A 52,295-nucleotide genomic window follows, 5' to 3' on the forward strand; every position below is an offset into this window, starting at 1 on the left:
AATGGTTATTAAATGGGATCGAAAAATCAAAAATAAAGGCAATGCTATTTTATCCGGTTTAGCTGCGTAGCAGCTTATCCGGCGGCACTATCAACATCGACTGGGCAAATCGGTTAGCGCGAATTACTTTACACTGTGGGTCGTCGGCGATCGTAATGCCCACGGGTACAGCATCAAGTATCGATTCGAGTTCATTAATTCGTCGCTCTAGTTCTTGGTTGAGCCGTTGAATTTCTTTTTGGGTAGCTTTGCGATCGGTAATTTCATGCACCGTCACATTCACTCCCAGGACGCGATCGTCCTGGGCCCTCAGTGGATAGACACTCAACAGCCAATCCTGTTCGACTCCCGGCTGTGCTGAGTTCGTCCTGCGAACTTCGAGCTGTTGAAGTGGAACTTTAGTTTCAATAACTTGTCGGTAAAGCGGCTCTAAATCATCTGCCATTTCTGGCAAGATTTCGCGCAATGTTTTGCCGATGTGGGCGGCGGCTGGAACTCCGTTAATTTCTGCTAGCCAATCGTTGAGGCGGACAAACCGCAACTCAGTATCGAGGAAGCAAAGTCCGATCGGCGCACTAGCATAAATCGCCTCGATTTCTGCTAGTTGTTGATGTGCCGTTTGCGCTTGTTTAATATAAGCAGCCCTAGCCGCTTTCTCCTCAGTGACATCTTGAAAATAAACGGCAAGCCCCGATGGGATGGGATAAGCTCGTACCGCATACCAAGCATTGAGTGGCGGATAAAAAGATTCAAAACTAACCGTAACTTGGAACGTGGCGGCGTGGCGATATTCCTGCTCAAACAAACTGCCCACTGATTCGGGAAACTCTTCCCAAATGCTGTTGCCAATCAAATCTTTTGAGGGCCGATTCAGCCACCGCGCCGCTTGCGAATTGAGGTAGGTAAATCGCCAGTCTCGATCCAAAGCAAAGAACCCGTCCGAAATACTTTCGAGGGTGTCTGACAGTTGGGGCGCGGGCGCGTTACAGACTGGTTCAGGCTGAGGTTGAGCGAGCTCCGTGAAGGTTGTAACTACCGCATAGGGAGTCGATCGATCTTCCTGAAATAAAGGTTGAGAATTGAGCGTCAACCAAATCAATTCTCCCTGTGGGCGATCAAAGCCCATGATGACATTTAAACATGGTTGCCCGGTTTGCAGCGCCACCATCGCCGGATGTGTCTCGCCGGGAAAATCCGAACCATCTTCACGCAGAGTCTGCCACCCACTGTTGATTGAAGTGCATAAGAGCATCTGTTGTGCGGTCATCCCCAACAGATCCTGGGCGTGAGAATTGCACCCCTGAATGCTACCATCTGCCAATTGCAGAACCATCCCTACATCAGTTGGCCAAGGCGCGGCTGGGTAGAACGCTTTGTTAGAATCCGTTGAAACAGAGGGGTCGATTTTTGCTTGAGGTTCAGTATTGCGTGGGTTTTGCATCGGTTTCTAACAACGCTAATTTTACTTTTGGCAAAGCAAACCGCGCTCAATAATAGGGAAATAACCAGAGGAACTTTTGACTTGAGCAGGGTGACACTTCAAACCTAAGATGGATGTCGATCGTTCTGCGGTAATATCGATATCTAGACAATTTATTTTATCGTAGAGTCCCACGTCTTAACCATTTGCGGGATTCCGCACAGGCGACGGGGAATTTTCTGGCTGTTTCAAATACCAGGTTAGTCCGTCTCATTATTTTTCGCGTTGCTGCATATTACCAATGGCTGTTGCTCGTTTGCGGGCGCGAACAGATGGCACTTGCACACAGATAAATAAGTAGGTCAATCACCCGACACCGATCGGAGTACCGATACGGTGTGGGCACAGAAATTGCCGAGTTGACCAGTCTAAGTGGTTCGCCCACTACGTTTAAGGTAAGCGTTCAAGTACCTACCAGAAAATGCGTGCTAGTTTTCTGCTCTAGAATTCAAAAGTTAAACAGGTGTAAGGGTTAAGCCAGTGCTTTTGAAATAGTTACCGACCTTAAACATTGACGAAGCAAACATTACCCAGAAATGGAGGACATTTAATGTCTAATTTTGTTTTTGTACGTGATACTCAAAAACGACCGCTCAATCCAATCCGCCCTGGATTGGCTCGCAAATTGCTAACCACTGGCAAAGCTGCTGTTTTCAGGAGGTATCCATTCACGATAATTGCGCGACGTAGTTAAGCTACGTGTTCTGAGTGGAGAGCCTTCTCTCCCAACGGATTTCGTCCCGTTGTCCCCACGTAAAAGGGTCACGTTACCCCGGTCACGTTAGTAGTAAATAATGAACCTAATGGAATGCAGACCACGAAAGTAGCCTAATCTAACAGCCGAAGTTGGAAAGGAGCAAGGGGAAGCACGAAAGGGTTAATCACCAGTAACCATCGTTTGTACACTTCGTGATGAATAAAGAGTGAAATCAGGCTGAAACACTCTCACCAAAAGGTAAGTGGGTAGAACTAGAGTTGATGATTCTCTAGTTCGACGAAATATAATCCCGCCGGAGTAGAGATGGAACCCGACCCGTGACGAATCTCAAACACATAGAACTGCGGAAAGCCCTATAGGTTCTCAGTACAGGTCGAAGTCTGAGTAAGCCAACCGTAAGGAAAGCAGAATACTTAGAGGGTAAAGGATGCCAGAAAAAGCGAATGCTGTGGGTAATGCCGCAGATAGGAGTTCAAGATTTGCTCCAACTGAAAGGAAGCCAAATTCTGGCAGGTGTTTAACGATAAACCAACGTAAGGAAATCAAACTTCTGTGAAAGATAGATTCGGTAACGAAATCGGAACAGACGCATTACCTGAGAAATGGGCAGACCTTAATTGGAAAGCTGCTACAAAGGTGGTGAGAAATCTCAGACAGAGAATTTATCGTGCGACTCAGAGGAATGAGTGGAATAAGGTCAGGAGCCTTAGTACACTCATGTTAAAAAGTAAGTCCAACCTGCTACTTGCAGTTAGACGGGTCACTCAAACTAATCAAGGGAAGAAAACAGCAGGAGTGGATAACCAACTTGCTCTCAACCCTCAGATGAGAATCCAACTAATACACGAAATCCTGAAGCTGAACCCTTGGAAAGCAAAACCTGCTAAAAGGATATACATTCCAAAAGCAAATGGTAAAAAGCGTCCTTTGGGGATACCAACTCTCAAAGATAGAGTGATGCAAGCAGTGGTCAAAAACGCACTGGAGCCGAGTTGGGAAGCTAGATTTGAAGCCAACAGCTATGGTTTTCGACCAGGGCGAAGCTCTCACGATGCAATAGAACAAGTTCATACCCGATTACGAAAGGGAGGCGATGAATGGATTCTAGACGCAGATATTAAAGGAGCATTTGACCACATCAGCCACGAATACGTACTCAATGCTATTGGAGAAATTCCTAGCAAAGAACTAATCAAACAGTGGCTAAAAGCAGGTTACGTGGAGGCTAACAAGTTTAACCCAACAGAAACAGGCACTCCCCAAGGCGGCATCATTAGCCCACTTCTGGCTAACATCGCCCTAGATGGACTGGAAGGAGAAGTATTATCCAACCACCAGAAAGTCAAACAGAGCAAGAGTGGGGAATACAAAGGCAAAACCTACTACACAAACAGGTATTATCCTAGATTTGGGTACATCAGATATGCCGATGATTTCCTTGTCACAGCCGAAACAAAGGAAGACTTGGAAGCCGTTCTGCCTGAAATCAAGGAATGGCTGAAAAAGCGAGGACTAGAACTGAACGAAGAAAAAACCAACATCGTCAATAAGCGAGATGGGTTCAACTTCCTCGGTTTTACAATCCGAAGCTACTCAGATGGAACCACGCTCTGCAAACCTCAAAAGGATAAGATGATTGCCAAACTCAGAGAAATTAGAGGATGGCTCAAAAGACACAAAACGGTAAAACCGGAAGAAGTCATCAAACATCTAAACCCTATACTAAGAGGATGGGCGAACTATTACAGGCACTGCTCCAGCAAGGAAATCTTCGCTACATTCAACCATAGAATGGTACAAATGCTATGGCAATGGTGTAAAAGACGACACCACCAGAAACATCTCAAATGGGTAAAGAACAAATACTTTACCGTACTGGGAAATGACCACTGGACATTCTTTGCCGACACTAAGGATAGAACAGGAAAAAGAAAGAGACTTTATCTCAAGGATGTAAGTGACATCCCAATCCTGAGACATACAAAGGTAAGGATTCAGGTCTAAAAACTTGCGGCTCCAACGCTTGTCTGGCAAGGGTTGTAGGGCAAAATAAGGGTTTTTGCCTTTCGTGGTTGATTGTCAATAAAGGACGAAAAACTGTCATTTTTTGTCTTTTATTGAGAATAGAGATTTATTTAGCATCAAGCTCCAGATCTAAAGTCTTTGCCCAGCAAGGAGTTCAGTGACCTGAATCCTTACATACAAAGGTTGAAGGCGCAGCTAGTCCAGATGACTCAACCAAAGTAGATTACTGGAAGAAACGCCAATCAAAACTGGGTAGTAGCGTATGGGCTAAAGGCTCGAAGCTCTACAAAGTGGCTCAATTCCAGCACTGGAGATGCACTGAATGCGGAGACTACCTGCTAAACGGAGAACAAATCCACACTCACCACATAACTGAAGTGACAAATGGAGGCACAGATGAAATCGACAATCTTATACACCTTCACCAAATTTGTCACAGGAAAGTTCATGGTACTAAATAACCTCGGAGTCCAAGAATGCCAGAGCCGGATGATGCGAAAGTGTCACGTCCGGTTCGTTGGGGAGGGGGATGCGGCGACGTATGCCCTCTTACCCGACCTCAAAGTAGAGGTAACAGTACCCCAAAAACCAATCACTCTTAAATTAGATCCTGGCTCCAAAACCACGGGAATCGCATTAGTCCAAGGAGAAAACGTAATCTTTGGTGCAGAACTAACTCACAGGGGGCAAGCTATCAAAGCCAGTCTGGAGTCGCGCCGTTCATTGCGTAGAGGCAGAAGAAATCGCCATACCCGCTACCGAAAAGCTAGATTTTTAAATAGAACTCGCCCGAAAGGGTGGCTGACTCCAAGCTTACAACATCGTGTCGAAACAACCCTAACATGGGTAACTAGATTGATAAAGGTTGGGCCAATTTCTTCTGTTGTTCAAGAACTTGTGCGGTTCGACCTCCAGCAAATAGACAACCCGGAAATTAGCGGATTGGAGTATCAGCAAGGTGTTTTATGTGGCTACGAGATCCGCGAATATTTACTCAATAAATGGGATAGAAAGTGCGCGTATTGTGGAGTTGTTGATACGCCTCTACAAGTAGAGCACATTCATCCCAAAGCCAAGGGCGGATCTGATCGTATTTCTAATCTTTGCCTTGCTTGCGAAAAATGCAATATCAAGAAAGGAACTCAGAATATTGAGCAGTTTCTCTCGAAAAAACCAGAGGTTTTGAAACGGATTCTGTCTCAAGCAAAACGTCCTTTGAAAGATGCAACAGCGGTTAATTCTACTCGTTGGGCGTTATTTAACCGACTCTGTATGACTGGCTTACCAGTTTCTACTGGCAGTGGCGGTTTAACAAAGTTCAATCGCACTCGATTAAATTTAGCTAAAACTCACTGGCTAGATGCAGCTTGTGTCGGCAGAATTGAATCGTTGAAAGTTTTAATAAACAAGCCATTGTTAATTAAAGCGACTGGACATGGGACACGCCAAATGTGTCGTACCGACAAATTGGGTTTCCCGTCCCGCTATGTTCCCAGGTTTAAGTTTGTTAAAGGTTTTCAAACGGGAGATATCGTCAAGGCGGTTGTAACTTCTGGTAAAAAGGTTGGTATATACGTTGGACGTGTTGCCGTAAGAACCAGTGGTTCATTCAATATTTCCTCCTCGGAATTGGTGTCAGGAATTAGTCACAAATATTGTTCACTTGTTCATAGAAAGGATGGTTATTCATATGCGGCCTAAACCTTGCCCCCCTTTTCCTCTCGCCACTGACCTGAGTACAGGTACAGTGGGAGTCTCCAAGGGGGAATACAGATGAAGCTTGAAAATACATAACCCCTCTCTCGCAGCGAGTGAAACGAAGCAATCGCTCTTGTTACGCCCGCCTTACATTCTGTTACATCATTGTAAACTTTATTTGCGCCTACCTACTTAGAAACCCCGTTTCTTTGTGTAAATCTAACCGGAAATTTAGGCAAGATTTTGTTCGTCTCAACGGTAAACGGGCGATCGCATTTACCTCTATACAGGGTCGCCTGCTTCCTCCAGTCCCAACGTTTGTGTCACGTTTGCCGTTCATCTCACAAACTTAATCCTATGCACATATTCACAGCCGCCGATCGCACCTATATTCTGGGGTTAGCAGCACTTCTGAAGTCTGTAGATCTGAATATTAGCCAATCTGGGGAGGAGCAGGTCAAAATTAGCGTTGTATCTACCAGGATATATTCACAGCAAAAGGAACAGTTACAGAATTGCTGCAAATACCAAATTGAATGGCAAGAATTGCAATCTAATTACGACCAACTTCTTTCGATATCAGGTTCTAAACTTCCTTACGTTAAATTGGAGCCGCGAAAATATACCAAAGAAACAGAAAGGCTGATTTGGCTCGACAGTGATACGATCGTTCTGGGCAGCTTAAAGCCGCTGTGGAACCTAGATTTTCAAACTCTGCCGATAGCAGCCGCCGCCAACTTCTGGGGAAATCCTAACAATTATCAAGATCGAAACCCTTATTTCAATAGTGGTGTTTTAGTTTACAACATGAAGCTTTGGGAGGAAGAGCAACTGTCGGAAAAGTTGCTCCAAAATGCTAGAACCCACGTTTGGGGCGATCGCGATCAAGGTGCATTAAATTCAGTTTTAGTGGGAAGGTGGAAGCAATTAGACCAAATATGGAACAACCACAAGACTGATGATATGTCAAGTAAAGTGATGCACTTTATGTCAAGACCGAAACCGTGGGAAAGCTCCGCCCCCAATCAATTATGGCTTGATATGTTGTCTCAGACACCGTTTAAGGACGAACTAGAAAAAATTCCAAATAAGTTTAAGGGGCTGTCGAGCTTTCACGTAAAATACCAAAGACTTGACAGGTGGTTGAGCGAACCGATACTCAAGTTTAAGAGTTACCTGAAACAAAAAAAACGTTAAGGTCAAAATTGGTCTTTCATGCCGCGCAATCGAGCGAAGGTTTGCACTGGATCGGAGGTGTTGGCGGCTGATTGCAGGTTGGGAAAATCCCAGCGCAAAAATGGGTTTGTCCTTTTTTCGAGGCCGATCGATGATGGTATTGTAGGTTGCGATCGACTGCGCGCTTCCTTGACTTCGGCGAAGCGCTGCTGTAAATCCGGATTGTCGCCATCCACACTCAAAGCAAATTGCAGGTTGTTCAGCGTGTATTCGTGAGCGCACCAGACTCTCGTACTATCGGGCAAGTGTCGCAGTTGCCCCAGAGAGGCTAACATTTGGGCGGGAGTGCCTTCTTTGAGCCTGCCGCAGCCTCCTGCAAATAAGGTGTCGCCGCAAAACAACTCGCCGGTTTCGCTGGGGTTGCTGGGGGGGAAATAGTAGGCGATGTGAGCTTTTGTGTGGCCGGGTAGGAAGAAGACTTCGGCGGTTCTGTTGGCGAAAGAAACTCGATCGCCCGCTTGTAAAAACACTTGCTGTCCGGGAATTCTGCCTCGGTCTTCTGCGCCACCGTAAACTTTAATTTGGGGAAAGCGATCGATCAGTTCCTGATTGCCGCCTATGTGGTCGCTGTGGTGGTGGGTATTGAAAATTGCTGTTAATTCGGCTCCGAGTGCTTGCAGTTGCTCTAATACTGGCTTTGAGCGCGCTGGATCGACGACGGCTGCTGTGTGGCTATCGGGGTCGTGCAGCAAGAAAATGTAATTGTCGGACAGTACCGGAAGCCGATAAACCTGCATAGAAAAGTGCCTCTCTAGGAAAAATATTATATAATTAAGTTACTCTGAACGCTATCCGAAGGCTGATTGCAGATTTCTTAAGTCCGCATATCTATCTTGGGAAGTAAAACTCTAATACGTTTCTGAGATAGGTTTCTGATACGTTATTTCTGCTGTTGAGCAAATTGATTTGCGGTCGAGTACGCACCATTTTTGGGTCAATAACTGCAATCCGCTTTAACTATTTTGGCATAAAACCGATCGAATAAATGCGAACATCTCACAACAAATCGAACTTAACAATTTCTCAAAAAGTCGATCGGATTGTAGCGTCTGGTAAGATAACTCGCCGGGAACACTTAGTTTTGACTTCGGCTATCCTGTCAGATGATAAAATTTCAGAAGAGGATCGACATCAGATTAATCGGATATTTGATTATATCCAAATTGGTCGCCTCAAGTTTATCGATTGAACACAAAGACTTGCACAGTCAGCATCTATCTGGAGTGTAAAAAGCGTTTTTTATTTAGGAGTGCGATCGTCCCGTCGGGCACAGCAAAGCCTATATATTTCGCTTTAATTCTCCGGCTCACGCGGAGTGTGAAAGCGTCTGATGTGGAAGTCTCAAATTAACAAGGCTCTTGGCAATCCCAGCTACAAAAACAGGCAGAATAAAATGAGTGCAGACAAACCAACTATTTTGGTGACGGGCGGAGCTGGATATATTGGCTCTCACGCGGTATTAGCGCTGAAAAACGCCGGTTACGGTGTGGTGATTTTGGATAATTTAGTTTACGGTCACAGAGATTTAGTAGATCAGGCTTTGCAGGTGGAGTTAGTAGTTGGCGACACGAACGATCGCACTCTTCTAGACAACTTGTTTGCTACGCACAAGATTGAGGCGGTAATGCACTTTTCTGCATACGCTTACGTGGGCGAATCTGTTACCGACCCAGCTAAATATTATCGCAACAATGTCATCGGCACTATTACGCTTTTGGAAGCAATGATCGCTGCTGGCGTGAAGAAATTTGTGTTTTCTTCTACTTGCGCGACTTACGGTGTACCGCAGAAAATTCCGCTCACAGAAGACCACCCGCAAAATCCGATCAATCCTTACGGTGCTACTAAGTTAATGGTAGAACGGATTTTGTCGGATTTTGACGCTGCGTATGATTTCAAGTCTGTTTGTTTCCGCTATTTTAACGCGGCTGGGGCTGACCCTAACGGGTTGTTAGGAGAGGATCACAATCCAGAAACTCACCTAATCCCGCTGGTGTTGTTCGCTGCTTTGGGTAAACGAGATTCGATCGCGATTTTTGGCACGGATTACGAGACTCCTGACGGTACTTGCATTCGGGATTACATTCACGTTAACGATTTGGCATCTGCTCACATTTTGGGATTAGAATATTTGCTCAAGGGTGGCAAATCAGATTTCTTTAATTTGGGCAATGGCGGCGGGTTTTCGGTGAAAGAGGTGATAGAAACGGCTCGCCAAGTGACGGGAAAAGAGATTAAGGCTGTTGAGTGCGATCGGCGTCCGGGAGACCCGCCTGCTTTGGTTGGCAGCAGCGAGAAAGCCATCAAAACCTTGGGTTGGTCTCCAGAATATCCCGACATTAAGAACATTATCTCCCATGCTTGGCAGTGGCACCAAAAACGCCACAACTCTTAGTCTTTAAGGTGCGCTGGGCGCACCTTACCATTACAGCCAAGTTTGATGAAATTCTTGTGGGGTGGGCGTCCCCCCGCCCCAAAAATACAATATGCTAATAATATCTGCTAAATCGGGACAACTCGGCAACCGGTTGCTGCTTTTTGCTAATTTTATTGCTTGGGCGATCGAGCATAATTTGACTGTTCTCAATCCGGCTTTTGAGGAATATGCAGAATTCTTTGTGGGAACCGCAGGGGATTTTTTGTGTTGTTATCCTCCGCCCTATTTTACCGCAGCAGGCAACAAGTTTGTCAGAAGTAAATATTACAAATTTATTAAGTATTTAAGCCATCAAAAAATATTAAAAACGCAAGAAATAACCCGAGAAAAACCTTTTAGTTGGCTAAAGTATCAGGAAATCGAACAAATCAAGCACGGTTCAATTGTTTTTTTTCAAGGCTGGCTATTTCGAGATGGCTGGTTTGTAGAAGATCTCCCCTATTTACACAAGTACGCCGACCAGATTAGAGCATACTTGGCACCATTAGAGCGATATAGAATCAATGTAGCTAGTTTGATATTGAATTTAAAAAATAACTCTGATATCCTCGTCGGAATTCACATCCGTCAAGGGGATTATGCTCAGCATCAAAAGGGGAGATACTTTTACACAACTCAGCAATATTTAGAAGTCATGAATTCTGCGGTAAGCCTATTTGACGGAAAAAAAATCAAGTTTTTGATTTGTTCTAATATTCCACAAAATCAGAGTTTATTTAATAAATTTAACAGTGGATTTGGCAGTGGTCACTTAATTGAAGATATGTATGCTTTGGCTGAGTGCGACTATGTTGTGGGGCCGCCTAGCAGTTATACTATGTGGGCTTCTTTTTATGGAGATAAACCTCTTTATATGATCCGCGATGTCAATAAAACAATTAACCTGAAAGATTTTGTACATTTTTATGAATGGCAAGGAATTTATCACAGTCGAGATGAGTGGAGTGAGAGCTTTTGGGAGTGGACACACGCTCGGTAAATAAGTAAATCAATAAGTAAATTAATGAATTCAAATAAATTAGCAATCAAGGGATTTATCACTATATTAACAGGTCTTTACTCTTTCCAAGATTGCGTTCATTTTCTGGCGTCTGTCAGGAAGTTTCACCGCGAACCAATTATTATTTTAATAGATAGAGTACCTCTAATTTTATATCCTTTACTTCAGGTGTTCGGAAATGTCATATTGAAACCTGCACCCTCTAATGAAAATCCTGTTTTGGCGTCGCGGCTAGCTAAGCTGGCTTTGTACGAGGAATCTCTGTTTGAGAAAACTATTTATATGGATTGTGATATTTGTTTGCTGTCACCAATAGATGAGGTTTTTGATTTTCTTGATGGGGTGGATTTGTTGGTGACGGAAGATGTGCAGCCTGCGATTGCTAAAGCGGCAAATTTATTAAGAGTCAAGCAGGATATTCTGTCAACTTTGCAGTCTGTCGGGTTGCCGCTAAATGCAAATAGCATTCAATACAATGGCGGATTTATCGCTTTTACGAAAAGCAGTAAAACTCAGGAATTGTTTATAAACTTTAAGAAATATTTTAACATGGTAGTGGCGCATCAAAATGTGCTACTCTTGAAAGACCAGGGAGCTTTTGCGGCGGCTGTTGAATCGGTGAAACCGAAAATGACAACTTTGTCCCCGGTTTACAACTACTTGGATAAGTGGAAAGATGTTTATACGATCGACAAACCGATTAAAGTAATGCACTGCACTTATCCTTACCGCCCTCAGTACGCGAAGAACGTGACGAGATCGCTCTTTACTAGAATAGTCGATCGCACAGCTAAAATATTTTTACCCAATCAACTTAACAATCCCTGGCGTTTAAAATAATTAAAGTTTGTTGGTAAACTGGATCAAAAGCAACAAAATTCAGCCCCAAATTAAAAAATTTAGCCTCAACATATCCGAAAATTTACCTAGAAGAATTATTGCTGGCTGGAATAACAGTCTTGGGTTCATTATTGTGTGTTTTTTACCAAAAGACGCGTTGCTGCCCTTTGCCATGGTTAAAAACCCGGTTGCTTTGGTTTGGAGTGCGTGAGTCCCCATCGCCTTGACAAAAGCTTGGTTAAGCAGGAAAATCAAACAAATGTTTTAAACAAAATACTCAGTGAAAGTTTCATTAGTAGTGAGCGATTTGTCAGGCGGAGGTGCAATTCGTGCTTTTTTATTAGCTCAAGTCTTGATTGAGCTTAAATGTGATGTAGAAGTTGTTGGATTTCAGTTGGGCAAGGAATTGTACGCTACTCCTCCTAGAGACATCCCAGTATGTGCGATACCGGGTAAAAACTATCCGGGGTTTTTAATGGATGCTCAAAAACTTTGGAAAAAAATAGATGGGGATATTATTTATGCAGTCAAACCTAAACCTACAAGCTTTGGGCTATCACTGCTAAAAAAACTGGCGACTCGCCAATTTATAATTTTAGATATAGACGACTGGGAACTGAGCTGGTACGGCGGAGATGAATGGAAATACCGTCCATCTTTCAAACAACTTTATCGAGATATTTTTAAACAGAACGGTCAATTGAGAGAACCGGATAATCCGCTCTATCTCAAGTGGATGGAAAGTCTCATTGACCGTGCTGATGCAGTCACCGTTGATACTGAGTTTTTAAAACAGCGTTTTGGTGGTGTATATTTGCCTAATGGTAAGGATACTGGAATGTTCGACCCTGCTAAATACAATCCTGAATTGAGCAGACAGCGTTACGGCTTATCCGGGTATAGAGTTCTGATGTTTCCGGGGGCACCGCGACCTCATAAAGGCGTGGAGGATGTTTTGATGGCCCTCGAACAGTTAAATGAGCCCGATTTAAAATTAGCGATCGTCGGCGGGAGTCCTTATGATGATTATGATGATAAACTTGTGAAACAATGGGGGCGTTGGATTATTAAACTGCCAAGGTTTCCAGTGGAGACAATGCCGTCCGTTGTAGCCGCGGCTCATGTTGTCGTTGTTCCTCAGCGAGAAACTCTCACAGCCGTGGCTCAGTTTCCGCTCAAGCTGACAGATGGCATGGCAATGGCTAAGCCTGTTTTGTCTACGCGAGTGGGGGATATTCCAGCAATTTTAGGAGGAACCGGTTATTTAGTCGATCCGAGTTCTCCCGCTCAAATTTCACAAAAAATTCAATGGATATTTCAAAATTTGACAGCGGCTAATTTACAAGGAATGAAAGCTCGGGAAAGATGTGTGAAAAGATATAGTATTCAAGCAATGAAACAGATACTTTCAGATATAATTGCAGGTATGTAAAGGTTATTTTAAAACTCCTCAATGGAGGAAGAAAAGCTGGCTGTTATTAAAGAATATTTTGAGATGCCGTACTGTTTAGCTGGGAATGCTTCATGTCTGCCAATAAGCTACTCCTAAAATTTGCCAGACGATATCCCGGCAGGATTTTCTTAACTGTGATGCTGGGCTTTTCTGGCGCGTTATTCAACGGTATCAGTACTACTCTGATTGTACCAGTGCTTTTAAGTTTTTTAGAGCACGCTATCGAGCTGCGCGGCGCTCCACCTCTAATTAAAACTTTGATGTATCCCTTTGAGGGAATGCCCGAAAATCAGCGTTTAATGTTGATGACCGGGGCGGTTGTGCTGGCAGTTTTTTTAAAAAATGTTGCGAGTTATATCAATACTTTAGTAGCTACTTCTCTGACGCGATCTCTTACTTTTGATTTGCGAGAAGCAGGTTTGCGGTTGTTGTTAGAAGTAGATTTAGATTTTTACTCGAAAACTAAAGTCGGGGATTTAATTAATAGATTGGGCGGAGAGATTGGTCGGACTGCTAGTGCAGTTGGTACGGCCATCGGAATGTTTACTACGTCAATCACGGTTTTGGTGTTTGTGGGTCTTCTACTTTCGATATCATGGAAACTGACGGTGACAGCTACAATTTTGCTGGCGTTAGTTGCTTGGGCAAATCAATATATTATTAACCGTTCCAAGTATTTTGGCCACCTGCTTTCTGAAATGTCGAAAGATTATTCGGTTAGGGTGCTGGAAACCATTACTGGGATTCGGCTGGTCAAGTCAACGGGGAACGAGGAAAGGGAGTATCAGCGGATCAAGCATTTAATTCAAAGGCGAGAACAAGCGGATTTTCAGGCTCAGGTAAATTATGCGGCGATCGCCCCAATTAACGAAGTTGTTAATTTAATAGTTGTAATTTTGATTGTATTCATAGGTCGCACAATATTTGCGAATGAGATAGAGTCTATTGCGACAATTTTATTAACATATTTATTGGTACTGTTTCGATTGATTCCTTTAATTTCACAGTTGAATAGCGGGCGCAGTCAATTTGCAAATACGTCGGCTAGTGTAGAGGTGGTTAATGATTTTTTGAGCTGCGAGGACAAGCCATTTATGCTGAACGGTTCTGTGCCTTACACTCATTTGCGATCGGGAATTCATTTTAATAAAATATCTTTTAGTTATCCTAACCACAAAAATTTAGTTTTGCAAGGAATTGATTTATTTCTACCTCACGGCACTACTTTAGCTTTGGTAGGAACTTCGGGTTCGGGAAAGTCAACTTTGGCAGATTTACTGCCGAGATTTTACGATCCTACTGAAGGTAATATATCGATCGATGGCAGGGATTTGCGCGAATTTGATCTAAAAAGTCTCAGACAAGCGATGGGTATTGTTAGCCAAGATACGTTTTTGTTTAATGCTTCAGTGCGCGAAAATATTGCTTATGCTAGACCCCAAGCGACTGAGGAAGAAATTGTGGAAGCGGCGAAGGGAGCGAATGCTTACGAGTTTATCCAATTATTGCCGGATGGGTTGGAGACTCAAATTGGCGATCGGGGCGTGATCTTATCGGGAGGGCAGCGTCAGAGAATTTCAATTGCTAGAGCCCTGCTGCAAAACCCGGAAATCTTAATTTTAGATGAGGCAACGAGTTCGCTGGATACGGTTTCGGAAAGGTACGTGCAAGCGGCGATCGAGAAATTGAGTTGCGATCGCACAACGTTGGTAATCGCCCACCGCCTCTCCACAGTCCAAAAAGCCAACAAAATCGCCGTGATCGATCGCGGACAAGTAGTAGAAATGGGCTCCCACGAAGAATTGCTAGCAAAAGGAGGTTACTACACTCGCTTGTATTCAGTGCAATTTGCCGAAGAAACCGCTCGCGATGAAGCTCTAATTAGAGGTTCTTACGAAATTCGCACTCGTCTGACTCCCATGATAGCTTACCTCAAAATGCTAGTAGATGAAATGGTAGACTCTCCCGAAGAAAGAGACGAGTTAATCCGAGAATCATTTCACTCTGCTGCTAATATTTTCACTACTTTAGAATTTATAGAAAAGACTATTAAGCGTCAGGCTGTTAAAAAGTAGTCAGTAGTCAGTTGGCAGTGGGCAGTTGTTATTTTCCCAATTACCAATTCCCAATTACCAATTCCCAATTCGCAATTACCATGTCTAAATATTATGTATTTTTTACCCGAAATGTCTTGCCGCAACCCAATGTAGCGAGCTTAGTTCAAGTTGCCCACTCTGCAAATGCCGCAGCAAATCTCGGTTATCCAGCAGTTTTGGTATACCTCCGTAAAGGCTGGAGTTCTTTGAATCCGGTTGATTTGCTTTTTCCTTTTCAACCCAGGAAACCCGATGACAAACTTGCCAAAATTTACAATATTCAAGATAAATTAAAAGTAGCAGATTTACCGATGCCGTGGCCGATCAACCTTTTGGACAGCAAGTGGACGAGTTCCAGTACAATAGTATCAAAATACTATTTACCGATTCACCTGCTTAAATCAACTAAAATTGTCCACACCCGCGACTGGAACTTTGTCAAAGCAGCAGTTAAAAACGGAATTCCCGCTATCTACGAACAGCACCACCATGAAAACAAGCAATTTGAATCAGAAATTGTCCGCAATCCTCTGTTTCAGATTTCCGTAACTGTTGCCGATACAGTGCGAGACAGCATGATTTTGAATGGGATGCCGCCGGAAAAAGTAATTACGCTGCACAACGGTTTTAACCATTTGTTTCTCGCCAGACAAACAGAAGCTGCCCAGAATTGGCGACAGCAATTAATAGAAGATGAAAGACAATATTTAGCAGTTTATGCAGGCGGACTTTACCCGTTTAAAGGTGTGGATATGTTGGTGGATGTGGCTAAGGAATTGCCGCTGGTTCAATTTGCGATCGCGGGCGGTGATTCATCCCAAGTAACAGCCTACCAACAGTTAGCCAAATCCAAGCAAGTTAACAACATTAAATTTCTCGGCTACCTGCCTCAAAATCAACTGGCTAGCTTGCTGCAAGCAGCCGATGTTTTGACTCATCCTCACTGTTTGACAGAGGCCGCGACGTTCACATCTCCTTTAAAATTCTTTGATTACATGGCATCAGGAACTCCGATTGTTGCGACAGAGATTGCATCATTAATGGAATTTAAATCGGGAAATATAGCAGCAACTTGGTGCGAACCGGATAACCCGCACCAGTTCGCGCAAAGCATTCGAGATTGTTTAACCAAATATCCGAGGAAAAGCGAAGGTTATGCAGAAACAATGGATTTGGTCAAGCATTTTTCGTGGGAAAATAGGATAGAGAGAATTTTGAGTTATGTGGATGAGCAAGTGCGATCTCCGATAATTTAAAAATCCGTAGGGGCGGGTTTTACCAACCATAATTGCCTAAAACAAACAACCTCATAAACCCGCCCCGCCCACACGCAAAAACCAGATTTATTATTAGATATGAACCCAAAAATCATCGGCACAATCACCACCTACCCAGGCATGAACCAAAGCGACTGGCTGTGGCAACAAACCCCCCACAACTTCGGCAAATGGGACAACATTCAAATGCTCGCCAACCACCCAGAACCAGACTTTTTACTCATGTATCAATTCGACTTTCCCCAACCGCCCAAAAAGCAATCGTGGCTCGATAAAATACGTCGCTACAGGCATCAAAATCCAGAAAATGACGTTCTAGAAAAATTGCGCGGTGTCCCCAAGGAACGCATAATTTACCTGATCCGCGAGCCACCATTACCAGAAGTAATTGAGATTACCAAAGCCAACTACGAACAAGCCAAACTTTATTGCGGTTACATTTCCGGGCCCGACGATTTCGCACCCAAACCCGATTATATGCCCGCGATTTGGTATCACTCTAACTCGTTTCGAGAACTCGATGAAATGCCTGCGCCGCCGAAAAATAAATCCTGTTCTTGGATTACTTCAGGTGTTAGCCGCACCGCCAATCACCGCCAGAGATTAGATTTTATCAAATTGCTGCGATCGCAAGAATTGGATTTTGACCTTTACGGACGAAACTTGCCAACTTGGGCGCGCGGAAACGGCACTATGAACAATAAATGGCACGCCGTCGCACCCTACTATTACAACTTAGCTATTGAAAATTATGCAGAAAACGATTGGTATGTCAGCGAGAAGCTTTGGGATGCTTTATTAGCTTGGTGTTTGCCAATTTATTACGGCGGTTCGGCGGCGGATAAGTTGTTGCCGGCGGGGAGTTTTCTGCGACTGCCGAGCTTGGATGAGAAAGGAGTAGAATTTATTAAAGAGGTTGTGGCTAATGCGGATTATTGGCATGAAGCAAGGGAGAAAATTGCCGAAGCCAGACAAATCATTCTCCACGAATTGAACTTGCTCAATTGGCTGTCTAAGTTTGTATCTCAGGAAATAGCGCAATGACAGAAAACCAAAATCAACCCAGAGAATACGATGCCGTACTCGGTGCCCAATCTCAAGTGCCATTTGGTGCGACTGTCTTAGGCGGGGTTCCTGGTGTTAAGAGTCGGTTAGCTTCACCGATTGTCGAAGTCAGAATCACCGCACTGTCGGAAGCACTGAAATATGGAGAACCTGGCTTAGATTTAATAATTGGGGCACTGCAAGATGAATCAATGGCGGTGAAGTTTGCTGCCTATTCGCTGCTGAGGAATAGAGATGAGGAGAAGATTCAACAACATTTACGTAGCTCTTTTGAATTTGATGTTATCGCAGTCGATGCTACAGGAAATGAAAACAGCCGCAGTCAGTTCTTTGCTCGCTTCTTCCCTGAAGACTTAGGGAACTCAGTTGTGCTCGAAATGGTATCGATTCCCGGCGGCACATTTATGATGGGTTCGCCAGAAACAGAAGAAGGTAGAAAAGATAGGGAAAGTCCGCAGCATCAAGTAAAAGTACCCCCTTTTTTTGCAGGTAAGTATCCCATAACCGAAGCACAGTGGCGAGCAGTGATGGAAAAAAATCCATCGGTTGTCAAAGGTGAAAAACGTCCTGTAATAGGTGTGTCGTGGCAAGATGCCGTCAAATTCTGCGACAAACTCTCAGAAAAAACCCGCAACAAATATCGCCTCCTGAGTGAAGCAGAATGGGAATACGCCTGTCGTGGGGGTACAACAGGGCCATTTCATTTTGGGGAAACCATTACCATAGAATTAGTCAACCATGACAAATACCCTGCCTACGCAAACGCTCCCCCCACAGACTCTTACAATCGCAGGCGAGAAACAACGGATGTCGGGAGTTTTACCCCCAATGCCTTTGGACTGTACGATATGCACGGCAATGTTTGGGAGTGGTGCAGCGATACCTGGCACGAAAACTATAACGGCGCACCAACTGACGGAAGTTCTTGGGAAACTAGCGCAAATGATAAACGTATCCAGCGTGGCGGTTCCTGGGAATATTCTGCGGTATATTGCCGCAGTGCCACTCGTCTTAGATATTCGGCTAGCTTCCGGGCTATAGATGTTGGTTTTCGCGTGGCTTGTGTTTTAACGTAGTCTCTGGTTTTTGGTTTGTAGTATCCGGCGATGATTTTTATGTCTTGTCATTTTTGCCGGAGGTCGATAGGCTTTTATTTGAAAGCTTTAAATCGTGATTGAGCGAGCGGACCCGATATAATTGAGCAACTATATATGAATGGAATTTGCACGCTAGCCAACGATAAAGTTTACGACCAATTAATTGCTTTACTCAACAGTATTGAAATTATATTAGGCTCAAATACTCCGGTCTGTATTTATCCTTTTGACGACCAAATAGAGCAAATCCAAGCTAAAATTGCTAACCATCCCAACGTCTTTATTTATGAAGATAGCGCATCTATTCAGCGATGGGATAAATTCATGCAAGCAGCCGCACCAGAGCGTTTGAACCGCAAAAAATTCCGGCTTTACGGCGCACACCGGCGCTTTTGCGCTTTCGACGGCCCGTTTGAAAAGTTTATCTATATGGATGCGGATACTTTGGTGATGAATTCCCTAGATGCGGTTTTTCAGAAGTTAGAGGAATCGGATTTTGTGGTTTATGATTTTCAATTTCGCGACCCAACTAAAGTATACAATATTCAGTCGCCAAAACTCCTAGAAGTTTTTGAGAAAAATCGGATCGACTCGGAAATATTTTGTTCGGGATTTTACGCCAGCAAGCAAGGATTGTTTGAGCAAAATACTAGGGAATGGCTGTTAGCTCATCTGCAATCTGGCGAGGCGGAAATTCTCTATGAAGGTGCGGGAGAACAGCCGTTGCTCAATTATATGGTGATGAAAACGGGGATGAATAGCTATAATTTTGCTTACAGCCTCCCGGATGGCGAAAAAACCGGGTGCAGCGTCACTTCTAAACATTTTGAAGAGCAAGATCAGATTTTGTACGACAAGGGAAACCGACTTACTTACATTCATTATATTGGTGTGCCGCCGGATTTAATTCGGAGAGTTTGTGCAGGGGAAAATATTGAGTTTCCCTATCGCGATTTGTTCCTGCATTACCGCTATCTCCGCGAACCGTCCAAGCGTCCGATTTTTGCCCAAGCGCCAAAGTCTTATACTGAGGTTTGTGCGCCGAATTTGTTAAAAAGGGTATTGAGAAGGTTGAGGATAAATGTATGAGTCGCGGTATTTATATTGTTGCGAATGATAAGGTGATCGAAAGTGCGATCGCCCTTTTAAACAGCATACGTCTGTATAATTGTCAAGTACCAATTTTTCTGATTCCCTTCGACGACAATTATCAGCAAGTCGCAGCCGCACTCAGCAGTCTCCACGGGGTGCAATTGTTCCCAAATCTGGAGTTTGTCGAACAGTTTACCAGAGAAATTGGCCAAATGTTCGATCGCAACTTTTTAGCCCTCCCCAACAAAATGCGAAAACTCGCCACCTGGTTTGGCCCGCTTGACGAATTTCTGTACATCGATACCGATATCATCGTCTTTGAAGACATCGCAGCCAACCTTAACAAACTATCAGAAGTAGACTTTTTTTGCTGCGACTACCACCACCTCAGCGAAAAACTGCGAAATGTATTTTCACCCGCTGTAAAAGAACAAAATATCTTTACCAAATCACAGCTTCAAGATGTATTTAACAGCGGTTTTTGGGCTTCTAAAAAAGGAACTATTACAGAAGCGCAAATGTATGAGATTTTGCGAGAATGTTCGCAGCATCGAGAATATTTTGACTTTAGTCAAAATGTCACAGACCAACCTATACTAAATTATATCATTCTCAAACTGATTCCCAAGCGCTGCAATCTTGTTAAAGATTCAGCAACCGAACCGGGAAGCTGGGCTGGTTCCCAGCATTTTCAGGAAATAAATTATGTTCTTTATGACAAAGGCAAAAGGTTAAAATATATTCACTGGGCTGGAATCCCGATTAAATCGGGCAGCCCTTATTGGAAACTTTGGAAACATTATCGTTATCTCAATGAGGAACAACCAAATTTAGTGCAAAAAATATTTCGCTCTTTGCATGGTGTGTTGAGCGCTGTTATAATATGCGATATTTTATCGTGTGTTGGGCGCTGTTATAATATTTGATAAAGCCGAGATATCTGCCAGGGGCTAACGCACCTTGCGCGAGAATTTAGGTGCATTGGCTGCTGTTTTGATAGTCGATAAATTCGATAAAGCCGAGATCATTCCCCAGCGCCCAACACACCCTACCGGAATATTTGGTAAAGGATTTAAAAAACTTAAAAATTATGACTAATGGTATTTATATACTAGCAAACGATGTGGTTTTCGACCACTTAGTCGCTTTGTTAAACAGTCTCGAAGTCAATGGGGCAAAAGATATTCCCGTTTGTATCATTCCCTATGATGATAGACTTAAAAAAGTGCGAGGAGAAATTGCAATTCGTCCTAATGTCACCCTCTTTGACAACACCGATTCAATTCATTTCTGGGAAGAGTTTGCAACTCAAGCTTGGACATCTCACGCCAAAGCTCAAAAAGTTTGGCAAGCTCAAGGTTTGAAATCAGTTCACTGTTTGACCAGGCATCGAAAATTATGCTGTTTTGACGGGCCTTTTGACAAATTTGTATATTTTGACGCGGACACTCTGTTAATGGGTTGTCTGGATTATATTTATCAAAAACTCGATCGAGTTGATTGGGTAGCAAACGATTTTCAATACAAATCAGACCTCAACTATGTATTTGACTTGTCCTCAGAGAAATTGCCACATATTTTCAATATTGACCAACTGCCCTCTCATACTTTTTGTACAGGTTTGTTTGCTTCCAAAAAAGAAATATTTAATAGAGAAAATTCAGTCCAACTGTTAGATAACTTAACATCAGGAGAAGCGGAAATTATGTGTTTGAGTGCATCTGACCAATCTTTACTTAACTATTTAGTCGCCCGCAGCAAAATCTCTTTTTACAACTTTGCATATGCTCAACCCGAACAGGTAACGGGAAATCATTGGTCTTCTCAATTTGATGTGATAGATAATGTTTTATATGATAAAGGACGGCGGCTTACTTATTTGCACTACATGAGTATTTCGGCTGCAAAGTTTACTCGATTGTGTGCTGGCGAAGATGTTGAGATTCCCTACCGAGACGTATTTCTCCACTATCGCTATTTGAATTCGCCGGAAACACAGCCAAAACTCGCGCCTCCAAATTTGTTGGTTCGCTTGGGGAGAAATCTCAAAACTTGGGGAAGTCAAAAAGTTAACAACTTTCAATTTAAGCTGCGGAATTTCTGGGATAGATAGCATCTAACTGTACAAAGACTGAATCCACTCCCATTCGCGCCTTAAGCCTTCTTCTAAAGCAACCTGCGGCTGATAACCTAAGATTTTCTTGGCTTTAGACACATCAGCGCTAGTGTGTCGGGCGTCTCCCCTCGCAGCTTCAGTAAAATCTATCCGAATAGGTCGATCGACAATTCTCTCTATTGTATCAATAACTTCTCTCAAAACTACCCGACTTCCCCCACCAATATTAAAAACTTCTCCCGCAGATTCTGGAACCTCAGCCGCTGCTAAGTTCGCCGCAACGCAATCGCTGATAAACGTAAAATCCCGCGTTTGCAATCCGTCGCCGAAAATTGAAATCGCCTCATCAAACAAAATCGACTTAAAAAACTTGTGAAAAGCCATATCGGGGCGCTGTCTAGGCCCGTAAACAGTAAAATAGCGCAGCGAAGTAGTCGGAAGACCAAAATTTTTGTAATAAAGCCCGCACAAACGTTCACCGGCTAATTTCGTAATTCCGTAGGGAGAAACCGGGTGCGGACAAGCATTTTCATTCGTGGGAAAAGATTCAGCATTACCGTAAATAGAAGAAGAAGAAGCATAGACAAACTTTTGCAATTTTGGCGCATCTTTTGCAGCTTCTAACAATACTTGGGTGCTGTTAATATTGCGTTCGGTATAACTGCGAAAACCATCGCCCCAGCTAGCACGAACTCCGGCTTGCGCCGCCTGATGAAATATTACCTTAACATCGGATAAAAGACCTCGCCAATTTAGAGACAAAATATCGCCTTCCACCAATTCAAAACCCGGATACTTTTCAAATCGTGCAATATTCTTGCGCTTGAGAGCCGGATCGTAATAATCGTTGAACTCATCAACACCGATAACCGTGTCCCCTCTATTTAAAAGAGTTTCTACTAAGTTAGAGCCAATAAATCCCGCCGCACCCGTAACAATAACAATACTCATTAGATTTTAGATTTTAGATTTTAGATTTTAGATTTTAAAAATTTTACAGAAATTATTGCATAAGTTGTCCTATTCTTCTTTCTCTTTCTCTTCCTCTGCGTTTCAAAAAACATCAAATAGGATAATCTTAGAGAACTATCAACCCCCTTCCTTCAGATAAAAAGAGGTTGATAGTTAACCTTTCATTGTTCAAAAGAATCTAAATCCAGCGCTTGGGAACCTCCGCGTTCTAACTCGATCAAAAGCTTACCCAACTGAGTCCAAACTAGCCAACCTGTGAGTACCGTCAGTGGCAAAGCTAGGGCATAAGAAAGTAGTTTTGGGAAGCCAAAAATCTCCATTCCAGAAGCTAAAAATACGCAAATACCGCCAGCCATTCCCAGAAAAGGTATGACCAATTGTAGCCTTGGCAGGTTAGCCAAGGTGCGAGTAGAACGATTTTTAGACCACTGTTGTACGGATTGTTTGAGAGTTGCTTCAAATGCTACACCGGAGGCCATCCCTGCTAGCAGTCCAGCCGACATTAAAAAATAGGGAGGTTCTGGAAAATAATACACGAATAATTCCTTAATTTGGGTAATTTGGGTAATTGGAAATTGGGAGTAGGTAATTGAGAATTGGGAATTGGGAATCGGCAAAAGTAGAATTATTTTTCTTTCTTCTTCCCTCTTCCTTCTTCCTTCTTCCCTCTTCCTTCTTCCTTCTAATTAAAACCGAGTTAGCGCCGCTGCTCCTGCTGTGGAAAAATCCGTCAAAGCGCCTAGAGCAACGTTGAACAGGCGACTGGGCTGCAAGTCTTCCTTGACTAAGTTCCACAGACTGCGAACTTCTTCGGTGTGGATTCGATCGTCCTCAATCAAAGCTAACATTAGCTGGCGTCTCAAAAACGACCCTTCCTCTGACAGCAAAAATTGCAAGCCTAGTTGTGCTGTGGGGAGCAAGTCGAAACTACGATCGGATCGGGCGATCGCGATCATGTCCTCTAACCTGTTCCACTGGAATTTGCCATCTTTGAATAATACCTCAATCAGTCGCCGCCGCAGTGCCGGAGATTCTCCGTTCAACAAACGCCGCGCTACATAAGGATACGCCACATCGACTATCTTGAAATCGGGATTCAGCGTCAGGGCCAAACCTTCTTCTGTCACCAGAGAGCGAATAATTAAGGCAAATTTCGCCGGCACCCGGAAAGGATAATCGTACATCAACTCCGAAAACTGGTCTGTAATCGTCTTAAAGTTAAAATCTGACACCTTTTCGCCGACGATATCACCTAATACAGATTCCAACGCCGGAACGATCGGCATAATATCTGTATCTGGTGTCAAAAAGCCCAGTTTGACAAAATCCTTGGCTAATTGTAAGTAATCTTTGTTGATCAAGTGAACCACAGAATCAACCAAAGTTTCTTTAGTTGTTTCTTCCATCTGATCCATCATCCCAAAATCAATGTAAGCCATGCGGCCGTCCGCTAAGGCAAACAGATTTCCCGGATGGGGGTCAGCATGAAAAAATCCGTGTTCCAGCAACTGCCGCAAACCGCTGCGGACTCCGACTTCAATTAAACTATCGGTATCCAAACCTGCGGCTTTAACACTTGCCATATCTGTCAGCTTGATGCCGTCAATCCATTCGAGAGTGAGAACGCAATTTGAAGTATAACGCCAGTAAATACTCGGAACTTTTACTGTCGGGTCATCGGCAAAATTTGTCGCAAATTTCTCGGCGTTGCGTCCTTCATTGATATAATCAATTTCCTCGAACAATTTGATACCGAATTCATCGACTATTAAACAAAGGTCGTGACCGAGATTCAGCGGCAACAAGGGGCCCAACCATCCAGCGGCCCAGCGCATTAAATAAAGATCCAGGCTCAAAACTGGCAGCAAATTCGGTCGCTGAACCTTGACTGCTACTGCTTCCCCGGTGAGGAGGCGAGCTCGGTAGACTTGACCGAGACTTGCCGCGGCGACAGGTTCGGGAGAGATTTCGCTATAGGTTTCGCTAATTTTGCGATCGAGTTCCGCTTCAATAATCTCGAAAGCGCGCACCGAGTCAAACGGCGGCAATTGATCCTGAAGTTTGATCAATTCTTCGAGAAAGTCTTTGCGGATCAAATCCGGTCTGGTAGAAAGGGCTTGGCCGACTTTAATGAAAGTGGGGCCCAAGCGAGTGAGTATTTGTCGCAGGTGGGCGGCCCGTTCCGGCTGGTGTGCTGCGACTTCGTGCTGCCAACTGTCCCACAGCATCCCCAGCACGAAGCCCGCAAAAGACCAAATAACGGTAATTGCGCGCCAAATTGCTTTCCAAGGACGGTTGCGGTAATACTGAGCGATCGCTTGTGGATCGTAGCGTCTAGCCTGAGTGAATTGATACTGAGGCACTCGTTTATTTTCCTCTTATCTTCTGAAAATTACAGGTTAAATTGAGAATTGGGCATCGGGCATCGGGCATCGGGCATCGGGCATCGGGCATCGGGGATGGAAGTCGAAAGTTCAAATATTATTTATTCTTCGTTCTTCGTTCTTCCTTCTTCGTTCTTCCCTCTTCCCTCTTCCTTCTTCCTTCTTCATCATTGACCGATCGCACTGCAAGTTTTAGGCGAGCGGAAAATGCACCCGTTCGAGGCGGATTGCTAGCCTAAATTTGTTTCTTTTCATTAAATATAGTACATAAAAGTACAAGTGATCGGTCAAAATACTTAACGGCTCTCCCTGACCGCTGCACATTCTCACAACACTGCAACCCTGCAATTCTTTTCTCCTCCTGCATTTCCCTCGCTGATGCCATCGCGCCAAAGCTACCGGATGCGATCGGCCTTTGCCAAGCAATCTTTCAGCCCATAAATCGTCCGCTCTTGTTGATCCCTCGACAGTTCCGGGAACATCGGCAAAGACAAGACTTCGCGACAAACTTGCTCAGCCTTTGGCAACTGACCGACAAGATAACCCAAAGATTTGTAAACAGGTTGCAGGTGCAAAGGTAACGGATAGTAAACCATCGAACCGATGCCAGCTTCCTGCAACTGATCCCGCATCCAATCTCGAAAATCGCCAGAGGAATTTTGCGCCTCTTCTGGACTTGTCAGCCGGATCGTGTATTGATTCCAAACTCCTTTTGCTTCCGGCAATTCTTTGGGGACGGCAACTCCGGGCACGCGGGAGAGAAATTCGCTGTAAAGTGCCGCTTTCTCCTGCCGCTGCGCGTTCCAACTGTCGAGATACCGCAATTTAATGCTGAGAATCACCGCTTGCAGGGCATCTAAACGGCTGTTGTACCCGATTTCTTCGTAGAAATATCTAGAAGACTGTCCGTGTTCTTTGAGCACTCGCATCGAAGCTGCGAGGGCTGGATCATTTGTCGTCACCGCGCCACCGTCACCGCAAGCGCCTAAATTTTTGGTCGGATAAAAACTAAAGCAGCCGACATGGCCGATGCTGCCGACTTTTCGAGACTGCCACTCGGCCCCGACAGATTGGGCGCAATCTTCAATTACGGCTAAATTGTGTCGAGTCGCAATTTCCATCAACCGAGTCATGTCTACCGGTTGGCCGAAGATGTGCACTGGCATAATTGCCTTGGTTTTGTCGGTAATTGCCGCTTCGAGGAGCTCGACATCCAGATTAAAAGTCTCGCTGTCAATATCGACAAATACTGGAGTTGCACCGACGGCGCTAATTGTCTCAGCCGAAGCAAAAAAGGTAAAAGGAGTGGTAATCACTTCATCGCCGGGGCCAATTTTGAGAGCACGCAAAGCCAAAATCAGCGCATCCGTGCCAGAGTTACAGCCCACGCACTCGGAAACTCCCGTGTAGTCGGCGAACTCTCGTTCAAAACTCTTCACGGCTGGGCCGCCTACGTAGCCGCCAGAGGCAAGCACTTTTTGCACCGCAGCGGTTATCTCGTCGCCAATCTGCGCGTATTGGCGGGTTAAGTCGAGGGGGGGAACATTATTCACTCTTCACACCACAAATTTCAAGCATTATCAAAGCAAATTCTTGCAGCAAAACTGTTTCTCAGAAACCTTTATTGCAATATCTTATATTTGGACAGGCAAACAATCACATTATCAAAAGGGTATGCCGGAGTTAATTGAGCTAGATTTTACAGATTTGGGTTGGGCTTTGGGGATGGTGGCGATCGCGATCGGGCTTTCGGCGTGGCAGGGATTGGGATTGGAGGGGGCGATCGCGATCGCCGCAGGGCGCACCCTGATCCAGCTAATCTTAGTCGGATACGTGCTCGCAGTCGTATTTGACCCGGAGGGGAAAAATCCTTGGCTGGTTTTAGCAGTTTTAGCAATCATGCTGACAACAGCTAGCATGGTTGCCAGCAACCGCATCAGCAAAAAAATCAAGAACTTACTGCCCTTAGTTTGGGGTTCAATTTTTATCAGTACGGCCTTGACTCTCGCCTATACAAACTTGCTAATTTTGCAACCTGACCCTTGGTACGAACCGCAATACCTGATTCCCTTAGCGGGTATGATTTTGGGCAATGCTATGAACTCCGGGGCGATCGCGGGCGAAAGACTTGTCAGTACAGTTAATAGCAGCCAGTTAGAAATAGAAACCCATTTAAGTTTAGGTTCGACGCCGCAGCAAGCAGTAAAGCAGTACCGCAAAGATGCGATCAAAGCTGGATTAATCCCGCTCTTAAATACAATGACGGTGGTAGGAATCGTGACTTTACCCGGAATGATGACAGGTCAAATGCTGAGCGGTATCAGTCCTCTCAATGCAGCATCTTACCAGATTTTGATTATGTTTGTGTTAGCGCTGGCAACTGTAATCGCAACTCTGCTGTTGACTGAGGGATTGTCCCGGAAGTTTTTTAATCAAGATGCACAATTGATAAAATGGTAATTAAGAATTGGTAATTAAGAATTGGTAATTGGGCATTGGTAATTGGGCATTGGGCATTGACAATGGGTAATATAATGTAGGTAGGAACTTGCATTTAGCCTTATTTTATTGAACAGGCTTTCCGGCCTGTTCCACACAGAGTGAGTTATCTTGTGGGGTGAGCCGAATAGCCCGCCCCAGTCATCACTAAGGAGAATAGCCATGATTCAAATAGCAAGTAAACCGCTAACTTTTGAAGAATTTGCGGAATGGAAGCCCGAAAATGCACGTTATGAACTGCACAATGGAGAGATTGTTGAAATGTCACAGCCATTAGGAGAGCATGAAGAAGTTATCAGTTTTTTAGGTTCAGAATTAAACGCTGAGTCTAGAAGGCTAAAACTTCCGTACATTTTCCCCAAACAAGCATTAGTTAAAAACCTCGAAAATGACTCTGCTTATTCTCCAGATATTCTGATATTAAATCGCCCCAATTTAGCATCAGAACCTCTGTGGCAAAAGTTCTCAACTGTGACTCAAGGCGCATCAATTCCGCTTGTTGTTGAAGTCGTTAGCACGAATTGGCAAAATGACTACATCAGGAAGGTCGGCGAATACGAACTAATCGGGATTCCTGAATACTGGATTGTAGATTATCTCGGTTTGGGGGGTCGCAGGTTTATTGGCAATCCCAAGCAACCAACGATATCGGTTTATCAGTTGGTTGACGGCGAGTATGAGGTGAGTTTGTTTCGGGGAAATGATAGGATTGAGTCGCCAACTTTTCCAGAGTTAAATTTGACGGCGCAACAAGTTTTTCAAGCGGGATTGACTGCGGATGAAATTGCTGGCGATGCGTGAGTGTAAATATTGCGATCGTTCTGACAAATTTTTCGCCCTCACGCACCCTACAAATACAACTATTTCGGTTCGTGGCTCCCAATCCGCTTGCCTTCGCCATCGTACACCTGCATCGGGATTTTGGCGTTTTCGGCGATCGCCTCCAAAGCTTTTTGCAACGTTTGAACGTGCTTTTCTACAGCTTGGCGAGACTTCACAGCATTGTTGTTGTTTGCTTGAATGAAAGTTTGTTGCAGTTTCTGCACGTAATTAGGAGTCATCTGTACCGCAATCAAATCTTTGCTAACAGTATAGTCGCAAATCTTGGGGTTGCCTTTACAAGTTCTATCTAAATCAGTGCGGGCTTTTTGTAGGTTCCTTTCTTCCTGTAACCTTACTTCTGCTTGCTGCAATGAAGTTTTGTAGGAAGCGATCAGCGGTTGGGCTTTCTGAGAATATGCAGTTGCCGCCGGCACTTGCTCCGCGTAACTCAAAGCTCTTCGCCAGGATTCTGATGCTTTAAACCAGGCGTTTTTGCCCTCAAAAATTTGAGCTTCCGCTGCTAAAGTCACAGCTTGAGTATAGGCATTTTCCGAAATTCCTTCGACATTTTTGCGCTCGCGAGCTTCTGAAAGTTTGGTTTCGTATTTAGGAACTAACAGTTTAGCTTGTTGGTAAGATGTCGTGCTCGTGGGAATTTCTGATAGGATGTCGAGGGATTCTTCCCAACCTGATTGCACTTGATCCCAAGTCTCGGCTGTCTGAGCTACTGCTTCGCGAGCTTCTGCTATTTGGGCTCTACTTTTGGCCGCGAGCAGCGTTTTTTCGGCTTTTTTCTCTGTGCTTAACTGGCGATTTCCAGTTGCTAAATTCTTCCCGTATTCTTTTGTCTTTCTCTGAGCAAACGGATAAACTGGGCTGTCTGTGGGGATTTCTCCGAGTTCGGCGATCGCACTTTGCCACAGAGCTTGCGCTTCCTGTCCGTTTTCGGCAGAATAAGGCGGATTTTGGGTTTTCTGGGCTGCTGACTGTGCGAGGCGCGCTGCATCGATCGCAGAGTTTAAATTCTGATTTTGCTTTCGGTAGTTTTCCAGGGCGCTTTGAGCTTCACCGCGATGAATTGACCAAGAGGGAATCGGTTCCAAAAGGGCGATCGCCTGTTTTAACTGTCGCTGCGCTTCTTGGGGGCTGTTGGCAACTTTTGACGTTTTCAGCGTCTTCGTCGAATTATCGCTCAACTGTTTGGCATTAGCTAATGCTGTACATTCTCCGATAACACAGGGGCGGCTCAGCATATAATAACCGCCTGCCAAAATTAGCGCCGCCATGCTGACCATTCCTGCAGCAGCCAGCATCGCAAACGGTGAATGCTTGGGTTTTTGGGCAACTGCTACCGCTTCCATATCCAGCGGATTGAAGGGATTGTCTGCAATATCTGCCGGGATTGCAGCTACTTTAAAGGCGATCGGATCGGAATTGCTGGAACTCTCAGACAAATTGGGGAAATATTCTTCAGCCCACGCATCTTTCCCATCCGTTTCTAACGGTATCTCCTCCTCTACATCGGCCGTCTGAGCAACATTTTCTGTTAAGACTATCCCTGTTTCTTCTGCGGGGGTATTCTCGGTTTTTTTGAACAACTGCACTGTTTTTGGTCTTGACAAAACAGGGTTGTGCATGGTAAAAGAATGGAAAGCATAAGGCTGTTTTTGCCCGGTAATTTTTAGGCAAAGTCCAATCTGTTGAATAGATTCTGGTTCTATTTCGATAATTGCTGCTTCTAGCACCGCAAAAGTCGGTTTGGCTTTGAGAACTAAACTGCGCGGGTGTTCTCCCACAACCGTTAAAGATTCATCTCGAAAATCACAACTAATATAAAGCGGTAAGTTTTTAAATCCGGCTGCTTGCAAGTGTTGCTGCAATTTTACTTCGAGAATTTGTGCGTTGCTTTGTCGCGTTGCTGCTGTCATATTTTTTCCTCTCTCTGATATCACCACTTTCGATTTTAGATTGGGGATTTTTGATTTTAGATTGCCGAACTGTCGGGATTTTTGATTTGTTTGAACTAGGGCACCGATTCATTCCAAATCTTAACTCTTAAAATTCAAGTTGCAACAAAATCTTAACTCTCAAATCTCAGCTTGCAAAGCCTGTCCATAACTTTCGCTGTAATAAACTTGAGTCACGTCAAAACGTCCGCCATATTGTTTGAAAGGTTCTGCTGCATAACCAAGCGGCAGCAAACAGCAAACATCTACTTCTTCGGGAATTTGAAAAACTTCTTTCACCTTAGCGCTGACAAAACCTTCCATCGGACAACTGTCTACCCCAAAACTTTTAGCTGCAATCATTAAGTGGGCTACTGCGAGCATTGTATGTCTGTTTGTCCAAGCTTCTAGGGAGTCGAAGCAGGGACGGTTCTCGAACAATTGCGGGATTGCTTGTCGCATATAACCGGCTAAATTGTCATTCATTGCCCCTGTGGCTTTGCCCAATTCGATGACAGCTTCGGTGTTTTCGGGCCTGGCGGCGCGTCGATCGCCACAACAGATTAATACTACTGGGGCTTCTACCACTTGGCGCTGATCAAAGGCGCAAGCTTTTAATTTTTCTTTGCTGGCTGAGTCTTGAAGTACGATAAACCGCCAAGGCTGCAAGTTGTAACCAGAGGGCGATCGCACTCCCAACCGCAAAATCTCTGCCAATATTGCTGGGGGAATCGGATCGGGTTTGAAGCTGCGCGCGGCCCGGCGGCTTTCGATCGCCGTTTTAACATTAATTGAAGGTTGGATTTCAATTGTCATGGATAATTCTAATGGGTAATTGGTAATCGGTAATTGGGCATTGGGCATTGGGCATTGGGCATTGGGATTGGGGCATTGGGCATTGGGATTAGTAACTTAAAAAAGTTGAATTGTTTTTCTTCCTTCTTCCTTCTTCCTTCTTCCCTCTGCCTTCTGCCTTCTTCCTTCTTCCTTCGTCATCCCAAGCCCAACTCGCGCTTGAGCAAATTAATCGACTTAGAGCCGATGTAATTTTCGGAGCATATCAGTTGCGGGGGACGAATAATATCTTCTCTAGCCGCATTGATTGCAGCTTTAACTGTAGCAAAACTCGGTTGGTCGCAAAAAATTGTTCTGGCAGATCGCACGATCGAGTTAATCTTGTACTCGTCTGACACCAAGGCCGTCATCACCAGCAAATCCTCTCCCCGGATGCTGTGGATGATGACTTCGGTCGATCGCAGCATTCCCGGACTCAGGCTAACGAGACCCAAATAACTGTCTTTCGGCAAACCCCCGACTAGCTGGATTTCCTGGCTGTAGTCGTAAATGTCTACGGGAATAACTCGCACCGAACGCGGTGCCGAAATCGATTCTGCTTCTCCGATAAAATACCGGCTCGTGATCACAGTTCCCGAAGAGATTTGATCCAAAAAAGTACCTAGCTGTTCCATCGGCACTAACTGTATGGGAATGCGAAGAGCTTGTTCGAGTTCTTTCGCCATCAGTTCACCCACGCCGATGTCTTCTGTGGGGGCTGTGACGACCACTCGGGCGCTGCACCTGAGCCGCCAGTCAATTTCGGCCAAAAATAATTCCCTCGCTTGGTTGAGCGTACAGCCCTGTTCCAGCAGTTTATCGATACTTCCTTGCACTATTTTGTTGGCAAGGGGATATTCTTCGAGGATCGGAGATTTGTGTTTGTTGCCTACAACTTCGTTGCCTTGAGCGCGGACGTAAATGCCCGATCCTGCTTGGGCTTCTACGAGTCCGGTATTTTCGAGCTGGCGGTATACTTTGCTGATGGTGTTGCGGTGCAAACCCGTCTGCATGGCTAGCTGTCTGGTGCTGGGCAAGCGGTGTCCGGGCGGAAATTGTCGCGAGGCGATCGCAAACCTGATTTGATTGAATAGTTGGGTGGATGCTGGAATATCGCTATCTGTTTGAATATGAAATTGAACCATTATTAAAGGCTCCGACGACTTCAACTTAGTATTTTTATAACGTCGAGTACCGCGCCTAGGATTGCTCCGATATCTCTGTCTATAGCATAATCTTATTTGGTTGATCTGCAGCAGCCGTTCTGCCACAGGGCGATCGCGCCTTCGAGGCGATTAATCGCAGCCTCCGGAGTTTCCCTCAACAATCAGGTACTTTCAAGTCTTAGTTTTATTTACTCTGAGATTTTGAGCTCGCTTGCTATTTTTCTACCCGTCAGCAAATAAGTCTGCATTTCCCCTTTACCTTTAATCTCGATCTCGCCACGATCTTCAAATTCATATTTATCGTGGAGCAACTCATAAGTATAGTGGCTGACTTGAATGCGACCTGTTATGCCGTGAGATTCCATGCGGCTGGCTGTATTCACGGCATTTCCCCACAAATCGTAAATGAATTTTTTAGTCCCGATTACCCCCGCTACCACCGGGCCGCTATTAATCCCGATGCGAAGGTCAAATTTCGCATCTAGCTTCACATTTAATTCCTTAATTGCTGCTAGCATATCCAGCGCCATTTCGGCGATCGCCTCTGCGTGGTCTGGACGTTCAATGGGAATACCGGCTGCTACCATGTAAGCATCCCCGATCGTCTTGATTTTTTCTAAGCCGTGCTTCTCACTCAGTTGGTCAAAAGCTGAGAAAATTTCATTCAGTAAGTATACTAATTTAGTGGCGGACATGGTAGTAGAAATTTGGGTAAAATTCACCAAGTCAGCAAAAAGAATTGTTGCTTTTTCAAACTTGTCAGCAATCACCCCCGGTTTATGCTTCAACCTGTGGGCGATAGGTTCTGGCAAAATATTTAGCAGTAAACTTTCAGTTTTTTTCTGTTCTTTCCTGAGTGCAGATTCCATCTGCCTGCGCTTGGTTATGTCGTGAAAAAACACAGAAATGCCGTCGTGAGAAGGAAAAACCCGGACTTCCAACCACACTTTTAAGGGGCGATAATATTTTTCAAAAGCCACTCCAATTTGTTTAGCTACAGCTTCATGATACTCTTTATAAAAATCCGAATTTGCGAACTCGGGAAACTCTTCCCAAAAATTTTTACCATAAAGTTCTTCCTGCGATCGCTTCAAAAATTGTGATCCTTTGTAATTGACGTAAGTAAATCGCCACTGGGTGTCGAAAGCAAAAAAAGCATCGCTCATTCCTTCTAAAAAATTGACAATTTGCTCGTCGGTAGAACGGAGTTTTTCTTCTACTTGTTTGTTCCTGATCTGTGCCCGCTTTAATTTAGTCAGATTGATTCGCAACTCCATGTGGTTGATAATTTGCCGTCCTAAAGTCCGCAGCGCTTCTAGCTGTTGTGGGCTGAGATTACGAGGGATTGTATCTATCGCGCACAAAGTGCCGATCGGATAACCGTCAGGAGTTACTAGCGGCGCGCCAGCATAAAACCGAATATTTGGATTGGAAGTTACTAGCGGATTGGCGGCAAAGCGATCGTCATCTAAAGCATTGGGTACAACTAGCAATTGGTTGGGATTTAAAATAGCGTGGGCGCAAAAAGCTGACTCTCTCGGAGTTTCGGGTGCTTCCAGACCGACTTTTGATTTAAACCACTGTCTGTTAGAATCTATTAAGCTTACTAAAGCAATAGGAGTGCCGCAAATATAAGATGCTAAAGCTGTTAGATCATCAAAAGCTGCTTCTGCCTCTGTATCTAGAATGTCGTAGCGATGAAGTGCTTCTAGCCTCTGTTCTTCGTTGCTCGGCAAAGGTGCAGCTTGCATCGGCGGCCGCGAGGATATAGGTTTACGAACACTGCGTGGAAGTATTAGTGCTGGGAGTTTTCTAACTTGCGAGAACACTTTTTTAACTAATATCAAAAGACTTTTTTGCCAACCTTTTTTCATCTTTATTTATTTTTTTTCACCCCTGATGGAACTGCGTATGTGCGATCGAGCTAGGCTCTACTTACGTATTTACCGCAACTAACTCCTCAATCTCCGGAGCTTTTGTGGGCAATTTGCCTGTCAATACTTCTCTACCCTCATCGATGACAAGTATATCATCTTCTATGCGTATCCCCCGCACATCGGCAAATTTTTCCAACTCCTCCCACTTAACAAAATCTTCATATTTGGCGCGGTTTTCTGGGTTATTTAAGATGGCCGGCACTTGATAAAATCCCGGTTCGATCGATACCAGCATTCCGGGACGCAAAACTCGATTCAAGCGCAAAAATCCCAACCCAAACCGACTGCTTCTCGTTCTTCCTTCTTGATAGCCAGCTAAATCTCCTAAATCTTCCATATCGTGAACATCCAAACCGATTAAATGTCCGATTCCGTGGACAAAAAATAGCGCGTGAGCATCCATTTCTACCAAATCTTCAACATTGCCCCGCAAAATACCTAAATCAACCAATCCTTCCGCCATAATTCGAGCAGCTAATAGATGAATGTCTTGATATTCCACGCCCGGACTAATGTAATCAATACAAGCATCGTGCGCTGCTAAAACTACATCATAAATCGCTCTTTGAGTCGGAGAAAACTTGCCAGAAACTGGCCAAGTGCGCGTCACATCAGCCGCCCATCCCGTTGATGTTTCCGCACCGACATCTGCTAACAACAAATCTCCGGTTTGTAGGGAATTGTGATAATGTTCGCTGTGCAGCACTTCTCCATGCACCGTCACGATACTAGGATAGGCATAGGTCATATTTTTGGAGATGATGACACTTTCCATTGCAGCGCGCACCCCTGCTTCAATTTGAGCATTTCGAGTTGCCGCCATTCCGGCTTTGTGAGCTTCTACAGTAACAGTCGCAGCTTGACGCAATTCAGCCAAACTGGCTGCATCGTGGCTCAGGCGCAGAGATACGATCGCCTGAGTTAATTCTAGGTCGATTCCGGTTGGCGAGTTGGGCGGTGCCAGAGGGCGATCGAGAATTTGAGACTGTTGCAACTGAGTCCAAGAATCCTGAACGGCGATCGTTGCTGTATTGGTTGATCGTGCTTTCAATTCGGCCATTGGGAAAGCACCATCAGCCCCAATTAGTTCGGCAATTTCTGCTCTTTTCGGCATTTCTCCGTGCCAAAGCGTGCTGCTAGCAGGTGCGTCATCTAAGAACAATTCTAATTTCCCCGATTCTAAGCGAATGGCAGCATTTTCTAAGGGCAAACCAGCAAAATATAGAAAGTGACTGCTGGCACGAAAGGGATAAGTAAGTGCCGGATAATTGCGAGGAACGCTGCGCCCCGACCATAAAATCACCGGAAAACTAATTAAACGAGCCAGTTTTTGCCGCCGTTGGTGTAGAGTAGTAGTTAACAAATCATAACCTTGTGTAATTGTCATGGGTAAAAACCTATAATTTTGAGTTGGGTTTGCAGTCAGCCACAAGTTTTTGCATTCTCAGCATTAAAGCACTAAAATTCTGACTGCAAACTTGGCAGCCAGTTTGGCGAAGATTTTCATCAGGAACTTCTTTTGTGCTAGCATTTATAGGCTGTATTTTTTATAGTTTTTGTCGTCATCGCGGGGATGATTTGGTTAAGCAGGAAGCCTGATCCACAGGCAGGAAAACCAGGCTGAAAGTGCTACTTGGTAGGCAATTAGCAGAAATGTCACAACACCCGCAATCAGTCAAATTCCTTAGTCTGGTTTTTGTTGATTGGGTGACATGAGCGATCGCCTATATTGACGGTTTGATCTTTTAGACTTTAAAGTATAAGTAAAATTAACTGAAAAAACATGAAAATTTCTCACAAAGCTCCTCAAACTTCAGCGCAAGTACGCGATTGGCCGATCGCACACTTACCGGGATTGAGCAAGGAAAACCAATCTCAACTGGAAGAGTGCAGCATCACCACAACCGGACAACTAATTCGCATGACGAAAACGCCAGCGGCGAAAGTGTTGCTAGCCAATCAATTACAGATTAACATTCAATATGTTAATAAATGGGTAGCGATGGCAAATTTGGCTCGAATTCCAAGTGTAGGGTGTCAGTATTGCGGGCTGTTACTTCACGCCGGCGTTGCTTCTCCGGCTCAATTGGCTCAAATGCCCGTGGAGAGATTGCACCAACAAGTTTTAAGGCTGCACGTAGCGACAATGCAGCGCAATGACTTGACTCCTTCAGTCGATCGCGTGCAAAAATGGGTTCAACAAGCTAGATTAGTCAGTAGTCATTAGTCAGTTGTCAGTTGTTAGTTGTTATTAGCCAGCAGTAAACAGTCAACAGTCAACCATCATTATTATGTCAATTCAAGTTTACGGAATCCCGAACTGCGGAACCTGCAAAAAAGCTTTCCAGTGGCTCAAAGATAGCGAGGTTAATTACGAGTTCATTAACACCAAAGAACAGCCGCCGACTCGCGAAACAATTCAAAGCTGGGTAGCTGCTTTGGGTTTTCAACCCATGCGAAATACTTCCGGTCAATCTTACCGCGCTTTGGACGATGACAAGAAAAATTGGACTAGCGAAGAGTGGGTAGATGCTTTTGCTAAGGATGCGATGCTGCTCAAGCGTCCTCTTTTCGTTAAAGATGGAACCGCTGTTTTAGTAGGTTTCAAAGAAGACGTAATTCGAGAAAAATTGGGGCTTTTAAAGGGCTGAGTTTAGCCTGTTGTGCGCCGCAAAAACTTTAGTTCGCCCACATCATCCGAGAAACCCCAACGCTCGTAAAACGGCATCATGTTCGGCAAACAATTAAGATAAAAATGCTCGACAGCTTGCAGTTTGGGATGAGTTAAAACTGCATCCATCAACTTCGCACCCATTCCCATCTTTCTGTGGCTCGGCTTGATAATCACATCAAAAATCATGGCTCTGTATACGAAATCGGTAATGACGCGGGTAATGCCAATTAGTCGATCGCTCTCATCGACAAAACCAATGATAACATCAGTAGAAGCCAGCATTTTCACAACATCTTCCCGCGTCCGCTTGTCGCTCCAAAACTCGTTTTTGTACAAATCCATCAAGTCGGAAACCTGGCTTTCGGTCAAAGTTTCGACAATTCGGTACTTATCCATTTGATCTGTCATACTCTACTTTACCGTAATCTAGTTTAATTGCGCGATCGGCTAAATCAAAATAGCGGTCATCGTGACTAATCACAAACACCGTTTTCCCCCGCCGCTTCAACTCCGGTAGCAACTGCTTGTAAAAAATATCGCGGAAAAACGGGTCTTGATCCGAAGCCCATTCATCAAACAAATAAATGGGTCTATCTTCCAAATACGCAGTCAGCAAAGCCAGCCGCTTTCGCTGTCCCTGAGACAAAGCCGTAGTTGACAAAACTCCGTCTTTCACCTGAACTTTATTCTCCAAATGAAACTCTCGCAAATATTCAGCCGCCTGCTTGTCCAAATCGTGATTAGTCATCCCCAAAAGCCTTTCAAACAGATAGAAATCCGAGAAAATCGCAGAAAAATTCTGCCTGTACCACTCTCGATTTTCATCAGTAATTGGCTGGCCATCTAAGATAATTTTTCCCGATTCAGGAATGTACAAACCAGTGATTAGCTTAGCGAGAGTTGACTTACCGCTGCCGTTACCGCCAATTATAAACACTAATTGACCCGGATGAAACTTCAAATTAAGCTCGCCCAAAATAAAATTGCTGTCTTCTTTTTCTCCCGGATAGCTGTGAATTACTCGATTTAACTCCAGCGTCTCCCACTCAGCAGTTGGAAACGGTTTAACCGTTGAATTTATCTCAGCTTGACTCGCCAAAGCCAATCCCATTCTCTCTATCTTCTCCACCGAAGTATTAGCACGAAAAATTGCCGGCAACCTTTGCAAAATATTCTGAAATGGAGACATCAAATAGGTACTTGTCAGAATATAAGCTGACAAAACAGGTGTAGAAACTGGCACAAATTTCGGCAAAGCAAACAGCAGCAAACCCATCAGCATAAAAAACAGCAACTGACCGACTCCAATCGCAACTGCGCCAGTATTCAAAGCAGTCACGTTATAATCGCGGGAAGCATCAGCACTCACCTGCAATTGTTCAGTAAAAAACTCTTGGCGGCGCAACGAATGCAGTTTAAGTTCCTTAATCCCATCAGTAATACTGCGAAAATGCTTAAATAATGTATCTTGTTCTTCTCTGGCTAAATCGAAGAATTTCCGCATTTTGCTGAGCAACAACTGCACCGTGCCAATCATCAGCACCAAAAAACAAAAGACAACAACAAAAACCGTACCCGAAATCGTGCTTAAATAAGTTAAGCAGCCCACGACAACGGCGAGATCAACACAAAGAAAAGGAATCAAAAATATAGTATTAGAAAGCGTTCCCACATCATCTGTCAGAGTTGCCAGCAAGCGGTTAGCGCCCAACTCTTCCAAATTCCGCAAAGGAGTAGACAAAATGCCACGGCTCAAACTCAGACGCAAATTATAAACAGCTTCTTGAGAGAGATAAATTAATAAAAATTGGGATACAAAGCCACTCAAAAGAGCCAAGATTGCTAATCCCGCAAAATACCAGACTAAATTACCATTGGAATTGTCGCTAATTGCCCGATTAATTAGGGAAATTAACATAGCGCTGCAACCGCCGCTGATTAAGCCTGTGAGTATGGCGATGGAAACATTTAACCAAGAAGCTTTTAATAGTAACCAAATTACATTCATCTATTTTTACTCTTAATTTAAATTTGGAAACTCACGTGCAAACCAACGAAATCCCCGACTTCTTGGTAACAATCTCGATTACTACTGAATAAATTTGATTCAGCAGTCGAGTCTCTTGATATTCGCATCCCCCAATAGCATTAATTTTATTCTTGTACTTCTGTTTCCTGGGTTTCCAATACAACCAGCTCATAAATATCGAGCATCGACATTTGCACTTCCACTGAAGCGAAGGAAACTATTGCTGATTCTCCCTCATATTCCCGAAACAACCATTCATTTGATTCGGTTTTAATATATTGTGCGACTAAAAACTCAGATTGATTGACTAACACATATTCACGGAATTCAGGGATCGATCGATAAAACCGAAACTTATCCTCCCGATCGAAATCCTTGGTAGACTTAGAAAGCACTTCCACAATCAGCACAGGATTGAGTATTTCATCTTTCCGTCCCTCTGTGCAAACTAATTCTCCTTCAACTACCATCACATCTGGATAAGTCCCGCGTCGATACCGAGGAATCCACAACCGCAAATCGCTCATAAATGGTCTGGCATTCTTTCCCCGCAAAGCAGATTTTAAGAACGCATAAATATTACCGATTATCTGGCTGTGATTAATACTGCCACCACTCATTTGTACAATTTTTCCATCGCGGTATTCATTTCTAAACTCAGCAGTTTCCTCTAACTCCCGGTACTCATCTGGAGTATAAAACTTTTCCTTACTTTGTACTAACATTATTGCCTCTGTACTAACTTTTATCTGCGTTAATCTGCGTTAATCTGCCTACATCTGCGGTTAAAAATCATAATTAACAGTATATCACAACAAAAAAGAAACGCCCAACTTCAAAGAGTCAGGCGTTTTCCACTATTTCAAAACCAGGAAAAATTAATCCCGGCGAGACACCAAATTCGATTCAATTTTCGCACCCGCAACAGGTTGCACATGACTCAATGCCGACTGCAAGATGGGAGTTTTGGTAATAGCATCATTAGCCAAATTAAACAAAGGGTTAGACAAAATTCCCGCCAATGTTGTCGCAACCAAGGTGAGTACAACGCTGACTTGCAAAGGCCGCATTCCCTGAAGGTTCCAACGAACTTCGGGATAATTTTTTACCGCGTCTGACATTTCTTGAGGTTCTTTTACTACCATCATCTTGACAACGCGGATGTAGTAGTAAATCGAAACTACGCTGGTAATTAATCCCAGAATAACTAAGCCGTAAAGTCCTGCTTGCCAGCCGGCCCAGAACAGATAGATTTTGCCGAAAAATCCAGCCAGGGGCGGAATTCCACCGAGAGAAAGCAGGCAAATACTTAAGGCTAAAGTTAACAGCGGGTCTTTTTGGTACAAACCCGAGTATTCGCTAATTTGGTCGGTTCCAGTCCGCAGCGAGAACAGGATTATGCAGGCGAAAGCACCCAAGTTCATAAACAGGTAAACCAACATATAAAATATCATGCTGGAGTAACCGGCTTCTGTTCCTGCAATCAAACCCAGCATTACAAAACCGGCTTGGGCGATCGACGAATAAGCCAAAAGCCGCTTCATGCTAGTCTGGGCGAGGGCAACCACATTTCCCAACACCATGCTGAGAATGGCTAAGGCCGTGAATACGAAGTGCCACTGTTCGGTAAGTGCGGGGAAAGCACTTGTTAACAAGCGGATTGCTAGGGCAAAACCGGCTGCTTTGGAACCGACAGAAAGGAAGGCAACAACCGGTGTAGGAGAACCTTCGTAAACGTCAGGAGTCCATTGGTGGAAGGGAACCGCAGAGATTTTGAAGGCAATGCCGGCGATCGCAAAAACCAAAGCAATCACCAAACCGAGAGATTGACCTTCATCCACAGTAGAAAGGTTAGCCGCGATCGTACTCAGCTTAGTTTCGCCGCCAGACAACCCGTACAGCAGCGAAAGCCCGTAGAGAAACACCGCCGAAGAAGACGACCCAATTAACAAATATTTCAAAGCAGCTTCATTGGAACGCGGGTCGCGTTTTGTGTAACCCGTCAGCAAATAAGACGAGATACTCAGAGTTTCCAACGAAATAAAAATCATCACCAATTCATCAGCGCCGCTGAGGAACATTCCCCCCAAAGTAGCGGTCAGCAAAATGCCGATAAATTCCGCTAAAGCAGTACCCGTTTGCAGTACATAGCGGACGGATATCAAAATAGTGACAGCCGTACTCAAAGCGATAATTCCGCGAAACACTAAACTCAAGGCATCGCTGTTAAAACCGCCCAGAAACGAGATGGTATCCGTGTTATCCCACTGCAAACACAAGGCAGCGACGGCGGCCAACAAACCCGCAACGGCAACGTAGGGAGTCCAACCCGAGGAACTGCGGCCTACGATTAAATCGCCGACGAGAACCACCAAGAGGGTGATGATGACAATTCCCTCTGGCAAGATAGTTCCAGCATTTAGCTGGGCAGCAAGAGTAGCAAAATCCATATTTTCAGGCAGGTTGGGTAGTACAAGCCGCAAAGGCTGTAATGGGCTGTGAACTTGTAAAAATTCTTTACCAAACACAGATTGTAGCGGATTACAGCTTCGCGATCCCAGTTGGGCGGGTGTTTGTTGCCGGAGAGTTGATACTCAGTAGCGGTTTTGCATACATTTGCGGGCATTGTAGAGATTGCCGGCTGATGTCACCTGCGACGAGAGTCGCGATCGACCATAACTGTCACAATGTAGAAAGTTAAACCAGTAATTCGGCATGACTGACTCGTTAAGTGCCTACAAACGGCAGATTCTCAATGACTTCAACAACCGCCCGACTACGAGAAGGAATTTCACAAACAGGCTGCAACTCGGTTAGTAGAATTGGCAAAAGTGCGATCGGGCAAGCTTGTTCTAGATATTGCCACCGGAACAGGTTTAGCGGCGATTGCGGACGATGCACTTAGGTCGATCGGACTCAAGAAAATATAAATCGCCTTTTCTACACCAGGAATGCTTTAGATAGTATGTCTAAACTACTCAATTTCATCTGTATCTTTATTATTACCGGCTGCCTACTGTTTGCTTGTCATTTTCCGGAACCTCTAAAAGTAAAACCTCCTCCCCTAAAAGTATCTTGTGTTCCTTTTGTTGGCTATACACCTCTCATCATTGCTCAAGACAAAGGATTCTTCAAAGCGCAAGGGGTAGACGTGGAACTCAGCTATGTAGGCTACTCACAATTCCAAGACGCGGATTTCAGTGCAGGGAAGTATGATGGGATCGGATTGACCTTGGGCGATTTGGTGATCTTGAGTGCCACAAATCCTGATATGCAAGCTGTGATGGTATTGGATGAATCGACAGGTGCAGACGTGGTAGTCGCCCAATCCGACATTAAAACAATCCCTAATTTGAAAGGAAAAAAGCTCGGTGCAAATCTAGGCAGCTTTAGCGAGGTTTTCGTTACTGAGATGTTGAAAGCCTCTAAACTGACGAGCGATGATGTTAGCCTGGTTAAAGTCGAGCCTTTAGAAGTTCCCAATCGCTTACAAAACAATGCTATCCAAGCCGGGCACACTTGGGAACCGCATCTTTCTGAAGCATTAAAATTAGGGGCGCATATCCTGTTTACAAGCAAACAAACCCCAGGCTTAATTTTGGATTTGGTCGCGTTTCGGGGTGAGGCGATACGCGATCGCCCCGAAGATATTCGCGCCTTTGTGCGAGGCTGGCTTCAAGGCTTGTCATATTGGGAAGCAAATATTCCCGAAGGAAACGCGATCGTGAGCAAAGCGTTGAATATGCCAATCAAGACAAGCTCTTTCGAGGGAATAGACCTCACTGACCTTGCAGAAAATCAAAACTTCTTTCAATCAGACAGCCCTAATTATATCTACAAAACTGCCCAGAAATATGCCGATTTTTTTATTCGCGCTGGCAATGTGACGCGCATTCCCAATCTAGAAACCTTGTTCAATTCTTCTTTTTTAACCCCCCCTCCTCGTCTGAAACCATGAAGCGCTCCTTTTTCACCAGCCTCTTTATTATTACCTGCTGGCTGCTGTTTGCTTGTCATTCTGTGGAATCTGTAAAAGTAAAACGTCCTCCCCTGAAAGTAAGTTTTGTCCCTTTTATTGGCTATATACCTGTCACCATTGCTCAAGAGAAAGGATTCTTCAAAGCGCAAGGGATAGACGTGGAACTGAGCAATGTAGACTACTCAATGCAACAGGCGGATTTCAGTGCAGGGAAGTACGATGGGATCGGATTGCCCTTGGGCAATTTGATTATCTTGAGTGCCACAAATCCTGATATACAAGCTGTGATGGTTGTGGATGAATCGACAGGTGCAGATGTGGTAGTCGCTGAATCGCATATTAAAACAATTCTTAACTTGAAAGGAAAAAAGCTTGGTGCAAATCTAGGCGGCTTTAGCGAAGTCTTCGTTACTGAGATGTTGAAAACCTCTAAGCTGACGAGCGATGATGTTAGCCTGGTTAAAGTCGATGCTTTAGAAGTTCCAGATCGCCTACAAAACAAGGTTATCCAAGCAGGGCACACTTGGGAACCGTATCTTTCTGAATCATTAAAATTAGGAGCAAAAATTTTGTTTACAAGCAAACAAACCCCAGGCTTAATTTTGGATTTGGTAGCGTTTCGGGGTGAGGTGATACGCGATCGCCCCGAAGATATTCGCGCCTTTGTGCGAGGCTGGCTTCAAGCCTTGTCTTATTGGGAAACAAATATTCCCGAAGGAAACGAGATCGCGAGCAAAGTGTTGAATATTCCCAGCAACAAAATTTCTTTCGAGGGAATAGACCTCACTGACTTGGCAGAAAATCAAAACTTCTTTCAATCAGACAACCCTAATTATATCTACAAAAACGCCAAGAAATATGCGGACTTTTTTATTCGCGCTGGCAATGTGACGCGCCTTCCCAATCTAGAAACCTTGTTCAATTCTTCTTTTTTAACCCCCCCTCCTAGTCGGAAACCATGAAGCGCTCCTTTTTCAACAGCATCTTTATTATTATTACCTGCGGGCTGCTGTTTGCTTGTCATTCTGTGGAATCTCTAAAAGTAAAACGTCCTCCCCTGAAAGTAAGTTTGATCTCTTTTGTTGGCCATAGACCGGGCCTCATTGCTCAAGAGAAAGGATTCTTCAAAGCGCAAGGGGTAGACGTGGAACTCAGCTATGCAGACTACTTACAATTGCAACAAGCAGATTTCAGTGCAGGCAAGTATGATGGGATCGGATTAACCTTGGGAGATTTTATGATCTTGAGTGCCACATATCCTGATATGCAAGCTGTGATGGTTGTGTCTGAATCGACAGGTGCAGATGTGGTAGTCGCGGAATCAAACATTAAAACAATTCTTAACTTGAAAGGAAAAAAGGTTGGTGCAAATCTAGGCGGCTTTAGCGAAGTCTTCGTTACTGAGATGTTGAAAATCTCTAAGCTGACGAGCGATGATGTTAGGCTGGTTAAAGTTGATGGTTTAGAAGTTCCCAATCGCTTACAAAACAATGCTATCCAAGCAGGGCACACTTGGGAACCGCATATTTCTGAATCATTAAAATTAGGGGCGCATATCCTGTTTACAAGCAAACAAACCCCAGGCTTAATTTTGGATTTGGTCGCGTTTCGGGGTGAGGCGATACGCGATCGCCCCGAAGATATTCGCGCCTTTGTGCGAGGCTGGCTTCAAGGCTTGTCATATTGGGAAGCAAATATTCCCGAAGGAAACGCGATCGTGAGCAAAGCGTTGAATATTCCGATCACCACAATCTCTTTCGAGGGAATAGACCTCAGTAACCTTGCAGAAAATCAAAACTTCTTTCAATCAGACAGTCCTAATTATATCTACAAAACTGCCAAGAAATATGCGGACTTTTTTATTCGCGCTGGCAATGTGACGCGCCTTCCCAATCTAGAAAAATTGTTCAATTCTTCTTTCTTAACCCCCCCTCCTAGCCTGAAACCATGAAGCGCTCCTTTTTCAAAAGCATTCGTACAAAGTTAATCGTGTCGTTTCTCCTCGTTGCTCTAATTCCGTTGCTGCTGTTAGCATTTATCAACAAGCAGACAACTCAAAAGGCATTGACCGACAACGCACGACAAGCCCTATCTGCGGCGGCTAACGAAACCGCTTACAGAATAGATGGGTTTATCGATGGGAATCTCAATGCTGTGCGCGTAGAAGCGATTTTACCAGGTTTGGCGGCCTATCTGGGCCTACCTCCAGAACGGCGAAATGGTAGTCCCCAAGAGATGTTAGCGACTGAAACCTTAACCCGGCTCAGTCGCAAAGATATGCTTAATATTATCTCCTATGCCTTGCTCAACTTAAAGGGACGGAATGTACTCGATACGAATACACCGGATTTGGGACGAGATGAATCCGGCCAAGATTACTTCCAAGAACCGCTCAAAACTCAACTACCTTTTGTTTCTAGTATTAGGCAATCGACGACAATTCCCAACCTCGCTACGCTTTTTTTTAGCAGTCCTGTTCGCGATGCGAAGGGAAATATATTGGGTGTATTGCGAGTGACATACAATGCCACATCTGTCCAGCAGTTGGTGACTCGGGAAACTGAACGCGCAGGTGCGAAATCCTTAGCAGTTCTTTTAGATGATCACTATATCCATCTGGCACATAGCACTACACCTGAACTCCTTTTCAAATCGATTGTGCCTTTGTCACCCAATGTTGTAGCGAAACTGCAACGCGAAGGGCGTTTGCCTAAGACTCTAACGAAAGAACTTGCAATCAATTTGCCCGACCTCAAGCAAGCTTTAGACACTAAACAGCCTTATCTAACCACACGATTGGCAGCTACGGGTAATAATGAGTTGAGCCTCTTAGCGATCGCCCGCCTGAAATATAAACCTTGGTCAGTTCTTTTCGCACAGCCCATTGCCGTTGCCCTAGCACCTGTAGAAAAACAAATACGTGATGCACTTCTTTTATTAGCAATCATCGCCACAATTGTAACTATCATCGCTTTGGCGATCGCACAACTATTAACAAAGCCTGTGATTTATCTCACCCAAGCGGTTGCCCAGTTTACGGCGGGTAACTTAGATATGCGTGTGAAGATGCGATCTGCAGACGAAATCGGTCTGCTGGCACGATCTTTCAATAGCATGGCGAGGCAAATCCAAGAATCCTTTGAAACCCTCGAAGACAAAGTTAAAGAACGAACAGCAGAACTCGCTAATGCTAATCAGGAAATCATTGCCCTCAACGAAAAACTCAAAGTAGACAACCTCCGCTTAGGTGCAGAATTGAATGTCGCGCGTCACATCCAGCAAATGATTTTGCCTAACCCTGAGGAACTGGAAATTGACGGACTAGATATCGCCGGATACATGGAACCCGCTGATGAAGTAGGAGGTGACTACTACGACGTGCTACAGATCGATGGTGTTGTCACACTGGCGATCGGTGATGTCACCGGACACGGCCTCGAAAGCGGCATTCTGATGCTGATGGCGCAAACCTCAGTTCGCACCCTGCAAGAGATTCGTGAACTAGACCCCGTTCGATTCCTGGATGTACTCAACCGTACCCTCTACAAAAACGTACAGCGCATGAACTCTGAGAAAAGTCTGACGCTGGCGATTTTGAGCTACTCCCAAGGAGTCATTAGCATAAGCGGTCAGCATGAAGAAACGCTAGTTGTGCGAAAAAATGGAGATGTTGAGCGCATCGACACGATGGAGTTAGGCTTCCCGATCGCGTTAGATGATGATATCGCAGAGTTCATCAGTCACATCCTGATTGAGCTAGAACCTGGAGATGGCGTGGTGCTTTATACTGATGGCATTCCAGAAGCCTATAACATCCGCAAAAAGCAGTATGGACTGAAGCAATTGTGTCAAGTAATCAGTCAAAATTGGCACAAGTCTGCAGCAGGAGTTAAGGATGCGGTGATTGTAGATGTGCGGCAACATATCGGTAAGCAGAAAGTGTTTGATGATATTACGTTGCTAGTCTTTAAGCGACAGGCTGACGTTACTGAAAAGGAAAATTTACTTAATGATATCATTGTCCAAAACTAGCTGATACAATGAAGAACAAAGTTTGAGTAATACTTTATGAAAGTAAACTACCAAGTAAGAATAGATTTAAAAGCAGACGAGTTAAAAATAATTCTGTCCGAGCAGCGCACTCTACCTAATAAACAAAAAATTCAGGCACTTTATTGGTTAAAAACAGGAGCGAGTCAAAGCCTTACAAATGTAGCTGAACGTCTAGGTGTACATAGAATTACTGTACATAGATGGTTAACACAATATACTGCTGGCGGTATGCCAGATAAGTGATGCCCCATAATAAAAATGTAGGCACACTATCTATTAGCGTTAATCTATATTACGTTTTTTTAGGTAGCTACTTAGAAGATGGTTAGGGAAGTGCAACGGAGGTAACACCGACATTCGGATCGAGGGCGTCACCTTGAGAGTAAATATAATCAAATGCCGATCGATCTTTAAGCATATTTGCCCGCAAAAATAGCGCGCTCCAACGGGCGATCGTTTCAATACCCACGGCTCGCTCTAAGGTAGCAGTATTGCGATCGGGGTTCGCACCAGCGGGGTTATTAACATCGGTAATGCCGAAGTGATTGGCACCCATAACAGTAATCAAAGCTTTGGGTGGTGTTTGAATTTGGTCAAAGGTGCTTTGAGATCGATCGGGCAGGGCGACACCATCGATAGATCCTTGAATCAACGCCACTGCAATGCCATCATTAGCGATGGGTACAAATTCATTAGCAATAGGATTCCGCAAGTTAGCTCCAAAAAATGCACCCGCTAATAGTTCTTTCGGGCGCGTAAATGGCTCTTGACACAAATACAATTCTGGGAGACATTTGTTAGCAATCACCGATAACCCCACTGCACCACCAAAAGAATGACCCAATAAACCAAGGCGCTGCGTATCGATAACAGACGCAATCGGGGATGTGGGCTTCGTGTTTTCGATCGCCATTTGCGACAAAACCGCAGCAATTTGCGAAGTTTCCGACGCCAAATTAGGGGGTGAACTGGGATTGAAGGGCGAAGGGCGCAAATGGTTCGGAACGACTACCACAAAGCCGTACCGCGCCACGTGGCTAGCGTAATCTGAATAAAATGTTTTATCTACAAGCGCACCTTGCAATAAAAGTACAATGGGGAAAGAGTAATTACCCGAATTAAGATCGGATGGTTTAGGATAATAAATGTCAGCTAAATCGTTATTAGCAGATATCGTCGTACTGTAAAAGCTAGTTTCTTTAAAGGGCGGTGCATAATCGATTGTTGTGGCAAAGACTTGGCTAGCAAGGACAACAAACGCAGCAATTGCACAAACAATTGCTAGGGTTTTTGCCGAAAAAGAATGAGGGTGGAAATTTATCATTATTTTGGGTTTGAGAGTGCGTGCATAAGCTAGTGAAAAAAAGCAAATCTGCACCGTTGGTAATTTAAGGAGCTTTGCCGGAAAAAGTTTCGGACTCTGTGACCAAGAGTTGGGGCGGGTTCACCAACAATACCTGCCAATAATTGACAATCTCAAAAACCCGCCCCGACCGGGATATTATGCTTAATCTATCGGACATGATATGACTCCTAAATAAACACGATTCCCGATGTTACACCCTTTAGGAATACTTTGATTTTATTGTGGATTATAACCCGACCAAATCTTCTTTATAAAAACATTTTTTAGAAGAGTAGTGAATCGGAATTTCGATGGCTAATGTCGCCCCTTGATCCGGTATCGAAAAACAACGGAGTTGCCCGCCGTGGTCGTCCACTACAATAGCATAGCTAATCGATAACCCCAAACCCTTTCCTTTGCCCACTTGCTTCGTTGTAAAAAATGGCTCAAATATGCGTTGTTGAATATCTTCGGTTATGCCCGGCCCATTATCAGTAATATAAATACCCACTTGAAAATCGGAGAGTAACTTCGTGCAAATAGTAATAGTAGGGATGGGGCTGTTATCATCCGCCTCTTTTTCCCAACTTTTTTGTGACTGCAACGCATCAATCGCATTGGTCAGGATGTTCATAAAAACCTGATTCATTTGCCCTGCGTAGCATTCTATCTTTGGCAGATCCTCATACTCTTTTACCACTTTAATTATCGTTTGATCAGCTTCATCTTTCAGCCGATGCTGCAAAATCAGCAGCGTACTTTCCAGCCCTTCATGGATATCCACCGCTTTCAACTCAGATTCATCGAGTCGGGAAAAATTCCGCAGCGATTGCACTATTTCTCCAATTCTGTCAGCTCCTATGCTCATAGAAGCAATTAGCTTCGGCAAGTCATTCCTGAGAAAAGTGAAATCGATTGCCTCCAGTTGTTCCTGGATAGCGGCTGTGGGATTGGGAAAATCTTCTGCGTAGAGTTGCACCAGCCTCAGCAAATCTTCAGTGTACTCCGTTATGGGGCCGAGGTTCCCTTTAATGAAATTAATCGGATTGTTAATTTCGTGAGCTACCCCTGCTACGACATTCCCTAAACTTGACATTTTCTCGCTTTGGATGAGTTGAGCTTGTGCATTTTGTAACTGTTGTAGAGCCAGCTCTAGTTGTTGGGATTTCTTCCGCTCTTTAGCCTCTGACTCCTGCAATCGCGCATTTTGCTCGTGCATTTTTTTTTGCAAACGCTGAATAGTTAGTTGATTTTCGACACGAGCTAAAACTTCTTCTAAATGAAATGGCTTGGTGATGTAGTCTACTCCTCCCACAGCAAATGCTTTGACTTTATCCAACACTTGATCGAGGGCGCTCAAGAAAATAACTGGAATACCCGAAGTTCTGCAATCGGCTTTTAGGTGTTCGCAAACTTCATAGCCGTTCATCTGGGGCATTGTGATGTCGAGCAAAATCAAATCTGGTGGAGTTGAACGCGCTGCTTTTAATGCCATCTCCCCATTTATTACGCCCCGAACCTTATATCCTTTGTCGCTCAACATAGTGGATAAAAGACGCAGGTTGTCGGGGGTATCGTCAACCACTAAAAGATTGGCAACATGAGATTCTAATTGCTGGCTGTTCATGGGATAAATTTTTCTGTTAAGGCAGTAATTTTATCAAATCGAAAATTATGAATCCAATCGGTGAGAACCTCCGCAGAAGAAGTATCGGATTCAGGGATTGTGGCGACTAAACTTAAAATCAGGTCGGCATCAGCATCGATAGCTCCATGATGTAACTGTATCACCCACTCCGTAGGCATTTCCGCCAAAGTTGTCCTTAAATTTTCAGTTTTTTCTTCTTCTTTTACACTCAAGTCTTGACCCTCAAGCTGAGATAATGTAAAGTTCGGTAAATCTTCATAAATATACTGTACCCCTAAATGTTCAGCCATTTTTGCGAAAATCACTTCTTCTTGGAAAGGCTTGCTCACAAAATCGTCACAGCCTGATGATAAAACAATGGCTCGTTCTTCCTCAAAAGCGCTAGCGGTCAACGCAACAATCGGGGTAGCCTCATCTTTAATCTTGGCTTTAATTTGTCTGGTGGCCTCATATCCGTCTATCACAGGCATTTGCATATCCATCCAAATTAGGTGAGGTTTCCAAGTTTCCCAAATTCTAATAGCTTCTTGACCATTTACTGCTTCGCGCACCTCCAAGCCAAGCGGTTCGAGAAGATTAACCAATAGCAAACGACTCTCCCATTTATCATCAACCACCAAGATGCGATATGAGGGTTGGTTGGGTTCTAAACCAATTACCCGTTTTCTTGATTGTCGAGGTTGAACTTCAGCCATCTCAGGGGAGCTAATTTGGATATCAAAACTAAAAATTGTTCCTCGATTCAAGGTACTGCTGACGGTAATGTCTCCTCCCATCAGTTGTACGAATTGTCGGCTGATGGGTAAACCCAAGCCAGTTCCTTCTTGAGATTTCCGACCTGCGTCAGTTTGTACAAAAGCCTCAAATAAAGACTCTACCTCAGTAGGATCAATGCCGTGGCCCGTGTCTTCCACTTCAAACGTAATAGTCCGTGGTTCGTTGTCTGTTGGGGACTTTTGTTTTGCACTAATTGCTGCAACCCGAAGTGTCACACTTCCCTTCGTAGTAAACTTGATCGCATTTCCTAGCAGATTAATTAAGACTTGACGCAATTTACTTTCGTCAGTCTTTACATACTGAGGAATGTTAGAATTGATGTGCCAACTGAGCTGTAAACCTTTAGAATCAGCTTTGAGTTTGAGCATTTCTTCTAGAGAATGGAGCAAATGATACAGGTCAAAGCTAGTAGGATTTAATGTAATCCGACCTGCCTCGATTTTAGACATTTCCAGAACGTCATTAATCAGCGTCAGCAAATGCTCGCCAGAACGACTAATGATGGCGATCTGTTCCTGCTGTATGTGAGAAAGGGATGGGTCGCGTCCCAGCACTTGGGTAAAGCCGAGAATTGCATTGAGGGGAGTTCGCAATTCGTGACTCATTTTTGATAAAAATTCGCTTTTAGCCTTGTTAGCCGCATCTGCAACTTCTTTGGCTTGTTGTAAGGCTGCCTCTGCTTTTTTGTCCTCCGTAATATCGCTGGCTGTGCCAGTTATTCCTAGAATGTTTCCCTCGGAATCCCGCACTACAAGTGAATTAAACCGGAGATTGATAGGTCTGCTGTCTTTAGCTAATTGTATGGTTTCATACTGAAATACGGACTCTCCATTCAGCATACGTTGGAATATCTCGTTATCTTTGGGAAGTTGTTCAGGTATCTGAAACTCACTGAATTTTCGCCCTATCATTTCTTCAGGGCTGTAGCCAAAAATCTGTTGGACGGCAGCGTTGACGAAGGTATAACGCCCTTCAACATCAACTGACCAAATCATATCCTGCGATGTTTCAACTAAGTCACGGTATTTAGCCTCGCTTTGTTTGAGCGCTTCTTCTACCCTTTGACGATCGGTAATGTCGTTAATGACTAAGAGAATACACGCTTCTCCACCCAGCTCAATAATATCTGCTGATAACAGCATCTTCCTCACCTCCCCTGAAGAAGTACGACAATCAAATTCCTGATTGCGAACCACTCCTGATTCTTGTAATAGCTGTTTGTATCTGTCACCTTGTTCTAAATTCAGCCAAAGATTCAACTCAATTGCTGTAAAACCAATTACCTGTTCGCGAGAGTAACTAAAAGTGCTGAGGAAACTGTCGTTCACTTCGATGTAGCGTCCATCTGCGAATCGGGCGATCGCGATCGGGTTAGGACTGGAACGAAAGGCTTTAGAAAACTTTTCCTCAGACTTGCCCAAGGCTATTTCTGTCTGCATTCTGACAGCCATTTCCTGTTCCAATTCTTGCGTTCTTTCTATAACCTTACGTTCCAGTGTTCGCGAGTATTCCCCTAATTGATCGTAAAGTTGAGCATTCTCAATAGAAATAGCAATTTGTGCAGATAAAAGTTTTAACAATTCTAGGCGATCCGTAGTAA

At 44.3% G+C, this 52,295-nt stretch carries 45 protein-coding genes; 26 read left to right on the plus strand and 19 right to left on the minus strand.

Features of this window, described 5'->3' with window-relative positions; translation table 11 throughout:
* Positions 1-58 precede the first annotated feature (58 nt).
* Complete coding sequence (locus QUA25_RS20855; RefSeq protein ID WP_333041022.1) at positions 59-1,441, minus strand: PAS domain-containing protein; 1,383 nt, start codon at positions 1,439-1,441, stop codon at positions 59-61.
* A gap of 589 nt (positions 1,442-2,030) precedes the next feature.
* Here QUA25_RS20855 and QUA25_RS20860 point away from each other — a divergent pair.
* The 5 genes from QUA25_RS20860 to QUA25_RS20880 all read left to right on the plus strand — a co-directional run bounded on the left by QUA25_RS20860 (position 2,031) and on the right by QUA25_RS20880 (position 7,118).
* Entirely contained in the window at positions 2,031-2,174 is a 144-nt protein-coding gene (locus tag QUA25_RS20860) for an RRXRR domain-containing protein (protein ID WP_445242241.1), read from the plus strand.
* 576 nt (positions 2,175-2,750) lie between these two features.
* Positions 2,751-4,202: a group II intron reverse transcriptase/maturase gene (ltrA, locus tag QUA25_RS20865; protein WP_333041023.1), complete on the plus strand. Its 1,452-nt coding sequence runs from the start codon at positions 2,751-2,753 to the stop codon at positions 4,200-4,202.
* Positions 4,203-4,513: 311 nt separating this feature from the next.
* Positions 4,514-4,684: an HNH endonuclease gene (locus QUA25_RS20870; RefSeq protein WP_333041024.1), complete on the plus strand. Its 171-nt coding sequence runs from the start codon at positions 4,514-4,516 to the stop codon at positions 4,682-4,684.
* Positions 4,620-5,924 (plus strand): RNA-guided endonuclease IscB, encoded by a 1,305-nt coding sequence (gene iscB / locus QUA25_RS20875; RefSeq protein ID WP_333041025.1) that lies wholly within the window; start codon positions 4,620-4,622, stop codon positions 5,922-5,924. Before QUA25_RS20870 ends, iscB begins: the two co-directional genes overlap by 65 nt.
* A gap of 354 nt (positions 5,925-6,278) precedes the next feature.
* Entirely contained in the window at positions 6,279-7,118 is an 840-nt protein-coding gene (locus QUA25_RS20880) for a glycosyltransferase (protein ID WP_333041026.1), read from the plus strand.
* A 2-nt stretch (positions 7,119-7,120) separates the two neighbouring features.
* Here QUA25_RS20880 and gloB read toward each other — a convergent pair whose 3' ends face one another.
* A complete protein-coding gene (gene gloB, locus QUA25_RS20885; RefSeq protein ID WP_333041027.1) occupies positions 7,121-7,894 on the minus strand; it encodes a hydroxyacylglutathione hydrolase in 774 nt (257 codons plus the stop codon).
* Positions 7,895-8,142: 248 nt separating this feature from the next.
* Here gloB and QUA25_RS20890 point away from each other — a divergent pair, with 248 nt between their 5' ends.
* The 12 genes from QUA25_RS20890 (at position 8,143) to QUA25_RS20945 (ending at position 21,627) form a co-directional block, all read left to right on the plus strand.
* On the plus strand, positions 8,143-8,346 hold the full coding sequence (locus QUA25_RS20890; protein ID WP_190659093.1) for a hypothetical protein: 204 nt from the start codon (positions 8,143-8,145) through the stop codon (positions 8,344-8,346).
* 204 nt (positions 8,347-8,550) lie between these two features.
* Entirely contained in the window at positions 8,551-9,552 is a 1,002-nt protein-coding gene (gene galE / locus QUA25_RS20895; protein ID WP_333041028.1) for a UDP-glucose 4-epimerase GalE, read from the plus strand.
* Positions 9,553-9,730: 178 nt separating this feature from the next.
* Entirely contained in the window at positions 9,731-10,573 is an 843-nt protein-coding gene (locus QUA25_RS20900; RefSeq protein WP_333041029.1) for an alpha-1,2-fucosyltransferase, read from the plus strand.
* A gap of 24 nt (positions 10,574-10,597) precedes the next feature.
* Positions 10,598-11,434, plus strand: coding sequence for a hypothetical protein (locus QUA25_RS20905; protein WP_333041030.1), 837 nt, complete (start codon positions 10,598-10,600; stop codon positions 11,432-11,434).
* A gap of 280 nt (positions 11,435-11,714) precedes the next feature.
* Positions 11,715-12,866, plus strand: a complete 1,152-nt coding sequence (locus tag QUA25_RS20910) for a glycosyltransferase family 4 protein (protein ID WP_333041031.1) — start codon at positions 11,715-11,717, stop codon at positions 12,864-12,866.
* 92 nt (positions 12,867-12,958) lie between these two features.
* Positions 12,959-14,962, plus strand: coding sequence for an ABC transporter ATP-binding protein (locus QUA25_RS20915; RefSeq protein WP_333041032.1), 2,004 nt, complete (start codon positions 12,959-12,961; stop codon positions 14,960-14,962).
* Positions 14,963-15,042: 80 nt separating this feature from the next.
* Positions 15,043-16,239: a glycosyltransferase family 4 protein gene (locus tag QUA25_RS20920; RefSeq protein ID WP_333041033.1), complete on the plus strand. Its 1,197-nt coding sequence runs from the start codon at positions 15,043-15,045 to the stop codon at positions 16,237-16,239.
* A 99-nt stretch (positions 16,240-16,338) separates the two neighbouring features.
* Positions 16,339-17,304, plus strand: a complete 966-nt coding sequence (locus QUA25_RS20925) for a glycosyltransferase family 10 domain-containing protein (RefSeq protein WP_333041034.1) — start codon at positions 16,339-16,341, stop codon at positions 17,302-17,304.
* Positions 17,301-18,401 (plus strand): formylglycine-generating enzyme family protein, encoded by a 1,101-nt coding sequence (locus QUA25_RS20930; protein WP_333041035.1) that lies wholly within the window; start codon positions 17,301-17,303, stop codon positions 18,399-18,401. The genes QUA25_RS20925 and QUA25_RS20930 overlap by 4 nt, the downstream gene beginning before the upstream one ends.
* A 135-nt stretch (positions 18,402-18,536) precedes the next feature.
* Entirely contained in the window at positions 18,537-19,511 is a 975-nt protein-coding gene (locus QUA25_RS20935) for an Npun_R2821/Npun_R2822 family protein (protein ID WP_333041036.1), read from the plus strand.
* Positions 19,508-20,440 carry an Npun_R2821/Npun_R2822 family protein gene (locus tag QUA25_RS20940; RefSeq protein WP_333041037.1) on the plus strand — a complete coding sequence of 311 codons (933 nt, stop codon included), beginning with the start codon at positions 19,508-19,510 and terminating at the stop codon, positions 20,438-20,440. The genes QUA25_RS20935 and QUA25_RS20940 overlap by 4 nt, the downstream gene beginning before the upstream one ends.
* Positions 20,441-20,604: 164 nt before the next feature.
* Positions 20,605-21,627, plus strand: coding sequence for an Npun_R2821/Npun_R2822 family protein (locus QUA25_RS20945; protein ID WP_333041038.1), 1,023 nt, complete (start codon positions 20,605-20,607; stop codon positions 21,625-21,627).
* A 3-nt stretch (positions 21,628-21,630) separates the two neighbouring features.
* Here QUA25_RS20945 and QUA25_RS20950 read toward each other — a convergent pair whose 3' ends face one another.
* The 4 genes from QUA25_RS20950 to QUA25_RS20965 form a co-directional block, all read right to left on the minus strand.
* Positions 21,631-22,581, minus strand: coding sequence for an NAD-dependent epimerase/dehydratase family protein (locus tag QUA25_RS20950; RefSeq protein WP_333041039.1), 951 nt, complete (start codon positions 22,579-22,581; stop codon positions 21,631-21,633).
* 182 nt (positions 22,582-22,763) lie between these two features.
* Entirely contained in the window at positions 22,764-23,138 is a 375-nt protein-coding gene (locus QUA25_RS20955) for a hypothetical protein (RefSeq protein WP_333041041.1), read from the minus strand.
* A gap of 150 nt (positions 23,139-23,288) precedes the next feature.
* Positions 23,289-24,965: an AarF/ABC1/UbiB kinase family protein gene (locus tag QUA25_RS20960; RefSeq protein ID WP_333041042.1), complete on the minus strand. Its 1,677-nt coding sequence runs from the start codon at positions 24,963-24,965 to the stop codon at positions 23,289-23,291.
* A 416-nt stretch (positions 24,966-25,381) separates the two neighbouring features.
* A complete protein-coding gene (locus tag QUA25_RS20965; RefSeq protein WP_333041043.1) occupies positions 25,382-26,539 on the minus strand; it encodes a DegT/DnrJ/EryC1/StrS family aminotransferase in 1,158 nt (385 codons plus the stop codon).
* 121 nt (positions 26,540-26,660) lie between these two features.
* Here QUA25_RS20965 and QUA25_RS20970 point away from each other — a divergent pair, with 121 nt between their 5' ends.
* A complete protein-coding gene (locus tag QUA25_RS20970; protein ID WP_333041045.1) occupies positions 26,661-27,446 on the plus strand; it encodes an ABC transporter permease in 786 nt (261 codons plus the stop codon).
* Positions 27,447-27,647: 201 nt separating this feature from the next.
* Positions 27,648-28,286, plus strand: coding sequence for a Uma2 family endonuclease (locus QUA25_RS20975; protein ID WP_333041047.1), 639 nt, complete (start codon positions 27,648-27,650; stop codon positions 28,284-28,286).
* A 59-nt stretch (positions 28,287-28,345) separates the two neighbouring features.
* On the opposite strand, the gene QUA25_RS20980 is transcribed toward QUA25_RS20975, so the two are convergent.
* The 5 genes from QUA25_RS20980 to QUA25_RS21000 all read right to left on the minus strand — a co-directional run bounded on the left by QUA25_RS20980 (position 28,346) and on the right by QUA25_RS21000 (position 35,577).
* Entirely contained in the window at positions 28,346-30,235 is a 1,890-nt protein-coding gene (locus tag QUA25_RS20980; protein WP_333041049.1) for a hypothetical protein, read from the minus strand.
* Between the two features lie 159 nt (positions 30,236-30,394).
* Complete coding sequence (locus QUA25_RS20985; protein WP_333041050.1) at positions 30,395-31,069, minus strand: nitroreductase family protein; 675 nt, start codon at positions 31,067-31,069, stop codon at positions 30,395-30,397.
* Between the two features lie 176 nt (positions 31,070-31,245).
* On the minus strand, positions 31,246-32,232 hold the full coding sequence (locus QUA25_RS20990; protein ID WP_333041052.1) for a GntR family transcriptional regulator: 987 nt from the start codon (positions 32,230-32,232) through the stop codon (positions 31,246-31,248).
* A gap of 209 nt (positions 32,233-32,441) precedes the next feature.
* Positions 32,442-34,127 carry an adenylate/guanylate cyclase domain-containing protein gene (locus QUA25_RS20995; protein WP_333041053.1) on the minus strand — a complete coding sequence of 562 codons (1,686 nt, stop codon included), beginning with the start codon at positions 34,125-34,127 and terminating at the stop codon, positions 32,442-32,444.
* 61 nt (positions 34,128-34,188) lie between these two features.
* A complete protein-coding gene (locus QUA25_RS21000; protein WP_333041054.1) occupies positions 34,189-35,577 on the minus strand; it encodes an aminopeptidase P family protein in 1,389 nt (462 codons plus the stop codon).
* Between the two features lie 396 nt (positions 35,578-35,973).
* Between QUA25_RS21000 and QUA25_RS21005 the strand changes: the two genes are divergently transcribed.
* Positions 35,974-36,417, plus strand: coding sequence for a DUF4332 domain-containing protein (locus QUA25_RS21005; RefSeq protein WP_333041055.1), 444 nt, complete (start codon positions 35,974-35,976; stop codon positions 36,415-36,417).
* Between the two features lie 64 nt (positions 36,418-36,481).
* Positions 36,482-36,841 (plus strand): Spx/MgsR family RNA polymerase-binding regulatory protein, encoded by a 360-nt coding sequence (locus QUA25_RS21010; RefSeq protein ID WP_333041056.1) that lies wholly within the window; start codon positions 36,482-36,484, stop codon positions 36,839-36,841.
* A gap of 2 nt (positions 36,842-36,843) precedes the next feature.
* Here the strand turns inward: QUA25_RS21010 and QUA25_RS21015 are convergent, their stop codons facing one another.
* The 5 genes from QUA25_RS21015 to QUA25_RS21035 all read right to left on the minus strand — a co-directional run bounded on the left by QUA25_RS21015 (position 36,844) and on the right by QUA25_RS21035 (position 41,794).
* Positions 36,844-37,272 carry a GNAT family N-acetyltransferase gene (locus tag QUA25_RS21015; RefSeq protein WP_333041057.1) on the minus strand — a complete coding sequence of 143 codons (429 nt, stop codon included), beginning with the start codon at positions 37,270-37,272 and terminating at the stop codon, positions 36,844-36,846.
* A complete protein-coding gene (locus tag QUA25_RS21020; RefSeq protein WP_333041058.1) occupies positions 37,253-38,872 on the minus strand; it encodes a cyclic peptide export ABC transporter in 1,620 nt (539 codons plus the stop codon). The genes QUA25_RS21015 and QUA25_RS21020 overlap by 20 nt, the downstream gene beginning before the upstream one ends.
* Positions 38,873-39,018: 146 nt before the next feature.
* Positions 39,019-39,618 (minus strand): Uma2 family endonuclease, encoded by a 600-nt coding sequence (locus QUA25_RS21025; RefSeq protein WP_333041059.1) that lies wholly within the window; start codon positions 39,616-39,618, stop codon positions 39,019-39,021.
* 153 nt (positions 39,619-39,771) lie between these two features.
* Positions 39,772-41,343: an NAD(P)H-quinone oxidoreductase subunit N gene (locus tag QUA25_RS21030; protein WP_333041060.1), complete on the minus strand. Its 1,572-nt coding sequence runs from the start codon at positions 41,341-41,343 to the stop codon at positions 39,772-39,774.
* 277 nt (positions 41,344-41,620) lie between these two features.
* Positions 41,621-41,794, minus strand: coding sequence for a hypothetical protein (locus QUA25_RS21035; protein WP_333041061.1), 174 nt, complete (start codon positions 41,792-41,794; stop codon positions 41,621-41,623).
* A 64-nt stretch (positions 41,795-41,858) separates the two neighbouring features.
* On the opposite strand from QUA25_RS21035, the gene QUA25_RS21040 reads away from it, so the two are divergent.
* From QUA25_RS21040 to QUA25_RS21060, 5 genes are read left to right on the plus strand one after another with little or no spacing between them, the layout of a single operon-like run.
* Complete coding sequence (locus QUA25_RS21040) at positions 41,859-42,851, plus strand: ABC transporter substrate-binding protein (RefSeq protein WP_333041062.1); 993 nt, start codon at positions 41,859-41,861, stop codon at positions 42,849-42,851.
* Positions 42,848-43,834: an ABC transporter substrate-binding protein gene (locus tag QUA25_RS21045; protein ID WP_333041063.1), complete on the plus strand. Its 987-nt coding sequence runs from the start codon at positions 42,848-42,850 to the stop codon at positions 43,832-43,834. Before QUA25_RS21040 ends, QUA25_RS21045 begins: the two co-directional genes overlap by 4 nt.
* The gene (locus QUA25_RS21050; RefSeq protein WP_333041064.1) at positions 43,831-44,823 is read left to right on the plus strand and encodes an ABC transporter substrate-binding protein; all 993 of its coding nucleotides are present in this window, start codon (positions 43,831-43,833) and stop codon (positions 44,821-44,823) included. Before QUA25_RS21045 ends, QUA25_RS21050 begins: the two co-directional genes overlap by 4 nt.
* Positions 44,820-46,904, plus strand: coding sequence for a SpoIIE family protein phosphatase (locus tag QUA25_RS21055; RefSeq protein ID WP_333041066.1), 2,085 nt, complete (start codon positions 44,820-44,822; stop codon positions 46,902-46,904). Before QUA25_RS21050 ends, QUA25_RS21055 begins: the two co-directional genes overlap by 4 nt.
* A gap of 36 nt (positions 46,905-46,940) precedes the next feature.
* Positions 46,941-47,168, plus strand: coding sequence for a helix-turn-helix domain-containing protein (locus QUA25_RS21060; protein WP_333041067.1), 228 nt, complete (start codon positions 46,941-46,943; stop codon positions 47,166-47,168).
* 82 nt (positions 47,169-47,250) lie between these two features.
* Here the strand turns inward: QUA25_RS21060 and QUA25_RS21065 are convergent, their stop codons facing one another.
* From QUA25_RS21065 to QUA25_RS21075, 3 genes are all read right to left on the minus strand, one after another.
* A complete protein-coding gene (locus QUA25_RS21065; protein ID WP_333041068.1) occupies positions 47,251-48,249 on the minus strand; it encodes a poly(ethylene terephthalate) hydrolase family protein in 999 nt (332 codons plus the stop codon).
* A 268-nt stretch (positions 48,250-48,517) separates the two neighbouring features.
* The gene (locus QUA25_RS21070; protein ID WP_333041070.1) at positions 48,518-49,897 is read right to left on the minus strand and encodes a response regulator; all 1,380 of its coding nucleotides are present in this window, start codon (positions 49,895-49,897) and stop codon (positions 48,518-48,520) included.
* Positions 49,894-52,295, minus strand: a 2,402-nt coding sequence (locus QUA25_RS21075) for a PAS domain S-box protein (RefSeq protein WP_333041071.1), incomplete at its 5' end; no start/stop codon positions are given. The genes QUA25_RS21070 and QUA25_RS21075, both read right to left, overlap by 4 nt.

It is taken from the genome of Microcoleus sp. Pol17C6 (genome assembly GCF_036701145.1).
In the GTDB taxonomy this organism is placed as follows: domain Bacteria; phylum Cyanobacteriota; class Cyanobacteriia; order Cyanobacteriales; family Microcoleaceae; genus Microcoleus.

What these genes read in the sequence shown, in the direction of transcription:
- QUA25_RS20880 (WP_333041026.1), top strand. Translation starts at nt 6,279, where the DNA reads ATGCACATATTCACAGCCGCCGATCGCACCTATATTCTGGGGTTAGCA.
- QUA25_RS20985 (WP_333041050.1), bottom strand. Translation starts at nt 31,069, where the DNA reads ATGACAATTGAAATCCAACCTTCAATTAATGTTAAAACGGCGATCGAA.
- QUA25_RS21030 (WP_333041060.1), bottom strand. Translation starts at nt 41,343, where the DNA reads ATGGATTTTGCTACTCTTGCTGCCCAGCTAAATGCTGGAACTATCTTG.
- QUA25_RS21065 (WP_333041068.1), bottom strand. Translation starts at nt 48,249, where the DNA reads ATGATAAATTTCCACCCTCATTCTTTTTCGGCAAAAACCCTAGCAATT.
- QUA25_RS20920 (WP_333041033.1), top strand. Translation starts at nt 15,043, where the DNA reads ATGTCTAAATATTATGTATTTTTTACCCGAAATGTCTTGCCGCAACCC.
- QUA25_RS21060 (WP_333041067.1), top strand. Translation starts at nt 46,941, where the DNA reads ATGAAAGTAAACTACCAAGTAAGAATAGATTTAAAAGCAGACGAGTTA.
- QUA25_RS21045 (WP_333041063.1), top strand. Translation starts at nt 42,848, where the DNA reads ATGAAGCGCTCCTTTTTCACCAGCCTCTTTATTATTACCTGCTGGCTG.
- QUA25_RS21055 (WP_333041066.1), top strand. Translation starts at nt 44,820, where the DNA reads ATGAAGCGCTCCTTTTTCAAAAGCATTCGTACAAAGTTAATCGTGTCG.
- QUA25_RS20935 (WP_333041036.1), top strand. Translation starts at nt 18,537, where the DNA reads ATGAATGGAATTTGCACGCTAGCCAACGATAAAGTTTACGACCAATTA.
- QUA25_RS20980 (WP_333041049.1), bottom strand. Translation starts at nt 30,235, where the DNA reads ATGACAGCAGCAACGCGACAAAGCAACGCACAAATTCTCGAAGTAAAA.
- QUA25_RS21040 (WP_333041062.1), top strand. Translation starts at nt 41,859, where the DNA reads ATGTCTAAACTACTCAATTTCATCTGTATCTTTATTATTACCGGCTGC.
- gloB (WP_333041027.1), bottom strand. Translation starts at nt 7,894, where the DNA reads ATGCAGGTTTATCGGCTTCCGGTACTGTCCGACAATTACATTTTCTTG.
- QUA25_RS20890 (WP_190659093.1), top strand. Translation starts at nt 8,143, where the DNA reads ATGCGAACATCTCACAACAAATCGAACTTAACAATTTCTCAAAAAGTC.
- QUA25_RS20975 (WP_333041047.1), top strand. Translation starts at nt 27,648, where the DNA reads ATGATTCAAATAGCAAGTAAACCGCTAACTTTTGAAGAATTTGCGGAA.
- QUA25_RS21015 (WP_333041057.1), bottom strand. Translation starts at nt 37,272, where the DNA reads ATGACAGATCAAATGGATAAGTACCGAATTGTCGAAACTTTGACCGAA.
- QUA25_RS20860 (WP_445242241.1), top strand. Translation starts at nt 2,031, where the DNA reads ATGTCTAATTTTGTTTTTGTACGTGATACTCAAAAACGACCGCTCAAT.
- galE (WP_333041028.1), top strand. Translation starts at nt 8,551, where the DNA reads ATGAGTGCAGACAAACCAACTATTTTGGTGACGGGCGGAGCTGGATAT.
- QUA25_RS21010 (WP_333041056.1), top strand. Translation starts at nt 36,482, where the DNA reads ATGTCAATTCAAGTTTACGGAATCCCGAACTGCGGAACCTGCAAAAAA.
- QUA25_RS20945 (WP_333041038.1), top strand. Translation starts at nt 20,605, where the DNA reads ATGACTAATGGTATTTATATACTAGCAAACGATGTGGTTTTCGACCAC.
- QUA25_RS20915 (WP_333041032.1), top strand. Translation starts at nt 12,959, where the DNA reads ATGTCTGCCAATAAGCTACTCCTAAAATTTGCCAGACGATATCCCGGC.
- QUA25_RS21025 (WP_333041059.1), bottom strand. Translation starts at nt 39,618, where the DNA reads ATGTTAGTACAAAGTAAGGAAAAGTTTTATACTCCAGATGAGTACCGG.
- QUA25_RS20925 (WP_333041034.1), top strand. Translation starts at nt 16,339, where the DNA reads ATGAACCCAAAAATCATCGGCACAATCACCACCTACCCAGGCATGAAC.
- QUA25_RS21000 (WP_333041054.1), bottom strand. Translation starts at nt 35,577, where the DNA reads ATGACAATTACACAAGGTTATGATTTGTTAACTACTACTCTACACCAA.
- QUA25_RS21020 (WP_333041058.1), bottom strand. Translation starts at nt 38,872, where the DNA reads ATGAATGTAATTTGGTTACTATTAAAAGCTTCTTGGTTAAATGTTTCC.
- QUA25_RS20990 (WP_333041052.1), bottom strand. Translation starts at nt 32,232, where the DNA reads ATGGTTCAATTTCATATTCAAACAGATAGCGATATTCCAGCATCCACC.
- QUA25_RS20930 (WP_333041035.1), top strand. Translation starts at nt 17,301, where the DNA reads ATGACAGAAAACCAAAATCAACCCAGAGAATACGATGCCGTACTCGGT.
- iscB (WP_333041025.1), top strand. Translation starts at nt 4,620, where the DNA reads ATGAAATCGACAATCTTATACACCTTCACCAAATTTGTCACAGGAAAG.
- QUA25_RS20940 (WP_333041037.1), top strand. Translation starts at nt 19,508, where the DNA reads ATGAGTCGCGGTATTTATATTGTTGCGAATGATAAGGTGATCGAAAGT.
- QUA25_RS20950 (WP_333041039.1), bottom strand. Translation starts at nt 22,581, where the DNA reads ATGAGTATTGTTATTGTTACGGGTGCGGCGGGATTTATTGGCTCTAAC.
- QUA25_RS20995 (WP_333041053.1), bottom strand. Translation starts at nt 34,127, where the DNA reads ATGAAAAAAGGTTGGCAAAAAAGTCTTTTGATATTAGTTAAAAAAGTG.
- QUA25_RS21070 (WP_333041070.1), bottom strand. Translation starts at nt 49,897, where the DNA reads ATGAACAGCCAGCAATTAGAATCTCATGTTGCCAATCTTTTAGTGGTT.
- QUA25_RS20970 (WP_333041045.1), top strand. Translation starts at nt 26,661, where the DNA reads ATGCCGGAGTTAATTGAGCTAGATTTTACAGATTTGGGTTGGGCTTTG.
- QUA25_RS20905 (WP_333041030.1), top strand. Translation starts at nt 10,598, where the DNA reads ATGAATTCAAATAAATTAGCAATCAAGGGATTTATCACTATATTAACA.
- QUA25_RS21005 (WP_333041055.1), top strand. Translation starts at nt 35,974, where the DNA reads ATGAAAATTTCTCACAAAGCTCCTCAAACTTCAGCGCAAGTACGCGAT.
- QUA25_RS21050 (WP_333041064.1), top strand. Translation starts at nt 43,831, where the DNA reads ATGAAGCGCTCCTTTTTCAACAGCATCTTTATTATTATTACCTGCGGG.
- QUA25_RS20855 (WP_333041022.1), bottom strand. Translation starts at nt 1,441, where the DNA reads ATGCAAAACCCACGCAATACTGAACCTCAAGCAAAAATCGACCCCTCT.